The organism is Shewanella sp. 553 (assembly GCF_059338375.1).
Genome location: NZ_CM181701.1, coordinates 2,824,411 through 2,882,081 on the forward strand (window position 1 = coordinate 2,824,411; position 57,671 = coordinate 2,882,081).

50 protein-coding genes (2 of these 50 only partly in view) are annotated in these 57,671 nt (G+C 47.1%); 14 read left to right on the forward strand and 36 right to left on the reverse strand.

Features of this window, described 5'->3' with window-relative positions:
* From greA to dnaK, 8 genes are all read right to left on the reverse strand, one after another.
* Positions 1-242, reverse strand: the 5' portion of a protein-coding gene (gene greA, locus AC5YBZ_RS12510; RefSeq protein WP_494542971.1) for a transcription elongation factor GreA. The gene continues 235 nt to the left of window position 1, outside the view; only the first 242 of its 477 coding nucleotides appear in the window; its start codon is at positions 240-242; its stop codon lies beyond the left edge, outside the window.
* Between the two features lie 319 nt (positions 243-561).
* Entirely contained in the window at positions 562-3,783 is a 3,222-nt protein-coding gene (gene carB / locus AC5YBZ_RS12515; RefSeq protein ID WP_494542972.1) for a carbamoyl-phosphate synthase large subunit, read from the reverse strand.
* Between the two features lie 20 nt (positions 3,784-3,803).
* Positions 3,804-4,976 carry a glutamine-hydrolyzing carbamoyl-phosphate synthase small subunit gene (gene carA, locus AC5YBZ_RS12520; RefSeq protein ID WP_494521196.1) on the reverse strand — a complete coding sequence of 391 codons (1,173 nt, stop codon included), beginning with the start codon at positions 4,974-4,976 and terminating at the stop codon, positions 3,804-3,806.
* A 161-nt stretch (positions 4,977-5,137) separates the two neighbouring features.
* Positions 5,138-5,953: a 4-hydroxy-tetrahydrodipicolinate reductase gene (gene dapB, locus AC5YBZ_RS12525; RefSeq protein WP_494521195.1), complete on the reverse strand. Its 816-nt coding sequence runs from the start codon at positions 5,951-5,953 to the stop codon at positions 5,138-5,140.
* 122 nt (positions 5,954-6,075) lie between these two features.
* On the reverse strand, positions 6,076-6,693 hold the full coding sequence (gene bamJ, locus AC5YBZ_RS12530; protein WP_110458251.1) for a BamJ family beta-barrel-assembly machinery protein: 618 nt from the start codon (positions 6,691-6,693) through the stop codon (positions 6,076-6,078).
* Positions 6,694-6,774: 81 nt separating this feature from the next.
* On the reverse strand, positions 6,775-7,566 hold the full coding sequence (locus AC5YBZ_RS12535) for a M48 family metallopeptidase (RefSeq protein ID WP_494521597.1): 792 nt from the start codon (positions 7,564-7,566) through the stop codon (positions 6,775-6,777).
* A 270-nt stretch (positions 7,567-7,836) separates the two neighbouring features.
* Positions 7,837-8,967: a molecular chaperone DnaJ gene (dnaJ, locus tag AC5YBZ_RS12540; RefSeq protein WP_110458253.1), complete on the reverse strand. Its 1,131-nt coding sequence runs from the start codon at positions 8,965-8,967 to the stop codon at positions 7,837-7,839.
* A gap of 89 nt (positions 8,968-9,056) precedes the next feature.
* Positions 9,057-10,970, reverse strand: coding sequence for a molecular chaperone DnaK (gene dnaK / locus AC5YBZ_RS12545; protein ID WP_494521194.1), 1,914 nt, complete (start codon positions 10,968-10,970; stop codon positions 9,057-9,059).
* 299 nt (positions 10,971-11,269) lie between these two features.
* Here dnaK and AC5YBZ_RS12550 point away from each other — a divergent pair, with 299 nt between their 5' ends.
* Positions 11,270-12,190, forward strand: coding sequence for a DMT family transporter (locus tag AC5YBZ_RS12550; RefSeq protein WP_494521193.1), 921 nt, complete (start codon positions 11,270-11,272; stop codon positions 12,188-12,190).
* A 210-nt stretch (positions 12,191-12,400) separates the two neighbouring features.
* Here the strand turns inward: AC5YBZ_RS12550 and AC5YBZ_RS12555 are convergent, their stop codons facing one another.
* From AC5YBZ_RS12555 to AC5YBZ_RS12585, 7 genes are all read right to left on the reverse strand, one after another.
* Positions 12,401-13,675 carry a glutamate-5-semialdehyde dehydrogenase gene (locus tag AC5YBZ_RS12555; protein WP_475514548.1) on the reverse strand — a complete coding sequence of 425 codons (1,275 nt, stop codon included), beginning with the start codon at positions 13,673-13,675 and terminating at the stop codon, positions 12,401-12,403.
* Positions 13,676-13,731: 56 nt separating this feature from the next.
* On the reverse strand, positions 13,732-14,850 hold the full coding sequence (proB, locus tag AC5YBZ_RS12560; RefSeq protein ID WP_494521192.1) for a glutamate 5-kinase: 1,119 nt from the start codon (positions 14,848-14,850) through the stop codon (positions 13,732-13,734).
* Between the two features lie 153 nt (positions 14,851-15,003).
* Positions 15,004-18,081 (reverse strand): efflux RND transporter permease subunit, encoded by a 3,078-nt coding sequence (locus tag AC5YBZ_RS12565; RefSeq protein ID WP_494521191.1) that lies wholly within the window; start codon positions 18,079-18,081, stop codon positions 15,004-15,006.
* A 5-nt stretch (positions 18,082-18,086) separates the two neighbouring features.
* Positions 18,087-19,163 carry an efflux RND transporter periplasmic adaptor subunit gene (locus AC5YBZ_RS12570; RefSeq protein WP_494521190.1) on the reverse strand — a complete coding sequence of 359 codons (1,077 nt, stop codon included), beginning with the start codon at positions 19,161-19,163 and terminating at the stop codon, positions 18,087-18,089.
* 1 nt (position 19,164) lies between these two features.
* Positions 19,165-20,238 (reverse strand): efflux RND transporter periplasmic adaptor subunit, encoded by a 1,074-nt coding sequence (locus AC5YBZ_RS12575; protein WP_494521189.1) that lies wholly within the window; start codon positions 20,236-20,238, stop codon positions 19,165-19,167.
* 311 nt (positions 20,239-20,549) lie between these two features.
* The gene (locus tag AC5YBZ_RS12580) at positions 20,550-21,839 is read right to left on the reverse strand and encodes an NCS2 family permease (protein WP_494542973.1); all 1,290 of its coding nucleotides are present in this window, start codon (positions 21,837-21,839) and stop codon (positions 20,550-20,552) included.
* A 905-nt stretch (positions 21,840-22,744) separates the two neighbouring features.
* Positions 22,745-24,283: a M17 family metallopeptidase gene (locus tag AC5YBZ_RS12585; RefSeq protein WP_494521188.1), complete on the reverse strand. Its 1,539-nt coding sequence runs from the start codon at positions 24,281-24,283 to the stop codon at positions 22,745-22,747.
* A gap of 257 nt (positions 24,284-24,540) precedes the next feature.
* On the opposite strand from AC5YBZ_RS12585, the gene AC5YBZ_RS12590 reads away from it, so the two are divergent.
* Positions 24,541-26,001 (forward strand): aminoacyl-histidine dipeptidase, encoded by a 1,461-nt coding sequence (locus tag AC5YBZ_RS12590; RefSeq protein WP_494521187.1) that lies wholly within the window; start codon positions 24,541-24,543, stop codon positions 25,999-26,001.
* 1,916 nt (positions 26,002-27,917) lie between these two features.
* Positions 27,918-29,267, forward strand: a complete 1,350-nt coding sequence (gene ltrA, locus AC5YBZ_RS12595) for a group II intron reverse transcriptase/maturase (RefSeq protein ID WP_494542974.1) — start codon at positions 27,918-27,920, stop codon at positions 29,265-29,267.
* 81 nt (positions 29,268-29,348) lie between these two features.
* On the opposite strand, the gene AC5YBZ_RS12600 is transcribed toward ltrA, so the two are convergent.
* The 17 genes from AC5YBZ_RS12600 to AC5YBZ_RS12680 all read right to left on the reverse strand — a co-directional run bounded on the left by AC5YBZ_RS12600 (position 29,349) and on the right by AC5YBZ_RS12680 (position 44,779).
* Entirely contained in the window at positions 29,349-29,744 is a 396-nt protein-coding gene (locus tag AC5YBZ_RS12600; RefSeq protein WP_494542975.1) for a hypothetical protein, read from the reverse strand.
* A gap of 150 nt (positions 29,745-29,894) precedes the next feature.
* Positions 29,895-30,224 carry an MFS transporter permease gene (locus AC5YBZ_RS12605; RefSeq protein ID WP_140290584.1) on the reverse strand — a complete coding sequence of 110 codons (330 nt, stop codon included), beginning with the start codon at positions 30,222-30,224 and terminating at the stop codon, positions 29,895-29,897.
* Between the two features lie 1,450 nt (positions 30,225-31,674).
* Positions 31,675-32,754, reverse strand: a complete 1,080-nt coding sequence (dinB, locus tag AC5YBZ_RS12610; RefSeq protein ID WP_494542976.1) for a DNA polymerase IV — start codon at positions 32,752-32,754, stop codon at positions 31,675-31,677.
* A 275-nt stretch (positions 32,755-33,029) separates the two neighbouring features.
* Positions 33,030-33,497, reverse strand: coding sequence for a bacterioferritin (gene bfr / locus AC5YBZ_RS12615; protein ID WP_494521176.1), 468 nt, complete (start codon positions 33,495-33,497; stop codon positions 33,030-33,032).
* A 9-nt stretch (positions 33,498-33,506) separates the two neighbouring features.
* On the reverse strand, positions 33,507-33,980 hold the full coding sequence (bfr, locus tag AC5YBZ_RS12620) for a bacterioferritin (RefSeq protein ID WP_494521175.1): 474 nt from the start codon (positions 33,978-33,980) through the stop codon (positions 33,507-33,509).
* Positions 33,981-34,296: 316 nt separating this feature from the next.
* A complete protein-coding gene (gene nqrM / locus AC5YBZ_RS12625; protein WP_494521174.1) occupies positions 34,297-34,518 on the reverse strand; it encodes a (Na+)-NQR maturation NqrM in 222 nt (73 codons plus the stop codon).
* 106 nt (positions 34,519-34,624) lie between these two features.
* Entirely contained in the window at positions 34,625-35,641 is a 1,017-nt protein-coding gene (locus AC5YBZ_RS12630; protein ID WP_494521173.1) for an FAD:protein FMN transferase, read from the reverse strand.
* 119 nt (positions 35,642-35,760) lie between these two features.
* Positions 35,761-37,008 (reverse strand): NADH:ubiquinone reductase (Na(+)-transporting) subunit F, encoded by a 1,248-nt coding sequence (nqrF, locus tag AC5YBZ_RS12635; protein ID WP_475514564.1) that lies wholly within the window; start codon positions 37,006-37,008, stop codon positions 35,761-35,763.
* A 47-nt stretch (positions 37,009-37,055) separates the two neighbouring features.
* Entirely contained in the window at positions 37,056-37,664 is a 609-nt protein-coding gene (nqrE, locus tag AC5YBZ_RS12640; RefSeq protein ID WP_475514565.1) for an NADH:ubiquinone reductase (Na(+)-transporting) subunit E, read from the reverse strand.
* 5 nt (positions 37,665-37,669) lie between these two features.
* Positions 37,670-38,302 carry an NADH:ubiquinone reductase (Na(+)-transporting) subunit D gene (locus AC5YBZ_RS12645; RefSeq protein ID WP_110457792.1) on the reverse strand — a complete coding sequence of 211 codons (633 nt, stop codon included), beginning with the start codon at positions 38,300-38,302 and terminating at the stop codon, positions 37,670-37,672.
* Positions 38,302-39,096, reverse strand: coding sequence for a Na(+)-translocating NADH-quinone reductase subunit C (locus AC5YBZ_RS12650; protein ID WP_494521172.1), 795 nt, complete (start codon positions 39,094-39,096; stop codon positions 38,302-38,304). The genes AC5YBZ_RS12645 and AC5YBZ_RS12650 overlap by 1 nt, the downstream gene beginning before the upstream one ends.
* Positions 39,089-40,288, reverse strand: a complete 1,200-nt coding sequence (locus tag AC5YBZ_RS12655) for an NADH:ubiquinone reductase (Na(+)-transporting) subunit B (protein ID WP_494521171.1) — start codon at positions 40,286-40,288, stop codon at positions 39,089-39,091. Before AC5YBZ_RS12655 ends, AC5YBZ_RS12650 begins: the two co-directional genes overlap by 8 nt.
* On the reverse strand, positions 40,288-41,622 hold the full coding sequence (locus tag AC5YBZ_RS12660; protein WP_494521170.1) for a Na(+)-translocating NADH-quinone reductase subunit A: 1,335 nt from the start codon (positions 41,620-41,622) through the stop codon (positions 40,288-40,290). The genes AC5YBZ_RS12655 and AC5YBZ_RS12660 overlap by 1 nt, the downstream gene beginning before the upstream one ends.
* Positions 41,623-42,215: 593 nt before the next feature.
* On the reverse strand, positions 42,216-42,725 hold the full coding sequence (gene luxS, locus AC5YBZ_RS12665) for an S-ribosylhomocysteine lyase (protein WP_494521169.1): 510 nt from the start codon (positions 42,723-42,725) through the stop codon (positions 42,216-42,218).
* Between the two features lie 371 nt (positions 42,726-43,096).
* Complete coding sequence (locus AC5YBZ_RS12670) at positions 43,097-43,396, reverse strand: BolA family protein (protein ID WP_475514568.1); 300 nt, start codon at positions 43,394-43,396, stop codon at positions 43,097-43,099.
* Between the two features lie 69 nt (positions 43,397-43,465).
* Positions 43,466-43,969: an ACT domain-containing protein gene (locus AC5YBZ_RS12675; RefSeq protein WP_475514569.1), complete on the reverse strand. Its 504-nt coding sequence runs from the start codon at positions 43,967-43,969 to the stop codon at positions 43,466-43,468.
* A gap of 171 nt (positions 43,970-44,140) precedes the next feature.
* The gene (locus tag AC5YBZ_RS12680; protein WP_494521168.1) at positions 44,141-44,779 is read right to left on the reverse strand and encodes an alpha-ketoglutarate-dependent dioxygenase AlkB family protein; all 639 of its coding nucleotides are present in this window, start codon (positions 44,777-44,779) and stop codon (positions 44,141-44,143) included.
* A 162-nt stretch (positions 44,780-44,941) separates the two neighbouring features.
* Between AC5YBZ_RS12680 and AC5YBZ_RS12685 the strand changes: the two genes are divergently transcribed.
* Positions 44,942-46,117, forward strand: a complete 1,176-nt coding sequence (locus AC5YBZ_RS12685; protein ID WP_494542977.1) for a methyltransferase — start codon at positions 44,942-44,944, stop codon at positions 46,115-46,117.
* On the opposite strand, the gene AC5YBZ_RS12690 is transcribed toward AC5YBZ_RS12685, so the two are convergent.
* Positions 46,114-47,064: a sterol desaturase family protein gene (locus AC5YBZ_RS12690; protein WP_494542978.1), complete on the reverse strand. Its 951-nt coding sequence runs from the start codon at positions 47,062-47,064 to the stop codon at positions 46,114-46,116. The two genes, AC5YBZ_RS12685 and AC5YBZ_RS12690, sit on opposite strands and share 4 nt — an antisense overlap.
* 49 nt (positions 47,065-47,113) lie before the next feature.
* Entirely contained in the window at positions 47,114-48,148 is a 1,035-nt protein-coding gene (locus AC5YBZ_RS12695; protein WP_494542979.1) for a DUF2804 domain-containing protein, read from the reverse strand.
* A 284-nt stretch (positions 48,149-48,432) separates the two neighbouring features.
* On the opposite strand from AC5YBZ_RS12695, the gene AC5YBZ_RS12700 reads away from it, so the two are divergent.
* The 4 genes from AC5YBZ_RS12700 (at position 48,433) to AC5YBZ_RS12715 (ending at position 51,745) form a co-directional block, all read left to right on the forward strand.
* Positions 48,433-48,999 (forward strand): YajG family lipoprotein, encoded by a 567-nt coding sequence (locus tag AC5YBZ_RS12700; protein WP_494542980.1) that lies wholly within the window; start codon positions 48,433-48,435, stop codon positions 48,997-48,999.
* Between the two features lie 19 nt (positions 49,000-49,018).
* Complete coding sequence (locus AC5YBZ_RS12705; RefSeq protein ID WP_494542981.1) at positions 49,019-49,603, forward strand: peptidylprolyl isomerase; 585 nt, start codon at positions 49,019-49,021, stop codon at positions 49,601-49,603.
* A 271-nt stretch (positions 49,604-49,874) separates the two neighbouring features.
* On the forward strand, positions 49,875-50,207 hold the full coding sequence (locus AC5YBZ_RS12710) for a hypothetical protein (protein ID WP_494542982.1): 333 nt from the start codon (positions 49,875-49,877) through the stop codon (positions 50,205-50,207).
* Positions 50,208-50,320: 113 nt separating this feature from the next.
* On the forward strand, positions 50,321-51,745 hold the full coding sequence (locus tag AC5YBZ_RS12715) for an AmpG family muropeptide MFS transporter (protein ID WP_494523799.1): 1,425 nt from the start codon (positions 50,321-50,323) through the stop codon (positions 51,743-51,745).
* Positions 51,746-51,942: 197 nt separating this feature from the next.
* Here the strand turns inward: AC5YBZ_RS12715 and AC5YBZ_RS12720 are convergent, their stop codons facing one another.
* Positions 51,943-52,428, reverse strand: a complete 486-nt coding sequence (locus AC5YBZ_RS12720) for a YajQ family cyclic di-GMP-binding protein (protein ID WP_110457805.1) — start codon at positions 52,426-52,428, stop codon at positions 51,943-51,945.
* Between the two features lie 167 nt (positions 52,429-52,595).
* Between AC5YBZ_RS12720 and AC5YBZ_RS12725 the strand changes: the two genes are divergently transcribed.
* The 4 genes from AC5YBZ_RS12725 (at position 52,596) to AC5YBZ_RS12740 (ending at position 55,701) form a co-directional block, all read left to right on the forward strand.
* A complete protein-coding gene (locus AC5YBZ_RS12725) occupies positions 52,596-52,958 on the forward strand; it encodes a VanZ family protein (protein WP_494542983.1) in 363 nt (120 codons plus the stop codon).
* Positions 52,959-52,962: 4 nt separating this feature from the next.
* On the forward strand, positions 52,963-53,934 hold the full coding sequence (locus tag AC5YBZ_RS12730; RefSeq protein WP_475514579.1) for a ketopantoate reductase family protein: 972 nt from the start codon (positions 52,963-52,965) through the stop codon (positions 53,932-53,934).
* Between the two features lie 122 nt (positions 53,935-54,056).
* Positions 54,057-55,601 (forward strand): sodium-dependent transporter, encoded by a 1,545-nt coding sequence (locus AC5YBZ_RS12735; RefSeq protein WP_494521164.1) that lies wholly within the window; start codon positions 54,057-54,059, stop codon positions 55,599-55,601.
* Positions 55,594-55,701: a MetS family NSS transporter small subunit gene (locus AC5YBZ_RS12740; RefSeq protein WP_475514581.1), complete on the forward strand. Its 108-nt coding sequence runs from the start codon at positions 55,594-55,596 to the stop codon at positions 55,699-55,701. Before AC5YBZ_RS12735 ends, AC5YBZ_RS12740 begins: the two co-directional genes overlap by 8 nt.
* Before the next feature lie 14 nt (positions 55,702-55,715).
* Here the strand turns inward: AC5YBZ_RS12740 and AC5YBZ_RS12745 are convergent, their stop codons facing one another.
* The gene (locus tag AC5YBZ_RS12745; protein WP_494542984.1) at positions 55,716-56,600 is read right to left on the reverse strand and encodes a LysR family transcriptional regulator; all 885 of its coding nucleotides are present in this window, start codon (positions 56,598-56,600) and stop codon (positions 55,716-55,718) included.
* 152 nt (positions 56,601-56,752) lie between these two features.
* Here AC5YBZ_RS12745 and AC5YBZ_RS12750 point away from each other — a divergent pair, with 152 nt between their 5' ends.
* Together AC5YBZ_RS12750 and gshB are read left to right on the forward strand one after the other, a co-directional pair.
* A complete protein-coding gene (locus tag AC5YBZ_RS12750; RefSeq protein WP_494542985.1) occupies positions 56,753-57,112 on the forward strand; it encodes a MaoP family protein in 360 nt (119 codons plus the stop codon).
* Positions 57,113-57,117: 5 nt separating this feature from the next.
* On the forward strand, positions 57,118-57,671 hold the 5' portion of the coding sequence (gshB, locus tag AC5YBZ_RS12755) for a glutathione synthase (protein WP_494542986.1). It continues 481 nt past the right edge of the window; 554 of the gene's 1,035 nt are visible here — the first part of the coding sequence; the start codon lies at positions 57,118-57,120; the stop codon falls past the right edge of the window.

A 57,671-nucleotide genomic window follows, 5' to 3' on the forward strand; every position in this document is an offset into this window, starting at 1 on the left:
TCCATCTTAGTCACATCGATGATCTGTGCATTAGACAGTTTACCTTCGATGTCACGTACACGCGCTTCGCACAAACCTTGCTCTTCGCGGGCTGCATGATATTCAGCGTTTTCTTTCAAATCACCTAGCTCTCTGGCAATACCGATCGCTTCAGCAATCTTAGGACGCTTATCAAACTTTAAAAAATCTAACTCTTTACGTAGTTGTTCTGCGCCAACTACAGTCATCGGAACCTTATTCATAGGAACGATCGTCTCCTTAAAAACAAAAGCATCCTAGCCAGCCTGACCCATATTGAGGCCACTGACTAAGTAAAATAACGCGTGGAATTACTCTATTCTATACCGTGATGCTACGAGATGCTATTGAATCACACTCTGTTAATCGTAAGGCCATAAGAACGGTGTATTTTACTCCACCTTGCTTAACATACAACCCGAACAACACAGCAAACATAGTAGGTAATCCATGGCTAAACGACAAGCTATCATAGGAGTATTTATTGTAAATCAACCCCATAAAAAAGGCCGCTACTGCGGCCTTTTTAACGCTCAATAACTCTTAGCCAGTAATACGCTTGTGCAACTCTTGCACCGACGTCACATTAGTACGATCATCTGCAGCGTGCGCCATGCACGTGGCAAAAGCCGCGTTCAATGTCGTCGTGTAGTTAACCTTATAACGCAATGCACCGCGGCGAAGTTGACGTGAGTCTTCAATCGCTTGACGACCTTCGGTGGTATTCACTATGTAGGTGTATTCATCGTTCTTGATGCGGTCAAGAATATGAGGGCGACCTTCGTGCACCTTGTTCACGAGGCGAGGGTTAATGCCCGCTTCGCCTAACACAACAGCTGTGCCGTGAGTGGCATCGATTTCGTAACCAAGCTCTATCAACTTAGCCGCTAAATCGGCTACACGATTCTTATCACTGTTACGCACAGACAACAGCGCACGACCAGACTTAGGCACTTCCGATGTCGCACCAAGCTGTGCTTTAGCGTAGGCTTCGGCAAACGTGTCACCCACGCCCATCACTTCACCTGTTGAGCGCATTTCTGGGCCAAGCAGAGGATCAACACCAGGGAATTTATTGAACGGCAATACCACTTCTTTCACTGAGTAGAAAGGCGGAATCACTTCTTGAGTAAAACCTTGCGATGTTAGCGATTGGCCCGCCATCACGCGCGCGGCAATCTTAGCTAACGGCACACCCGTCGCCTTAGAGACGAATGGCACGGTACGTGCTGCGCGAGGGTTGACCTCAATCATGTAGATGTTGTTATCTTGCACCGCAAACTGCACATTCATCAAGCCAACCACACCCAGCTCCATTGCTAGCTTGCCAACCTGCTCGCGCATTTCAGCTTGAATCGCTTGGCTTAGGGTGTATGGTGGCAGTGAACAACCCGAGTCACCAGAGTGAACTCCCGCTTGCTCGATATGCTCCATAATCGCACCAACCACCACGATTTCACCGTCGCAAATCGCGTCGATATCCACTTCAATCGCGTTGTCGAGGAAACGGTCCAGCAGCACAGGCGAGGCATTAGAGACGCTAACCGCTTCATTAAAGTAGCGACGCAAATCCTGCTCGTCATAGACAATTTCCATTGCGCGCCCACCCAGTACATACGATGGACGTACCACGAGCGGATAGCCGATACGCTCGGCGGAAATCACCGCGCCTTCAACCGTGGTTACGGTATCATTTTCAGGCTGTTTCATCTCGAGACGCTGAATCGCTTGCTGGAAACGCTCGCGGTCTTCGGCTCTGTCGATGGCATCTGGGCTGGTACCAATAATAGGAACGCCAGCGGCTTCTAAATCTCGAGCCAGTTTAAGTGGCGTTTGACCACCGTACTGTACAATCACGCCCTTGGGCTTTTCGATTCGTACAATTTCAAGCACATCTTCAAGGGTTATCGATTCGAAATACAGTCTGTCGGAGGTGTCATAATCGGTTGATACCGTCTCTGGGTTACAGTTGACCATAATGGTTTCGTAACCGTCTTCACGCAGTGCTAAAGCGGCGTGAACACAACAGTAATCAAACTCAATACCTTGACCAATACGGTTTGGACCACCGCCAATCACCATGATTTTTTCACGGTCTGACGGGTTAGCCTCGCACTCTTCCTCATAGGTAGAGTACATGTAGGCCGTATCGGTTGAGAACTCAGCCGCACAAGTATCGACGCGCTTGTACACCGGATAGATCTCGTGGCGGTAACGCAATTTGCGCATCTCGGCTTCACTGACACCTAGCAGCACGGCAAGGCGAGAATCGGCAAAACCTTTACGCTTGAGCTTGTATAAGAAATCCTTATCCATGCCCGACATACCGAGGTCTTTGACTTGCGTTTCTAAGTTAAGTAGCTCTTCAATTTGGATAAGGAACCAAGGATCGATATTGGTCAGCTTAAAAATCTCTTCTAAGCTCAGTCCCGCGCGAAACGCATCGCCAATATACCAAATTCGGTCTGCACCAGGCTCTTTTAATTCGTGTCGAATACGAGACAACGCATCCTTGTCTTGAATATCGATGATAGCGTCTAGACCATTGACGCCCACTTCCAATCCACGCAGCGCTTTTTGCAGCGACTCTTGGAAAGTACGGCCAATCGCCATCACTTCACCCACAGACTTCATCTGGGTAGTTAAACGGTCATTGGCACCGGCAAATTTTTCGAAGTTAAAGCGCGGTACTTTAGTGACAACGTAATCGATTGCAGGCTCAAATGAAGCAGGGGTCGCGCCACCAGTAATGTCGTTGCTTAGTTCATCTAGGGTAAAACCAACGGCAAGTTTTGCGGCGATTTTAGCAATGGGGAAACCTGTGGCTTTAGATGCCAATGCCGATGAGCGAGACACCCGAGGGTTCATCTCGATGATCACCATACGGCCATCTAGGGGGTTAATACCAAACTGCACATTTGATCCACCGGTTTCAACGCCAATTTCACGCAGTACCGCAAGTGATGCATTACGCATCAACTGATACTCTTTATCCGTTAACGTTTGCGCCGGAGCCACTGTAATAGAGTCCCCCGTATGCACGCCCATCGGATCGAAGTTTTCGATTGAACACACGATAATACAGTTATCGTTGCGGTCACGAACCACTTCCATTTCATACTCTTTCCAGCCAATTAACGACTCATCGATAAGCAGTTCATTGGTCGGTGAAAGGTCAAGACCTTGAGAACAGATCTCTTCAAACTCTTCCTTGTTGTAAGCGATACCGCCACCGCTACCACCCATGGTAAATGATGGGCGAATAATACAAGGGAATCCGACCTGCTCAAGCACGCCATAAGCATCTTCCATGCTACGGGCGATACCCGCTCGTGGACACTCCAAACCAATCGCCTTCATCGCTTCATCGAAGCGACTACGATCTTCAGCCTTATCGATTGCATCAGCTGTGGCGCCAATCATCTCGACATTAAATTCACTCAATACACCTTCGCTTTCGAGGCGCAATGCACAGTTAAGTGCAGTTTGACCACCCATGGTAGGCAAAATGGCGTCTGGACGCTCTTTGGCAATAATATTGCGTACAACTTCCCACTGGATCGGCTCGATATAGGTCGCATCGGCCATTTCAGGGTCGGTCATGATAGTCGCAGGATTCGAGTTAACCAAAATAACTCGGTAACCCTCTTCACGAAGTGCTTTACAGGCCTGAGCGCCCGAGTAATCGAACTCACACGCTTGCCCAATCACAATCGGGCCGGCACCTAAGATTAGAATACTTTTTATATCTGTACGTTTTGGCATTGCTGAAACCTTCTCCCGGACTACTTAGCGTGGTGACGATATTGTTCAATCAATTCAATAAAGTGATCAAACAAGGGGGCCGCATCATGAGGGCCAGGACTCGCTTCAGGGTGCCCCTGGAAGCTAAAGGCTGGCTTATCGGTAAGATGGATACCTTGTAACGAACCATCAAATAACGACTTATGCGTCACTCTGATATTATCGGGTAGGCTAGCTTCATCAGCGGCAAAACCGTGGTTTTGACTGGTGATCATCACGTTGCCGAGTTCGATGTTGCTCACTGGATGGTTAGCACCATGGTGACCAAACTTCATCTTCAAGGTTTTAGCACCAGAGGCCAGTGCCAGTAATTGATGCCCTAAGCAGATACCAAATACAGGAACGTCAGTCTTCAAAATATCTTGAATCGCACTAATAGCGTAATCGCATGGCTCTGGATCGCCTGGGCCGTTTGATAAAAACACCCCATCAGGATTCATCGCTAACACTTCGCTAGCAGGCGTTTGGGCGGGAACCACTGTCACATCACAACCGCGGTCAACTAACATACGTAAAATATTGCGCTTCACACCATAGTCATAAGCAACGACTTTAAATTTTAGTTCTGCTTTTGGTGTGTCCTCTGGTAGACCGCCGACTAAGCGCCAACTGCCACTGCGCCACTGATATTGCGTGTCGGTGGTGACCTCTTTGGCTAAATCCATGCCTTTTAATCCGGGAAAGGCTTGAGCTGCAGCAAGCGCTTTAGCTTCATCCGTATCACCGACTAAAATAGCGCCAGCCTGCGCGCCTTTTTCCCTTAAAATACGCGTCAGTTTACGCGTATCAATATCAGCGATGCCGACAACATTATTGGCTTTAAGATAATCACTGAGGGATTGCTGATTTCTGAAGTTACTGGCCATTAGTGGTAAATCTCTAATGATTAACCCGCATGCATGCACTGCATCAGATTCGGTATCTTCACTATTGGTTCCAGTGTTACCAATGTGTGGGTAGGTTAAAGTAACAATTTGACGAGAATAGGATGGATCAGTAAGAATCTCTTGGTAACCAGTCATTGAAGTGTTAAAAACGACTTCTCCTACTGCCAGTCCATCAGCACCAATTGCAGTGCCTGAGAATACGGTTCCATCTTCGAGTACGAGTAAGGCAGACTTTGTCAACGCGACCTCCGAAAAGAGCCAAGCCATTGTATAATAGGGTTTTATCTTGCTTTTAAAATACCAACTTCCGCTGAAATACGAAATTTTGACAAATTCCGTCAATTCTATAGGTGAAGTAGCTACTCGTCTATAGTGAAGCGGTATTTTATTTCAAAAAAAAACGCCACGTGGGCGTTTTTGATCAAATACTAATCTTTCAGGCCTAACACCTGCTGCATGTCATAGAGACCCGGATCTTGATCGCCAAGCCAAAATGCGGCGCGCATTGCACCATTAGCAAAGGTCATTCTGCTGGATGCCTTATGGGTGATCTCTAAACGTTCACCGATATCAGCAAACATCGCCGTGTGCTCACCGACTAAATCGCCAGCACGGATGGTCGAGAAACCTATGGTCTCGCGCGAACGCTCTTCCATTATGCCCTCGCGGCCATAAACGGCACATTTTTCAAGATCGCGGCCCAACACCTCAGCAATCACCTCGCCCATTTTTAACGCAGTGCCCGATGGTGCATCTTTTTTATGTCTGTGATGGCCTTCGATGATCTCGATATCGGTATAGTCGCCCATCACCTCGGCGGCTAATTCCAACAAACGCCACATCAAATTCACCCCAACAGACATATTGGGCGCCATCACGATAGGCGTGGTTTCGCCATATGCAGCAATCTGTTCTTTTTGAGCATGGTTAAAGCCTGTGGTACCGATAACGATACCCTTGCCATTGCGTGCACACCAATCGGTATGTACCACGCTGGCTTCAGGAGAAGTGAAGTCGATCAAAATATCAAAGTCATCGACAGCTTGATCGAGCGAATCGGTGATCACCACATTCATCGCCCCGACACCAGCAAGCTCACCAGCATCGACACCAATCAGTGTCGATCCAGCACGCTCAATCGCAGCACCTAAAAAGATATTGCTACTCAGTTTGGCCGATTCAATAAGAGTTCGACCCATTCGGCCGCTGCCACCAGTAATAGCGACTCTTACTTGCTCTGTCATCTACTTCTCCCTTCGATCTATATTGCGCTGTTTTACGGTTTATTATTATGTCCAATAGACCACAAAACTCGCTTTAAATACAATACAAAAAAAAGCCTAAGCAATGGCTTAGGCTATTTTTATTAAAGTATATCGAGCAACTCAACTTCGAACACTAACGCCGAGTATGGCGGGATTGATGCACCAGCACCACGCTCGCCGTAAGCTAGGTGATGCGGAACATACAGCTTCCACTTAGACCCAACAGGCATAAGTTGTAGTGCTTCGGTCCAACCGGCAATCACGCCAGACACAGGGAACTCGGCAGGTTGATCACGTAATACTGAACTGTCAAATACGTCACCACCGATAAAAGTACCATGGTAGTGAGTACGAACAGTAGAATCATAAGCAGGCTTATCACCATTACCTTCGGTAATGATCTCATACTGCAGACCAGACTCTAGGGTTACGACACCTTCACGTTGTTGGTTTTGCGCAAGGAAAGTATCACCTTCTGCAGACGCAGCTGCTGCTGCAGCTTCTTGTACCTTCTGAATACGCTGACTAATTTCAGTGAAGGCAGTTTGAAGATCTTGCATAGAAACCGCACTCTCTTTACCGTCAAACGCATCAGATAGACCAACTTGTACAGCTGAAATATCAATACCTTCAAAAGAGTTTGCCGCTAATTGCTCGCCTAATTGGCGACCGACACCGTAGCTGGCATGCTGTTCAATTGTGGTGAACTTGTCAGACATAATGATAATACTCTCATTTATTCAATTAATTTCGCGGCGGATTTTACCATACTATGCAACAAAAAACTCGCGAATAGCCAATTAGTCACAGCTATTTTTTACCTTAGCTTGGCTTGCCTGATATAAGGGCATCACCTTAGGTTGCATCTGTTGTAAATCGGCAATACGGCGTCCGTGAGACGGATGTGTCGAGAGCAACTCAGGTCCCTGGCTGCCGCCCGCCTTGGCCATATTTTGCCATAGCTCGATACTTTGGCTGGGATCGAACCCCGCCCGAGCCATTAACTCAACGCCCATAATATCGGCCTCACTTTCTTGCTCACGACCATAGGGCAATACAAAGCCCACTTGGGCACCTAAGCCAAGCGCCGCCATATAAAGGTCGCGATTGCCCACCCCGCTGACATCCAGTGCCGCATTCGCCAGCTGCATGCCAACCCCAGTCATCTGCGCCCGAGAGACTTGCTCATTACTGTGATTGGCTAGCACATGTGCCACCTCATGACCGATAACGGTAGCTAGCTGATCTTGATTCGTCGCCACTTTGAGCAAGCCGGTGTACACCCCAATATGGCCACCAGGCAATGCAAAGGCGTTTATCTGCTCAGACTCAAATAGCACCACCTCCCATTTGGGTTGCCCTGCTGGTAATACTGCGGTAATGCGAGAGGCGACGCAGCGAACATAGGCGATACGTTGCTTATCTTTACTTAAGGCTTGTTGCTGTTTCATCTGCTCAAATGATTCGGTGCCCATTTGATCCATCTGCTGCGCCGAAAACAGCAAGGTTTGCGATCGCCCTGTGGGCGACTGATTTGTCGCGCAGCCAGCTAATATGACTAGTATTATCACTGTTATCATTTGTTTCATCATCAATTCCTTTAGGGTCCACCAGCCAGCGACTATAGCCGCATTATGCAACGGATACTCTATCATCATAATACTAGCCCTAATCACAGTAATCTTCCGTCGCAGCAATGGTTCGATACTATGGCTCGATATCATGGCTAAAGGAGCTAGAGGCTATGGGCTTAATCGTTTGATGATAATGCCGAGTAAAGTTGAGCCGTTACAGCATATATTAGCGAGAGTAAGCCATAAAAAAACCTCGCTATGCGAGGTTTTTTTAGTTGCCAACAGACGTTAGCTATTTAAGTCTTGAAAGAACTTTTTCACACCATCGAAAAAGCCTTCAGCTTTAGGGCTGTGCTTCTTTGCCGAACCCGTCAGTGTTTTGTCAAAATCACGCAGTAACTCTTTTTGCTTTTCGCTTAAGTTGACTGGTGTTTCCATCACAACTTTACACAGTAAGTCACCCACTGCATGGCTGCGAACCGATTTCACCCCTTTGCCGCGTAAACGGAACATACGTCCTGTTTGTGTTTCGGCTGGGATCTTAAGGCTCACCTTACCATCTAGGGTAGGCACTTCAATCTCACCGCCCAGGGCTGCTGTGCTAAATGAGATAGGCACTTCACAGTACAGGTTGTTGCCATCACGCACGAAAATAGCATGTTCTCGCACCGTGACTTGAACATATAAGTCACCTGCTGGTGCGCCAAACTCGCCCGCTTCACCTTCGCCAGAGAGACGAATGCGATCGCCAGTATCCACCCCAGCGGGGATTTTAACTGACAGGGTTTTACTCTTCTCGACGCGACCTTCGCCATGACACTTGTTGCAAGGATCTTTAATGATCTTGCCACGGCCATGACACGTTGGACAGGCTTGCTGTACGGCAAAGAAACCTTGGCGCATCTGCACTTGGCCTTGTCCATGACAGGTGCCACATGTGGTTGGCGATGAGCCTCTTTTCGCGCCGCTACCATCACACGCATCACATGCTGCAAGGGTTGGAATGCGTAGCTCTTTGGTTAAGCCTCTCACCGCTTCTTCAAGCGACAATTCGAGGTTGTAACGTAAGTCACTACCGCGCGCTGCTTGACGCTGACCACCACGACGGCCACCACCAAAGATATCGCCAAACACATCGCCGAACACATCACCGAAATCGGCACCGCCGCCGAATCCGCCACCACCACGATTAGGATCGACACCCGCATGACCAAACTGATCATAGGCGGCTTTCTTATCGCTGTCGGTTAGGATTTCGTAGGCTTCTTTTACCTCTTTAAAGCGGGTTTCTGCCTCTTTGTCACCCGGATTACGATCTGGGTGAAACTTCATGGCTAGCCGCTTATAAGCCTTTTTAATCTCGCGTTCGCTGGCGTCACGACCTACGCCTAATACTTCGTAATAATCTCGCTTTGACATAGTCTTATACTTTCTGCGCTAGAGTTGTACGAACGGGCGTTAGAGTTTCCCCATAACGCCCGCTGGAAATAATTTAGGCTAAGCCTGAATTATTTTTTGTCGTCTTTAACTTCTTCGAACTCAGCATCGACAACATCATCAGCAGACGAATCAGTTGATTTTTCAGCTTGTTCGCCTTGGCCTGCTTGTGCCTTAGCTTGAGCAATTTCCATCAACTTAGCAGATGCTTCCATCAATGCTTGAGTCGCTTTCTCGATAGCTTCTTTGTCGTTACCTTTACTTGCGGTATCAACATCGGCCATCGCAGCTTCAATTTTCTCTTTGTCTTCGCTTGGTAGCGCATCGCCTGCTTCTTCGATCTGCTTCTTGGTCGCATGCACCATGCCATCGGCTTGGTTACGTGCGGTTACAAGCTGTTCGAATTTAGCATCTTCGTCTGCGTGTGCTTCAGCATCACGAACCATAGCTTCAACTTCTTCTTCACTTAGACCAGAAGAGGCTTTAATGGTGATCGCTTGTGCTTTACCTGTCTTCTTGTCAGTCGCAGACACGTGCAAGATACCATCAGCATCGATATCGAACGCCACTTCAATTTGTGGCATACCGCGTGGCGCAGGCTCGATACCTTCTAGGTTAAATTGACCTAGAGACTTGTTGGCACTTGACTGCTTACGCTCACCTTGAAGTACGTGAATAGTCACCGCACTCTGGTTGTCATCTGCTGTTGAGAAGACTTGACTCGCCTTAGTTGGGATAGTCGTGTTCTTCTCAATTAGCTTAGTCATTACACTACCCATGGTTTCAATACCCAAAGAAAGTGGTGTAACGTCTAGCAATAGTACGTCTTTTACGTCACCAGAAAGTACACCAGCTTGCACTGCTGCACCGATAGCTACCGCTTCGTCTGGGTTAACGTCTTGGCGGATCTCTTTACCAAAGAAGGCAGAAACTTCTGCGCGTACTTTAGGCATACGAGTTTGACCACCAACCAAAATCACTTCGTTTACATCTGATACTGATAGATCAGCGTCAGCTAAAGCTACTTTTAGCGGCTCAAGTGTACGAGCAATCAAATCTTCAACCAGTGACTCAAGTTTAGCGCGTGTGATCTTAACCACTAAGTGCTTAGGACCTGTCGCATCTGCCGTGATATAAGGCAGGTTAACTTCAGTCTGTGTGGTGCTAGAAAGTTCAATCTTCGCTTTTTCAGCAGCTTCTTTTAGACGCTGCATTGCTAGCGGATCGTTACGTAGATCGATTGACTGCTCTTTCTTGAACTCATCGGCTAGGTAGTTGATTAGACGGTTGTCAAAATCTTCACCACCTAAGTGAGTGTCACCGTTAGTCGCCAGTACTTCGAATGTTTGCTCACCATCTACGCTATCGATTTCGATGATAGAGATATCGAATGTACCACCACCTAAGTCGTATACCGCAACAACGTTGTCGCCTTGCTTCTTATCGATACCGTAAGCCAATGCCGCAGCCGTTGGTTCGTTAATAATACGCTTAACTTCAAGACCCGCGATACGGCCAGCATCTTTAGTCGCTTGACGCTGTGAGTCGTTAAAGTATGCAGGAACGGTAATTACCGCTTCTGTTACTGGCTCACCTAAAAAGTCTTCGGCAGTCTTCTTCATCTTCTTCAGAATTTCTGCAGACACTTGTGGTGGCGCCATTTTCTTACCGTGCGCTTCAACCCATGCATCACCGTTGTCAGCACCGATGATCTTAAACGGCATGATGTCTACGTCGCGCTGTACTTCATCATCTTTAAAACGACGACCAATAAGACGCTTAATCGCAAAGAAGGTATTCTTTGGGTTAGTTACCGCTTGGCGCTTCGCAGGCTGACCAACCAATACTTCTTCACCTGTGTAAGCGATGATTGAAGGGGTGGTACGATCGCCCTCTGCGTTTTCAATTACGCGCGCCTTGCCACCATCTAATACTGCAACACAAGAGTTGGTTGTACCTAAATCGATACCAATAATTTTACCCATGGAGTCCTCCAATAAAAACTTTTAACGAATGCTAAATTTGTCATCTGATTCAGATATGGGGATAGGCGTCATGATTTTCAAGCCTTACTATCCAAGCCAATATCTTTCCTTAACACCCTATATTGGGCCGCCTGAGATGATTACAAGGGTTAAAAATATAAAAATTAGCTTAATTGAACATTTTTTTGGCTGAAAGTCAGTTCAATAACCGGCCTTATAGGTATAATGTATACAATTAGTCATCCAAACAGCCCACAATAGCCATGCTCTATGGCCATTTCAGTTAACGAGATAAGTCAGTGAAATCATCTAATCAAGCCTACTTCTATGCCATTGGTGCCATATTACTCTGGTCCACCGTCGCCACCGCATTTAAGTTAGCCTTGAGCCACTTTACGCCATTGCAGTTGGTGTTTATTGCCGTCTCCAGCTCCATTGTGGCACTGACTGTCATCCTGCTAATTATGGGCAAATTTCACCTAATTCAACGCCAATGGGCTCGCCGCCCTTGGTTTTATTTACAAAGTGGGCTGCTCAATCCGTTTCTCTATTATTTGGTGCTGTTTAAGGCCTATGACTTATTACCGGCGCAGCAGGCGCTGTCGCTCAATTACACTTGGGCCATTCTATTGCCGTTATTATCGGTGCCGCTACTCAAACAAAAGCTACGCAAAAGCGATCTCACCGCGGCGCTTATCGCCTATCTAGGGGTGTTTATTATCGCCACCAATGGTCATATTACCGATATCCACTTTGACAGCGCTGCAGGGGTGATGCTTGCGCTCACCAGCACCGTACTTTGGTGTCTTTATTGGATAATCAACACCAAAGACAGTGGCGACCCTGTGGTTAGCTTGCTACTCAGTTTTTTAATGGGCTTGCCTTTTATTGTGGTGACATTGCTACTGACCGAATCGCTGCCCACTTGGAACGCCAACGCCTTTGGCGCTGCGGTTTATGTGGGGTTGTTTGAGATGGGTGTGACCTTTGTTCTGTGGTTAGTGGCCCTGAAAAAAGCCGACCGCACTGCCAGCATGAGCACGTTAGTGTTTATCACACCAGTATTATCGGTGGGCTTTATCGCTTGGATATTACAAGAAACCATTACCCGCTCGACCTTCATCGGCCTCGGGTTAATTTTATCGGCACTGGCACTGCAGCAGTTATTACCACAGCTAAAACGGCGTCCGCCCAAAGCCCCGCTATCTCCAGGGCTATAGTCTATTGGGCTATAAGATGCCCTTCCCCAATTGAGACTAGCGATTAGGTGCTCGGAAGCCATTTTATTTTGTCGTACAAAATAAAATGGCTGCACTGAACAACAGCCCAGCACAGACACCTTTAAACATAAAAAAGAGAAAGCATTAGGGAATAGCTGCTTTCTCTTTAAGCCGTGTTAGTTTTACAGGCGTTGACTCAAGTCAACGCCATTAGCGACGGGCGGTATAATCCCCAACCCCTATCCACTTATAGGTGGTTAAGGCTTCAAGCCCCATCGGGCCCCGCGCATGCAATTTTTGCGTCGACACCGCTACTTCGGCACCAAGCCCAAATTGACCGCCATCGGTAAAGCGCGTGCTGGCATTGACGTATACCGCAGAGGCATCGACCTGATTAACAAAGTAGGCGGCGGCGTGGATATTGTCAGTTAATATCCCCTCAGAATGACCACTGGAATAATGACGAATATGGGCAATCGCGGCGTCAATATCATCGACCACCTTAATGCCTAATGTGAGTGCTAACCACTCCTGTGCATAGCTGTCCTCAGTGGCATCATGCATATCCACAGCTAAACCATCAGCCAAGGTTTTGGCCTGCGGACAGGCATAAAAGCTCACGCCTAAATCGGCCAATTGACGATACAGTTTAGGCAGCAACTGGCCAGCGATGTCTCGATGCACTAGCGCGGTATCGAGCGCATTACACACGGTAGGACGCTGCACCTTAGCGTTGGCGATCACGACTATCGCCTTGTCGATATCGACCTCTTTGTCTGCATACAGGTGGCAAATCCCTATCCCGCCCAATATCACGGGGATAGTCGCTTGCTCGGCGCATAAGCGCTGCAGATGTTGGCCACCACGGGGCACTATCATGTCGATATAATTATCGAGCTTTAACAGTCCCGTCACTAAGGCACGGTCGGGGCTTTGGATCAACTGCACCGCATCGGCTGGTAGCTCTTGCGCGGTTATGGCCTCACGAATCGCATCACTGAGTGCCACATTTGACAGCAATGTCTCTTTACCACCACGCAAGATAACGGCATTGCCGGTCTTTAGGGCCAACACTGCGATATCGACGGTGACATTTGGGCGCGCCTCATAAATCACCCCAACCACCCCTAATGGCACGCGGCGACGCGACAAACGCAGCCCGTTATCGAGCAACTGACTTTCTAGCTCGGTCCCGACAGGATCGGCAAGGCGTATCACATTGTCGATATCGGCTATGACATTATTAAGCCGGTCCTTATCAAGCAGCAAACGGTCGATCATCGCATCATTAAGGCCGCTGGCACGTGCGTTAGCCACGTCTTGCTGATTGGCCGCGATAATGGTGTCGCTACGGGCGGTTAACGTGGTCGCGATGGCGCTCAGTAGCTGCTGTTTCTGCTCACCACTGAGATTGGCCAGTGCATAGCTTGCCTGCTTTGCTTGCTGACCGAGTGTCTGCAAGTAGGCTTGATGATGTTCAATCACACCCTTACTCCTAAAGTTATCTCAGCTGTTACTGAAATGATTAATATTATGTACTTTTACAGCACCACCATATCGTTACGGTGTACAACGGCAGCGCCATAATCGTAGCCAAGGATAGAATCGATTTCATCTGAGTGCCTACCAGCAATGGCCAGCAGATCCTTAGCACTGTAACGAGTCATGCCCCTTGCATATTCGCGGCCCAACTCGTCCACCAGCTGCAAGGTCGCACCACGCTCAAATTGGCCACTGACGCTGACAATACCTTTTGACAGTAGGCTGCGACCTTTTTGGGTAACAGCCACAATCGCGCCACTATCGAGTACTAATTTACCTTTAGTGGCAGGTCCTGCTAAGATCCATTGCTTACGGCTTTCAAGCGGGTTTTCTAGCGCGGTAAAGTGCGTACCCACCGCCTCTTTACATACCGCATCTTGGATGACCCTTGGTCTATGGCCTGATGCTATAACCACTTCAATACCGGCGCGGCGGGCAATATCGGCGGCCTGCAACTTGGTCGCCATGCCGCCAGTACCTAATCCAGACACAGCTCCGCCTGCAAGCCGACGTAAACTGTCATCAATATTAACCACCTGTTTAATCAACTTGGCATCAGGATTGGCACGAGGATCGGCATCGAACAGCCCTTTTTGGTCGGTCAATAAAATCAAAAGGTCGGCATCACACAGTAGCGCCGCCCTGGCCGATAAATTATCGTTATCGCCCACTTTTATCTCGTTGGTCGCCACCGCATCGTTTTCATTAATGATAGGAATAATGCCATTAGCTAATAACGCATTAAGCGAGTCTCTGGCATTGAGATAACGCTCTCGGTCGTGCAGATCGGCGCGGGTCAGCAACATCTGCCCGACATGTAAACCGTAAATACTAAACAGTTGTGACCACGCCAGAATCAGTTGTCCCTGCCCCACAGCGGCCAACAGTTGCTTATTGGCCACCGTATCGGGCAGGCTAGGATAACCTAAATGTTCGCGCCCAGCGGCTATGGCCCCCGAGGTACACAACACCACTTCAATGCCTGACTTCATTAAGCTTGCCATCTGGCGCGCCAGTTCAACCATATGCGCCTTATCTAGCTGCCTAGAGCCGGATGTCAGCACACTGGTCCCCAATTTCACCACCACACGGCGGTAACCAATCTCACTTAAGTTCATTTTAAAAAAAGTAAATAATGCCGAACTTAGCGTTATACCCAATCCACAGAAAAATTGATAGCGAATGAACTAAAAGATGAGTAGCTTGCAACATCAAGGCAGGCCTAAATGACCTGCCTAGCCGTTTTATAATAAGTGGAGTGTTTAGTATCACTAACTGGAAAACGTTTTATAGCTTCGATATTTCACCTTAAAGAAAATGATATAGAACACAGGCACAACGACTAGCGTCAATACGGTCGCCACCCCAAGACCAAACATCACTACCGCTGCAAGAGACTCGAAAAATGCATCGGTAATGAGCGGCAATACCCCCAAAATGGTCGTGATGGCCGCCATACAAACAGGTCTAACACGACTAACAGTGGATTCAAATACCGCCTCAAACACCTCTGTTCCCTTCTCAATTTCCGTATTGATTTGGTCTAACAGCACAATGCCATTTTTCAATAACATACCAGATAGGCTTAACATTCCTAATAACGCCATAAAACTAAAGGGTTTATCGAGCACCAATAACCCCAAGGTGATCCCTATAATGGCTAACGGCACACAACACCAAATAACCAGCGGCTTACGTACCGAGTTAAACAGAAAAACAGTGATCAGGAACATAAATAGAAAGCCCAAAGGCAAGGTCGCAAACAAGGATTCTTGAGCATCATTAGATGATTCATACTCACCGCCCCAATTAAGCTCATAACCAGAGGGGAGTTCTATCGCCTCGACACTCGACTGCATCTTAGAAAGCAGTTCCGTCGGCAATATGTCATAGGCAAAATCGGCATCGGCAAACACTGTGATGGTGCGCTTACGATCTCTGCGTTGAATAATAGGGTCTTCAAACTTTACATCAAAGCCATCAACGACCTGTTGCATAGGCACATAAACGCCCAGCACAGGGCTCCATATCCGCAAACTCTCCAAGGATCCAATATCAACTCGTTCCTCTTCGGGTAATCGAGCCACTATGGGTAACAGTGTTGTCCCCTCTCTATACATGCCGATGTTCATCCCGGCAAATGCAAACTTAAGGTTGTCATCAACGTTACTTTTGACTATGCCTAAACGACGTGCCTGAGACTCATTAAAGCCCGGAGAGATAAATTTCACACGCTCACGCCAATCATGGCGCACATTGACGGTTCCTGGCGTGCGATTAAAAACGGTCATCACTTGGAATGCTAACTCCCTCAGGACATCGGGATCTGCACCACTGATCCTGGCTTCAATTTTGGCATCGGAAGAGGGGCCGATTTCTAGGCGCTTAAACTTAAACTGTACCTGAGGGAACCTGGCTTCAACCTGCTCGCGATAGGTTGTCATGGCAGGCAACAAGGCATCAAAGCTTGTGGTACGTAACGCCAGTTGTGAATAGGATGAGTAGTTTTTCTCTGGCGCATAAGTCAACAGAAAACGCGGGAATCCCTTACCAACCGTAGAAGCCGCAAACTCGACATTGTCGATTTGAACGGCCATCGATTCCATCTCTTGCGTCACACGCTGTGTTTCACGAATATCAGTGCCTTCAGGCAGCCACACATCGACCAAAAAAATAGGGGTCGTAGATGGCGGAAAAAAGGACTGTTTCACATAAGCGAACCCAGCCAAAGCCGCGACGAAAGCGCTGCAAACCAGCAAAACCGTGACCCAACGAAAACGCATACAAATATCTAATAAAGCTTTGTAAGCGGTAAAAAATGCTCCGCCATAGGGGTCCTTTTCAGCGCCTTTAACCACCTTCTCACCATCTGCACCAAAGAAAAGTTGCGCAAAGAAAGGGGTGATGGTAATCGCCGTGACCCAAGAAAGTAGCAGAGAAAATAACAACACCCAGAATAGCGATCCGGCAAACTCGCCGGTCGCATCGGGCGACAGGCCTATCGGTGCAAACGCGGTAATGGCAATAATTGTGGCGCCAAACAGTGGCCACATGGTTTGTTTAACGATTGCTTGCGCAGCTTGCAAGGTTGTCTCGCCGCGTTGACGACCAATTAAGATCCCCTCAACCACCACAATGGCATTATCAACCAGCATCCCTAGCGCAATGATCAGCGCGCCCAAGGAGATCCTCTGCAGCTCAATATCAGCCTGCAACATCAATATAAAGGTGCCAAGACAGGTTAAAAAGAGGATTAAACCAATCAATATCCCGCTCTTTAGCCCCATAAAGACCAGTAGAACACCAATAACGATCGCCACGGCCGCAATGAGGTTCCATACAAAACTGCCCACCGATTTATCAACCTCTTCAGGCTGATTATACATGGTTGCGATTTTCATCCCCGCAGGGCGAGCATCATCTATCTCGGCTAATTTCTCGGCGACCGCGTCGCCTACTGACACTACATTCACACCGGATGAAAATGAGACACCAATATTGATTGCGCTATCTTGGTTAAAACTTAGTACATTACTTGGGATATCCTGAAAGCCCCGTTTAATACTGGCGACGTCTCTGAGGTAAATCAGTTTAGCCCCCGCAGCCCCTGGAATGATCAGATCGCCAAGTTCGGTAACTGTTTTAAAACCGCCGCTGGTGCGGATCCGTAAGTTATCACCCGCCACGCGAATATTGCCCGCATCTGACACCATATTCTGAGAGTTCAGCAGATTACTAATCGTTGCTGGGTCTATATTTGAGTTAGATAACTTGTTTAATGATATCTCAAGAAAAATCTGTTCCTGCTGTGCCCCGGCCAATGAAACCTTGCCGACACCAGGCACCAGTTCTAATTCACGTTTAACAAAATCAACATAATCAAGCAGGTCTCGATAGCTGTAATCAGGCCCACTGACCATATACATGATGCCGTAAACATCGCCAAAGTCATCATTCACCATTGGCGGGTTCACCCCTGGTGGCAACTGAGCGGACATATCATTGACCTTACGGCGCAACTCATCCCAAATCTGTGGTAATTCATCTGGGCCATAGTTGTTTTTCATGGTGACGCTTATCTGTGACAACCCTGAGGTGCTCAACGAACGGATCTTATCCACATAAGGCAACGCCTGAATCGCCTTTTCTATGGGGTAAGTCACCTCTTCCTCAACCTCAGTGGATGTCGCACCGGGGTAAAGCGTTACCACAACGGCATCTTTAATGGTGAAAGGGGGATCTTCTAACTGACCTAGGCCAGTAAAGGCCATTAGCCCACCGATGAGTAAGATCAGTGAAAACATCCAACTGATCACGGCATTTTTGACAAAGTACCCTGCTACATTCATTGTGACTATCCCTTAATCAGCTCAACTCTCTGTCCATCAACTAAGCGCTTAGCCCCACCAGTGATGATGATCTGCCCACCGGATAACCCTGAAACCACTTCAATCATGTCACCGACAATTACACCCAGCTTAACCTGCTGATATTTAACGCTATCGCTATCAGCCTGATACAGCCACACTCCACCCTCTTGTTCATTTATTTGACTACCATCTCGCATCAGCACAGCCTCAATTGGCACCAAGTGCTGCCGAGTGTAGGTGTAGGTCAAATGGCTTAAGTTAGCTTTTACTTTGGCAGGCATCCCCTCAAGGATTTTATATTTGCCATCTAAGGGCACCGCTAGTGTGGCAATAAACGTATAAGATGAGGGATCTTTTTCCGTGTTTATCTCTAAGATGGTGCCTTTAAAAATCACCTCAGGAAACGCGTCAAACGTCACATCATAAACCTGCTGCATAGCCTTAACATCATTGCGCTTTGATACCGCTAGCAAAATATCTGGGATCTGCACCTCGACATCTATGCGTTCAACTTTATGCATAGTGACAATTTCAGAGCCAGGTCGGACATTCTCGAAGGACTCCACAAAAATATCGCTGACAACACCATCGAACGGTGCTCGTAACTCGGTGTAATCTAGATACAACTTTGCTTGCTTGGCCTCGGCAAGAGACACTAAATATTGAGCTTTTATCTGGTCATATTCTGATTGCGAGATCAGCTGCTTATCGACTAACAGTTTGGTTCGCTGAGCCTGTTTACGAGCGACCTCCATCCTCGCAGTGCGATCGTTTAACACTATTTCGTAATCCTGCTTATCCAATGCCGCCAGCAAATCGCCCTTTTTAACCCGCTGACCTTTTATAACGGGTATGCTACTGATCCTGCCATCGACGCGAAATGAAAGCGGAGTGAGATCTTGAGCCCGCGCCAGCGCATTAAACTCTCTAATCACTTGATTGTTGCTGTACGGTAGGGTGAACGTTTCAACTCGAGCCACTGGTGCTTCAATCACCATAGACTCACTGCAACCCATCAGCAAAAGTCCACCCACTAGACATGAGGCCATAAGTGTTTTCATATTAAAGCCCCCGCTCTTTTAACCAACGCACCGCATTTTGCCCATCGACTAACTCCGACGCCCCTGCAACCACCAGCCAGTCGCCATCATTTAGCCCCTCAACGATTTGATTTGACTCTATCACTACGGGAACTTTCTCGACGCGCTTAACCCTCTCCAACCATCGAAATACATAACGTTGCCCGTCTGATTCCACAATGGCACCATCAGACAATGTCACCCCACTATCACTCACACCTGAAGGCAGCACGGCCTTGACACTCGCCGCCATGCCGGGCAAGACATTGAGTTTTTCTGGAATGGGTAATGTCACGATCAGGGTGTAGCTGCCAGTATCGGGATCAGCGACGGTATTAAGCTCCTTTAATCTGGCAGCAAACCACTCATCGCGGCTATCAAACTTCACTTCTATCCCGGCATACTCGCTATCAAACCGATTAAGCCGTTGTAATGCGCCAATAAACTGTTCTGGTAATTGGAAGCTAACATCTACCGCATTCTCGGTTTGGATCCCCAATACTGGTTCCTGCGTCTGTGCATATTGAAACACACGCATATAACGCTTAGAGATGATTCCGTCATAGGGCGCCAATAAGCGGGTATAAGTTAAGTCAGAATTGGCCTTATCTAACGCAGCTTGCGCCACGGTATACTCACCTTTTGATTGATCATAATCCCCTCGTGAAACCACACCTTGCTCAACTAAGTTGCTGGCGCGCTCAAATAAGACCTTCGCCAGCTCAAACTGGGCGTTAGCCACTGCTCTTTGCTGCTCATAAATGGCCGGATCTAGCGTCGCCAAGGTGTCTCCCATACGCACTTCATCACCTGGGCTCACCAAAATACTGGCTATCTCGCCCGCGACACGAAACGAGAGTATGGCTCGATCAGCAGCCCTGACTTCTCCAGGCAACACCCGTTCTCGCGTCCCCTGTCCATAGGCAAACTGAACTACCTTTACAGGCCTAAAATCGGCCAGAGGGGCTTCGAGCAATAAAGATTTTACTGGGGGACTACAAAGCAAAAACAAACAACAGATAAACAACACTGATAAGGCATTTAAAAATGATTTCATGGCACGGTTTCCAGTGCCCAACTAAAGTAGACACCAAGTTATCAATTTGTAAAAAAGTATAGCGTGGGCATATTTTTAAATACATAGCATCTGTCAAAATTCATTGATTTAGTTGAATCTTTTTCTGTATAGCAGGGGTAAATCTAAAACAGTGGTTCACTAGCGCGAGAAATAACCGTGAGACATAAACGCAAAAAGCAGATAGGAGGGATGAGCGGACATCTAAAATAAAAAAGAAACAGTTTACTAAATGGTAAGAGTCTCACACAAAATAGACATGTGAGACTCTGTAAAAAGTGGGCTGAAGTTAGTTAGCCATAGATAAACTTAGCTAAAAATAGAACGGCTAATACTGCCACGCCCAGGCTCAAATCTTTATAACGACCACTTAATAGCTTAATCGCCGCATAGGCCACAAACCCCATGGCAATACCCGTTGCTATCGAGAAGGTCAGTGGCATTAAGATACATACCACCACCACTGGGGCCGCTTCGGTTAAGTCATCCCAATCAACATGCATTAGGCCCGACATCATTAAGATAGCCACATAAAACAAAGTGCCTGCGGTGGCATAGGCTGGCACCATACCGGCCAGCGGTGAGATAAACAGCGATAATAAAAACATTACCCCAACCACCACGGCGGTGAGTCCAGTGCGGCCACCGGCACTGACACCTGCGGTACTTTCAATGTAACTTGTGGTTGTTGAGGTGCCTAACATGGCACCAGCAATGGTCGCTGTGCTGTCGGCAGTCAGCGCGCGGTTCAATCTAGGCAAGCGGCCTTTATCATCCAGAAACCCACCACGATGGGCAACAGCCACTAAGGTGCCAGAGGTATCGAACAGATCGACAAACAAAAAGGCAAACACAACCGAGAGCATGCTGATCTCTAGGACACTAGAGAGGTCCATTTGCATAAAGGTCGGTGCAATAGAGGGTGGAATCGCCATCAGGCCATTATATTGCACATCGCCAAATAATACCCCCAGCACGGTGATCGACAGAATGCTGACGATAACGGCTGATTTCATGCCGCGATGCACCATGGCGATGATCATAAAAAAGCCCAGCACCGCCATCACAGCAGGAAATGCCGTCACATCCCCCATGCTGACCAAGGTCGCCGGATTCGCCACAACAATGCCAGCACTCTTTAGTCCGATTAACGCCAAAAACAGGCCTATGCCCGCCGCAATACCTAAACGCAGCGACATAGGAATACTGTTAACAATCCACTCGCGAATTTTGACTAAAGACAACACGAGAAAACAGACGCCAGACAGAAACACTGCACCTAGTGCCGTTTCCCAGCTATAACCCATTTCACCGACAACTGTGTAGGTAAAAAAGGCATTGAGCCCCATGCCTGGTGCTAATGCTATGGGGTAATTAGCCACTATCCCCATAATTAAACAGCCAATGGCGGCCGCAAGACAGGTCGCCACAAATACTGCGCCGTGATCCATGCCGGCATCAGCAAGCATCATAGGGTTAACGAAAATGATGTAGGCCATGGTTAAAAAAGTGGTTAATCCGGCCACCACTTCTTGCTTCAAACTAGTTTGATGTGCTTTTAATTTGAATAATTTTTCTAACATGGAACAAGGTTCCTTGAATAATAAGTCATTGTAGGGGTTAGTAATATCACCAGAGCACTGGGATATCGCGCGCCGATTATACTCGACAATGCCCCAATAACAGCCAATCAGAGAGCAATAAGATGCAGAACACTGAATTTTAGGCAAAAAAAAGCCTGCTCAAAGAGCAGGCAAGACATGTATCAAGTGTTCCTAACGGAAAAGAGTTACCGCGCTAGCGGATGACACTGACATATCATTCATGGGTCAATATGAACAATATGCAACTTGAGTCTAAAATTCCCCAATATTGGGGTAAGGTTGATGGATGATGCAACTACTTGCTATCAAGTGAACTAGGTTCAATTGATAAAGGGGTAGTTAACCCTTAAAGGACATAGCAAACAATCCGCCACGCAGAGCATCAGTGTTAAACCAAGTATTCTGCCAATAAACGTATTGCATTCCTGTATAAGACATAGTCAAAACTCCTAACAAAGTTGAATAAATGAAACTTGATATTAGTCGCTCAAATTGGGCGATATACCGCAGAGTCAACTTGTCGCTCGATTCCTTGGAGAATTATCCATCCTGGATAGACTTATGTTGGAGGGCCTGTGCCAACCAACGAAGCTATTATAATCAAAACCGTAATTTTATTACAACCCTTTATGGCAATTTTTTGTAAAAAAGGCTCATTTTGTAGTTTTAATACAACAAAACAACTTAAGCAGCGCATTAAGATCACACTATTTGGCTTTTTTTGAACTAAAAACGACAAGAGGCAAGCCTAAGCCTGCCTCCATCAACATAAGATAATTTGCCCCTCAATAGAGAGGTTCACACTAAAACTGAGTTAATGCACCTTAGTCATTGCACCAATCGACGCTCGCATGAGGTAACCCAAATTCATTGGCGCCAACGGCTCACTCAGCGGCAAAGATATATTGAAACAGACCCACTAAGGGGGCCGCCGTCGGTTTACCATACAGCGGTGAGCCTTCAGTGGCACTGCCTGCAATATCCACATGAGTATAAGCCAGCGGCTTATCACTCATTAAGCCGTGGGCTTGTAACCCTGAGGCTTTAAGTAAAAATGCTGCAGGGTATTGATGACCACGAGCCGTAACCGAAGAAGGCGCATTATTGGATGACACAATATCGGCCGCCGCGGAGGGGTCGATAAGCATCTTATAATCTTCACGGCGCAAACGAGACACCTCGATAGGCTCAGCCCACGCTTCACTCACCTCTTGCAATTGCTCCGCCACGCGCTGCGAACGCGCCACGGCATTTTCAACCACAGCAGTATAATTGCCATAACAGCGCACCACATGCCCTGTTAGGGTTGCGACCGAAAACAGCTGCGGTGCCACCGCATTAGCCGCCTTGATACGTAAATGCGACAGCAGATCGGCCAAGACTAAACGTCCCTCGGCATCGGTATTACCGATGCGCACGCGCACGCCCGCATGGCTACTGATGATCTCATCGGTAACAAAGGCTTCACTACCAATACTGTTACGTACCAACCCAAGCTCGGCAACGACGCGTATTCCCTTTGGCTTGAGTATGGCCAAGGTTTTCATCAGCCCGGCAATGGCAGCGGCCCCGCCTTTATCACGGCTCATGCCCGCCATGCCGCCACCGACCTTGATATCGGCGCCACCAGTGTCGTACACCACCCCTTTACCGGCAAAAAAGTAACTGCGGGTGATCTCGTCATCGGCACAATATTCCACCTTAACTACCCGAGGTTGGTGGCGCGATACCGCAAAAGAGGAGCGCCCAACGGCGCTCAGCAGAGGATAATCACGCTCAAGTACATCTCGATCTTCAATTACGCTCACGCTTAAGCCCGAATCTTGATACGCCTCAAGGCAATATTGTGCAAACGCGGGGGCCGACATCCGCTCGGGCTCGGTACCGCACAGATCTCGTGCAAGATGACGCCCAGCTTCGATGGCATTAAGTACCTTAGCCTGCACATCACTAACCAATAAACCAATAGTATCGATACCATCGGTGAGCGCGACCGCTTCACGCAGCTCTAATGCTTGCCACAGCTCTTGGCCACAAGCCAAAGCCGCAACAGCAAGTGATTGACGATATTGCTGGGCGTTACTCGGTGAAATAATCAATAGTGGCTGACGAGCCCCAGCATCTTTAGCCAGCGCAATGCCTTGACGGGCAGCCTCGGCGTAAATACGCACATCTTCAACATCCTGGTCATGACCCAGTACTGGCGCGACGATTAAACGCCCGCCAGCCAAACCGGGCGCAAATAATAAGGTGGCACTGCGCCCTACTCGCGCATCGACCTTAGCGCCATGGCGCGCCAGTAAACTGATCTCGTCGATATCGATAGCATCGATACTTGGCGTTACCACGATAAGTGCATCCCAGCCTGCACCTTCAAAAATGGCATCATTATCTTGTACATCAACAAACGTTATTGGATTCATATCCATTCCCTATGCTTGTGAACTCGATATCGCTCTGCGGCGGATCATCGTAGTCAGATTGTTGTGGCATTATTCACTTTATGTAGCAATAAAGCCAAGTGAAATCAGAACTATTGTTATCCTATCTGGCAACTTTGTATGACATATATCACAGGCAAAATCGACTTTAATCGACCCGAGTAAAATCACCTTATGATAGACTGTGGCCAATTTTGACCTCAAAGACCTATATTAAAGAATGAAAGAGGAGTTTGTCCGTGAGCACATTAAGTCAATTGCAACCTCAAGCCTTATGGCAGTGGTTTGAACAGATCTGCGCCATTCCCCACCCGTCAAAGCATGAGCAAGCATTAAGTCAACATATTCAAAACTGGGCCAAAGACAAAGGGCTCAGCGTTGTCGAAGATAAAGTTGGCAACCTGATCATTAAGAAACCCGCCACACCAGGCATGGAAAACCGTAAAGTCGTCGCCCTGCAAGCCCATATCGATATGGTGCCGCAAAAAAATGCCGACAAAGAACATGACTTTGAAAAAGATCCTATCGAAGCTTATGTCGATGGTGATTGGGTAAAAGCCAGAGGCACAACCTTAGGCTCAGACAACGGTATCGGCATGGCGTCGGCCTTGGCTATTCTGGGCAGCAATGATATTGCTCACGGCCCATTAGAAGTGCTACTGACCATAGATGAAGAAGCAGGCATGACCGGTGCATTTGGGTTAGAAGCAGGTTATCTTGATGCTGAGATCTTGATCAACACCGACTCGGAGCAAGAGGGTGAGATCTATATGGGCTGCGCCGGTGGCGTTGATGCTCAAATCAATGTGCCTATGGTATGGCAAGCGCCAGAGCCGTCAAACGCGACCTACACTCTGTCGATTTCAGGTCTCAAAGGCGGGCACTCAGGTGTTAACATTCATTTAGGCCGCGGCAATGCCAACAAGCTTCTGGCCCGTTTTTTATTTAATCACGCCGATGAGTTAGCACTTGAACTGACCAACTTTACTGGCGGCTCGCTGCGTAATGCCATCCCCCGCGAGGCAAGCGTCAGCTTTATGCTGCCCAGTGAAAATGTGGCGCGCCTAAATGAGTTAATGCAAGAGTTTACCGCTCTCGTTCGACAAGAGTTAGCCATTGCCGACCCAGATATGCAGTTAACCCTGCAAGAGGCTCCAGCGGCGAAACAGGTAATGAGTGAAGATGCGCAGCAAACGCTTATCGATCTGCTGCATGCATGCCCTAATGGCGTGATGCGCATGAGCGATGAGATAGCAGGCGTAACAGAAACCTCGTTAAACGTTGGCGTGATCTCAACCGAAGCAGAATCAGTCAATATTCTTTGTTTAATTCGCTCGCTTATCGATTCTGGTCGTAAAGAAGTGGAAGGCAACCTAACAGCACTGAGCAACTTAGCGGGCGCAGAGGTGGAGTTTAGCGGTGCTTACCCCGGCTGGAAGCCAGACAGCAGCTCCCCAGTGATGGCGATTGTCAAAGACACCTATGAGGCAATTTACCATAAAGAGCCAACCATAATGGTGATCCACGCCGGGCTTGAGTGTGGCTTGTTTAAGAAGCCTTACCCTGAGATGGATATGGTCTCCATTGGCCCCACCATCCGCTATCCTCACAGCCCAGATGAGATGGTATTGATTGAGACCGTCGATCAATACTGGAAGCTGCTTCTAGCCGTACTCGAACGTATTCCAGCAAAAGCCTAAGCGGCGATACATCAAAAAGGCGCCTATGAGTCATCATAGGCGCCTTTTTTGTCGGCACACAAAATGTTGCTGTTATGCGGTATTCAACGATATGGGTGTTTACCTAACGAACGCTAGCGTTAACCTTTATTGATTTGAATTGCTTGCAGCATGCCTTTGGTGCAGGTACTTCTGAGGCTCACTGACTTTTTGTTAAACAAGAGCCATCCCTAGGCGCTCTGCGATTTCATCCCTGAAATAGAAGGCCTCAGCCGCACCTACACCGAGTTCTTAATCTCTTCGATTTGACCTTAATCTTGGGTCTCGGACAATCAAAAGCAAAATTGTTTTTGGACAAAAGTGTGTTTGCCTTCGAATGAAGGTGTTGGCATTTTTGGCTTGTAGCATTTAGTCGAGTTGGTTTTTATTGATTGATGGTAGCGTTAACCTTCATCATTTTGAATTGCCTGCCGCAGGCCTTTCGTGCAGGTATTTCGGTGGGGCGCTGCAAGTATATCCCTATACGCTCGACGGTGGCATCCATGCCACCAACCCCCACCGCCATACCTACACCGACTTATCACTCTCTTCGATTTAGCCGTCATTGGTATCCACAGAACCATTAAAAGCTAAATTATTTTTGGACAAAAGTATCTTGGCCTTCGAATGAAGGTGTTGGCATTTTTGGATTTTGCATTTGGCTGAGTTGGTTTTTACATCGCTGATGGCAGCGTTGACCTTCATGGTTTTGAATTGCTTGCCGCAGGCCTTTCGTGCAGGTACTTCTGAGGCTCGCTGACTTTTTGTTAAACAAGAGCCATCCCTAGGCGCTCTACGATTTCATCCATGAAATCGAAGGCCTCAGCCGCATCTACACCCGAGTTCTTAATCTCTTCGATTTGACCTTACTAGTGTCACTCGGGCAATCAAAAGTTAAGTTGTTTTTGGACAAAAGTATCTTGGCCTTCGAATGAAGGTGTTGGCATTTTTGGCTGGTAGCATTTAGTCGAATTGGTTTTTATTGATTGATGGTAGCGTTAACTTACATTGTTTTGAATTGCTTGCCGCAGGCTATTCGTGCAGGTGCTTCTTCGGCACCGCTGTAAACCCATCCTTGGGCGCTCTGCGATTTCATCCCTGAAATCGAAGGCCTCAGCCGCACCTACACCCGAGTTCTTAATCTCTTCGATTTGACCTTACGAGTGTCACTCGGACAATCAAAAGTTAAATTGTTTTTGGACACTTTCAAGTTAAAGCCTTAACTCTAACCTGTCAGTTTCGGATAAAAATTTCTATGGGTTAACGCCTTGCTAAGCGGACTAAAATTGTGGGTTAAAATGTGGAGCGAAGCGAAACGTAACCCACTGTTTTAGTTCCGTTTAAGCAACTTGTGTACGCCCAGCATGGGCATGAACTAATGAGGTGAAAGTCCTCTGTAGGAAGATCACCGTCTAAATAACATACTGTTATTAAACGTTAACTACTAGCGAATGGCAAGGGCTTATCCGCGAGGATTGGTCTGAAGGAAGCCGCTAGCAAATTTGCGAGCTGATGAACAAGAACATCATATGAGGCGTAGGCTAGAGGTGAGTTGGCACAAGACGACGAAACCACGTGATCTAATGGCCACCGTAAATGATGCAGCAGTGCAAAGAAAGTTCATGTTCTTATCTGGGGAGATCTGCTTAACACGCGATCGGTCATTAACCAGTGAGGCTCTGGTTTATAAGTGCCTTGGCTTTTCAATTTCATCGACTGAAAAGAGCGAACTAGATGGAAACCGATAGCGCATGACAGGGTAACTTGGCATGTGATTAAGCAGAAGTCAGCAGACGGCATAGTAGCCCAATGCCCATCGTAATGGATGGGATAGCATACCCCGCGGTAGCGTTGTGGGTACATGGTGAAGGCCTGAACATTTAGAAGAAGGAGGAGTCTTGTCAAACTTGTCGATACCCACTACGTCGCCAGACGATTACTATCAGCAGCGTATTGATATGCAACCGGCTTTCAACCGCGATCTATTCCAACAACTGCTCGAACCTAAAAATCTACACCGGGCGTGGCGTCAAGTTAAAGCCAATAAAGGCGCAGCTGGCGTCGATGGCATGACCATCGAAGCCTTCCCGCTCTGGATGCAACAAGGCGGCTGGCAACAGTGTAAATCTCAATTAGAGCTAGGTGAATACCAACCCTCAGCGGTCAGGCGCGTAGAGATCGACAAACCCGATGGAGGTAAACGCAAATTGGGGATCCCTAACGTCATTGACCGTGTGATACAGCAAGGCATTGCTCAAATACTCACGCCACTGTTTGACCCATTCTTCTCGACCAACAGCTTTGGCTTTAGGCCGAACAGAAATGCCAAACAAGCGGTACTGCAAGTAAGGGATATCATCAAACTGAAACGCAAATTTGCCGTCGATGTTGATCTGTCCAAGTTCTTTGATCGAGTAAATCACGACCTGTTGATGACTCAATTGAGGATCAAGGTACAGGATAAGCGTCTGCTGGCGCTTACTGGTAAATACTTGCGTGCTGGCGTGATGATCAACGACCAATTTGAAGCAAGTTTTGAAGGCGTGCCTCAAGGCGATCCACTCTCACCATTACTCTCTAACATTATGTTGGATAGTCTGGATAAAGAGCTGGAAAGTCGAGGGCATAAATTCGCTCGCTACGCAGACGATTTTATCATCTTGGTAAAATCTCAACGAGCGGGTGAACGGGTACTCAAGAGTATTACTCAATACCTTGCCACTAAGCTAAAACTGGCCGTTAATGAGCAGAAAAGCCAAGTGGTTAAGGTCGATCAAAGCAAGTTCCTTGGTTTTACCTTTAACCGCGGAAAGATCCAGTGGCATGCTAAAACATTACACATTTTCAAACAAAAGATGAGGCGACTAACGAACCGAAATTGGGGCGTGAGTATGAGTTATCAGCTGTTTAAAATGCGTCAATACATGCAAGGCTGGATCAATTACTTTGGCATAGCCAACGCTTACCAAGGGTGTGTCGATTTAGACCATTGGATCCGTCGTCGAGTACGGATGTGCTACTGGCGTCAGTGGCGAAAACCACGGACTAAGGTGCAGAATTTACTTAAACGAGGCGTCAGGATCCAAGCAGCCGTTGCTTGTGGGATCACAAGTAAAGGCCCATGGCGGAGCTCGAAAACACCAGGAATACAGCAAGCGCTGAGTAATGAGTATCTTAAGAAAGCAGGATTGTATTCACTGAGAGATGGATGGATCGCGGTTCACTATCCGAACCAGAAAACAGGTTAAGCGTTCTAAATGAACCGCCCTGTGCGGAGCCGCATGCAGGGTGGTGTGGGGGCTGGAGGCTAGATACCTCCGGCTACCCGATTATGTGTTTTGTTCTAAATATTGAGTAGCTTTTTTTACTGCAACTTTTTTGGCTACATCAATGACTATTGACAATCCTTGCTCTTTGAAATTATTAGTTATTGTTGCAAGGATATCAGGCTTATTTAACGAATTAGCAAAATCATGACCATCACTAGATAAACGCCAAGGTTTAATGTGCACCATGTAATTATCGGATAGTCCACGGACGCCTAAATTATCATTAGTTAAAGAGCCAACTATTAAATCTTTGTCCTGTAATATCTCTAAATGAAAAACTAATTTATCTTCATTTTCCACACGTTGTTTTTTAAAATCGTTCCATGTCACCACAGGAAATTCTGAATCCAAAAATACATCGAGTATTTCTTTTAAATAATTATAATCGATTCTCATAAATATCCTTAAACACCAAACTCAAAAAACACATAACGCCCTGTTAAGGTGTGAGCAACGCAATACCGAAGCTACCGCATACCACCTTAAACACTAAAAGCAACGCATAGCAAAAATGCCAAGCGTTGCGAATCACTCTTAAACAGATTGTTATAAAACAACTCCCCACGAGGCAAGAACTATATTTATCAAGTAGACAATTAAAGCAGTTGTCGCAAATATAAATGACCATTGAGATAAGCTGCTAAAGCGTCTAATTATCCAGTACTTAGCAACTTTATCATCGAAATTATCCTTGTCTTCAGACATGTAATAACCAAATGAAAACAAAGCATTGAGAACTAGAGCTGTAATATAAAATATTGTAGAAAATTGTAGTAATTGACTAGCCGAGATCAGTTCAGCTTTATCAACAACAGCTAGAACGAACGCAAAGCTCGCTCCCGTGAAAGTCGGATAAATAATTTTGCCTAATGCCATTTTAGCCTCTGTTTTATAACAGCTTATTGATTAGCAGCAGGATAACCTCCTGCTTTCTTGTAAGTCTCTTCGTCAAAATATCACTTGTAAGTGTTTGTTGTAAATATATTTTTCAACAAAAAAATACAGGTTAAACATGACAATTTAACATATAAAAAAGATGCATAGGTGTTTACGAGATCTGCATAGCACTTTTATATATATTACAAACTATTGATAATAATGAGTTAATGTTTAGAAGTTAGTATTATCGATGCGCCAATCAAACGATTTATGCATCTTTTTCATAGTAATTATCTTAACTTGAACTATACATGGCTCTTCGTCGAAGGTGGTGGTAAACGTAGCTTTTAAGATAAACTTCTTCGTACAATTTCATATTCCCGATAGTCATGAGCGAAACCCTTTTATACCAGAAAGTATTAGGCCTAAAGGCTCCATGTGGTAGTCTTTAAGGCATACTACAAGACAAGTTACTAGGGCCTTATCTTTTGCTTTCCGCATTAGTTAATATAAGGTAAACACAGAAGCACAAAGTTCGAATGAGTAATTGTTCTAAATGATAAAGGGGCAAAAGTACGTTAGCCTTTAACTCGCTACTCGTATCAAATGAAGTCCAATCGAAGAGACGTTAGGTAGAGGTGTAAGCGCGGTTTTGGCCTTCGAAATCATGGATGATTTCGCAGAGCCCACACGGACGTGCTTGCGGCGAGCCAAAAGAGCGCTTGCACATTCCTCGCCGGACAGGCGATTAGTAACAGCTAAGGTGTGACCTTCAAAGACTTTCAATAAATGAGAGTGTAGCCCAACGCTACTAAGCCAAAAAATGCCACACCTTCATTCCAAGGACACCAAAGTTTGGGGCAAAAGCACGTTAGCTTTTTACTCATTATTCGTATCAAATGAAGTCCAATCGAAGAAGCGTTAGAGATAGGTGTAAGCGCGGTTTTGGCCCTTGGCGGCATGGATGCCGCCGTGGAGCGTATAGGGATATATTCACAGCGAGCCAAAAGAGCGCTTACACATAAGCCTGCTGCAAGCAATTAACTCACATTGAAGGTTCGACCTTCAAACACACTTAACAAATAAGATGTAGCCGAACGCTACTATAGCTAATCCCAAAAATTCCAAGCCTTAATTTCAAGGCCAGCAAACTTTGGGGCAAAACTAGGTTAGCTTTTAATGCGTTATTAGTCTCAAATGAAGTTAAATCGAAGAGAGTCAATATCCCAGTGTAAGCACGGTTTTGGCCTTCGAAATCATGGATGATTTCGCAGAGCCCACATGGATGTGCTCGCGGCGTGCCAAAAAAGTGCTTGCACACAAGCTCACCGCAGGTGATTGATAGCAATGAAGATACGACCTTCAAGCCCACTTAACCAATTCCCACCCAACCAAACGCTACTTAAGCTAATCCAAAAAATGCCAAACCTTCATTTGAAGGTTAACCCTAAAACCCGAGATCCATCTGTGCAGCATTAAATTCATCTTCACTGTCAGCGCTGACAGCAGCACTCTCTAACCCCACTGATACGCCGAGCAAGCGGATGCCGCGTCCCTCTTGGCGTGCTAACGCTTGCGATAACAGGTCATAAAACAATTTCACCGACACCTGATCGCTGCGATGCTCTATCGTGGTCTGTTTAAAATCATCAAATTTAAGTTTAACCACTTGCTTATGAATACGCCGCGTCGACGCGCTGCGACTAATGCGTGCCCCTAACTCTTGGATAAGTTGCGGCATAACCGATTCACACTGCTCCAAGGTATAGATATCCTTGGCCAGCGTTGTTTCGACTCCCACCGACTTGCGTTCCCGATGAGGTGAAATACTGCGATTATCGATCCCTTGTGCTCGCTCGGCTAAGACACCACCAAACTTACCGAAACGCTCGATTAACGCCGTTTTAGAACACTGCTGCACATCCAAACAGGTGTTTAATCCCATCTGCGCTAACTTGGCGGCAGTGACTTTTCCCACTCCGGGGATCTTTATCAGGGGTAAGGTTTTAACAAATTCGGTTATGGCATCCGGGGTGATCACATATTGGCCATTGGGTTTATTGAGATCGGAGGCAATTTTGGCTAAAAATTTAACTGGGGCTATCCCAGCCGATGCAGTGAGACCTGTAAGGTCAAATATCTCTTGCCTAATCGCTTCTGCAATTAAGGTCGCAGAGCCTTTATGGGCATCGCAATCGGTGACATCGAGGTAGGCTTCATCGAGCGATAAGGGTTCGACTAATTCGGTATAGCGATTAAAGACGCTGCGGATCTGAGTGGAGACCGCTTTATACACATCCATTCGACCCGGCACCAAAATTAAATCGGGACACAACTTTAAGGCATAGGCTGAGGCCATAGCCGAGCGTACACCAAATTGCCGAGCCTGATAATTACAGGTACTGATCACCCCGCGGCGATCGCTGCGCCCGCCCACGGCTATCGGCTTGTCTCTTAACTCGGGAAAATCTCGCATTTCAACTGCCGCATAAAAGCAGTCCATGTCCACATGAATAATCTTTCTCAATGGGCATTACCTCCACCCGCAAGAATACTGTATATTTAAACAGTGCACAAACACTTATCCATGCCAACTCACCTAAACCTGCCACGGCAGTAGGCTTAAAGGCCCTACCGCCTTAAGCGTAAACAAAAAACCACAGCATTATGCTGTGGCTTAGATCTAACGTTTTAGCTATCAGCTACTTTTATCCGCCATGATTAGAACAACCAGAGTGAACTTGGAGCAATTCAAATAACCGCGACTTGCACTACCTTAGTTGCAGCCCACAGCTTATAACCTTACATCTTAGACTGCAGGTAATTTTGCAGCCCAATTTTATCGATGAGACCCAGTTGTTTCTCTAACCAATACATGTGATCTGACTCGGTTTCCTCAAGTAATACCTCGAGCAATTCGCGTGAGACATAATCTTTGTGGGCTTCACATAAGGCGATGGCTTTGCGCAGGTTATCGGCAACTTGATACTCATAGTTAAGATCATTTTGCAGCATCTCTTGCGGATCTTTACCTATGTGCAGTGCTTCGCGGCTGGCTACATCGGGTGTGCCCTCGAGAAACAGTATGCGCTCAACCAACTTTTTGGCATGTTCACGTTCATCATCTGACTCATGGGAAATGCGCTCATGAAGCTCGGTTAAGCCCCAATCATCGTACATCAGCCCGTGAACAAAATATTGATCCATCGCCGACAATTCGCCAGTAAGTAATTGATTAAGTGTATTAATAATGTCTTGATTTCCTTTCATCCTAAACTCCTACTCTGACTCTATCTGCGCTTGTAAATAGTTCTGGATCCCTGTCATCTTAATCAAGTCTTGCTGCGCTTCAATCCAATCGAGGTAGGTCTCTTCATCTTCGAGTAGATCTTCTAGGATTTCACGGCTGACATAATCTTGCTCAGACTCACAAAGGCTGATCACGTTACGTAGTTCACTCAATTGTGCTTTAAGCATGGTTTTATCGCATTGCAGCATCTCTTGCGGGTTTTCACCAATATGCAGTTTTTCAAGTTGCTGCAGATTAGGCAGACCTTCGAGAAACAGTACCCGCTCGATCAACTTGTCGGCGTGTTTCATGTCCTGAATCGACTTTTTATAACATTTTTCGTTGAGCTCTTCTAAACCCCAATTTTTGTACATACGCGCATGCAAAAAATATTGGTTAATGGCGGTAAGCTCAAATGTCAAAATCTTATTGAGATGCCGAATGACATTCGGATGACCTTTCATAGCAATTATCCTTATATTCTATGAGAAACGGTAGCAGGCTGACGACGTAAACTAACACCGACATAGCATAAGTCTGATGCGCTTACACAACATTACCCCGTTAGGGAATAACACCCTCAAGCTACTGGATCGTGGCAAGGAATACAATGTTACCCTTAGACTGGGGAGTGAACTTATTAGCCCAAACCTTAACTCTAATAGGATCACAGTATAGTATATGGCACTAATCTTAGGCTGAAAGCCCCGTGAATGAGAGTCATAGAAGGCAATAAAAAAGGCACCGCTATCGGTGCCTTTGTTACATCAAATTGAGGTGTTATATGATGCGGTCTTGATTATATTTGTTGCTGCGTTCTTCTTCAGCCATTTTCGCCTTGCGCTTGTCGCACGGATCATCGCAATCACACGCTTTGTCGATGCCTAAGGCGCCTAATCCACCACAGCTACCGGCAACCGCTTTCTGCTTCACGATATAACCAACCGACATTAATACAAAAAACAGCAGTAATACCACAAAAGCCGCTAAAAAAGTGCCCATCATATACTCCAAATGCACACCGCCTACTGGGCAGACAATATGCGTCAATAATCAATTGGGTGAACTGCCAAACAGCGATGATGCCTATGACAGATCTAATATTGTATCACAAGCCAACAAAAGGCTTAAACGCATCGCTGTAATAGACCTTGAAACCGTCAGGCTGCTTTTCTATTAGCATGATGGCAAGATTGTGCTCTTGGGCTAAGGCTAATGAGTCTTCGGTGCCCATCACCATCATGGCCGTCGCGTAGCCGTCGGCTATCATACACTGCTTGTGTAGCACAGTCACAGAAGCGAGACGATGATTGACCGGATAACCAGTTCTTGGGTCGATTATATGGGTGAAGCGTTGACCCTCTTCTTCGTAATAATTACGGTAATCACCTGAGGTTGCCATCGCCATATTACCTGGCGCTATCACCTGCTGCACCTGACGTTCATCGACATCGGGCTGCTCAATGGCAATACGCCATGGACTACCATCGGCTTTGGTGCCGTACAGGCTCACTTCTCCGCCTATCTCCACCAAATAACCTTTAGGTTGATATTTAGCTAAAAGGCTAGCCACTTTATCGACCCCAAACCCCTTAGCAATGGAGGATAAATCGACATACAGGTCAGGATTATCTTTATTGAGTTTCACGCCATCGATGCTTAAATGCTCGATACCCGTTTTAGCTTTGGTCTGCGCTATCAGCTCACTGCTAGGCACTTTGACGGGGCGCTTGTCGGGGCCAAACCCCCACAAGTTCACCAGCGGACCCAGTGTGATATCTAACGCACCATCGGTGCTCTGATATAAGTCGATCCCGGCCTGAATCACATAAGCCGTATCTGGTGAGACCTCGATAGTGCTAGCCAATGCCATCTGATTAAAACGTGACAGTTCGGAGTTACTTCGATAGGTCGACATCTGGTTGTTGACTTTTTCTAGTGCCAGCTCAATTTCGGCCTGCAAAAGCTGCTCATTTGGCACCTGTTCACCACTGACCAACTTGATGTGATAGGTGGTGCCCATGGTTTGGCCTGATAGCGAGATCATGGGAGCCGCTTGGTTACAAGCAGAAACAAAAAAGGCTAGCCCAATTAAGACTAACCTATTGATAAAGGTCTTCAACATATTGACCGTATTCCTTAATAATCAATCAGATTAACAACAATGGATTTCACCACAGCACGCCTAAGCGCCCTGGGTGAAATCACATAATGCTGATTCGATATTATCACAAGAACCTGCGATTAACCGCCGAAGTCATCCAATAAGATGTTTTCATCTTCAACGCCCAAATCTTTTAGCATACCGATAACGGCCGCGTTCATCATTGGAGGACCACACATGTAGTACTCACAATCCTCAGGCGCTTCATGGTCGCGTAGGTAGTTTTCATACAAGACGTTATGAATAAAACCTGTGTAACCATCCCAGTTATCTTCTGGCTGTGGATCTGACAAGGCAACATGCCACACAAAGTTAGGGTTCTCTGCTGCTAGGCCGTCAAAATCTTCAACATAGAACATTTCACGCTTAGAACGTGCACCGTACCAGAAGCTGATCTTACGCTTAGACTTAAGACGTTTGAGCTGGTCAAAGATGTGTGAACGCATTGGGGCCATACCTGCACCACCACCGATAAAGACCATCTCTGCATCGGTATCTTTAGCGAAGAACTCACCAAATGGACCAGAAATAGTTACCTTATCGCCCGCTTTCAGGCTCCAGATGTACGACGACATCTTACCGCAAGGCAAGCTCAAGTTACGTGGAGGCGGCGTAGCAATACGCACGTTCAACATGATGATACCTTCCTCTTCAGGATAGTTCGCCATGGAGTACGCACGAATGGTTTCTTCGTCCACTTTTGATTCAAGATTAAAGAAGCCAAAATGTTCCCAATCACCACGATATTCTGCTGGTACATCAAAATCAGCATATTTTACATGGTGAGCAGGCGCTTCAATCTGAATATAACCACCAGCGCGGAAAGGCACTGATTCGCCATCAGGAATTTGCAGCTTAAGCTCTTTAATGAAGGTCGCTTTGTTATCGTTAGAGATAACTTCACAATCCCACTTCTTAATACCGAAGATCTCTTCTTCTAGTTCGATCTCCATATCGGCTTTCACGTTTACCTGACACGATAAACGGCAACCGTTACGGGCATCGCCTTTAGAGATATGGTCGCGCTCTGTTGGCAGAATATCGCCACCACCCGACTTAACGATCACTTTACACTGACCACAAGAGCCACCGCCACCACAAGCCGATGAAACGAAGATACCGTTTTCAGCGAGTGCGCCAAGTAGTTTGCCACCAGCACTGGTTTTAATTGCTTTGCCAGCATCATCATTGATGCCAATTGTGATATCACCACTTGGGACTAATTTTGATTTGGCAAATAAAATAACCAATACCAACACTAGTACAATGGCAGTAAACATACTCACACCGAGATAGACGTCGATTGGAGTAGATTCAATAATACCCATGAACTTATCCTTTAAGGTTCAAAATCTGAAGCCGTTAAGGTGTCTCTTTACAGAGACACACCTGAGAACGACATAAAACCTAACGCCATTAAACCCGCGGTAGCAAAGGTAATACCTAAACCACGTAGACCATCAGGTACATCAGCATACTTTAACTTCTCACGGATACCGGCCAGCAACACAAGTGCCAATGCCCAACCGATACCAGAACCGACACCAAACACTAAACTTTCGGTCAAGTTGTAGTCACGCTCAACCATGAAAGATACCGCACCAAAAATCGCACAGTTTACCGTGATCAACGGCAGGAAGATGCCTAACGCGTTGTATAGCGGTGGGAAGTACTTATCCAGTGCCATCTCAAGGATCTGCACTAAGGCGGCGATCACACCGATAAAGGTGATGAACTTCAAGAAGCTCAAATCAGCATCAGGAACACCAGCCCAAGCAAGTGCACCAGGGGCTAAGATCCCTTGATAGATAATTTGGTTAACGGGTACAGAAATCGCCAGTACCACAATAACGGCAACACCTAAGCCCATGGCGGTGGTCACTTTCTTCGATACAGCCAAGAAAGTACACATACCAAGGAAGAAGGATAACGCCATGTTTTCAATGAAAACAGAACGGACTAAAAGACTAATATAATGTTCCATAGCGCTTACCCTTTTGCTTCTACTTGATCAGGCTTCATAGTACGGATAATCCAGATCAGTGCAGCAATCAGGAAGAACGCACTCGGCGGTAGCAACAACAAGCCGTTTGGCTGATACCAACCACCGTCAGAAATCTTACTTAAGATCTCAACGCCAAATAGAGAACCGTTACCAAACAGCTCACGAATGAAGCCGACTGATAACAGGATGGCACCATAGCCTAAACCATTACCGATACCATCCATGAAACTCATCATTGGCGGTGTCTTCATCGCATAGGCTTCAGCGCGGCCCATTACGATACAGTTGGTAATAATCAAACCCACGAATACCGACAGCTGCTTGGCAACGTCATAGGCATAAGCTTGCAAGACTTGGTCTACCACGATAACCAGCGACGCGATAATCGTCATCTGCACGATAATACGCACACTGCTTGGAATGTGGTTACGGATCATCGAGATGAATAAGTTAGACAAGGCCGTTACTGCAGTCAGTGCAATGGTCATCACTAATGCTGTTTCCATCTTACTGGTCACAGCCAAAGCACTACACACACCCAAGATCTGCAACGCAATCGGGTTGTTACTAATAATAGGTCCAGTCAGAACCTGTTTAAGTTCTTTAGCGTTAGCCATTAGCTTAGCCCTCCGTTGCGCGCCTTTTCAATAAAGCGAGCATAACCTTCTTCACCCAACCAAAACTCGAGTGAATACTGCACACCATTACTGGTTAGGGTCGCACCCGATAGTGCGTCAACACCGTGTACCGAGTTTGCAATAGCTGGGTTTTTGGTCACTTTAATCGCCAGGTCGCCCTGCTCGTCATAAAGTTTTTTACCTTCCCACTTAGCAATCCACTGCGGGTTTTGCACTTCGCCACCTAGACCTGGAGTTTCCCCTGCCCCGGTAAAGTCGTAATAAACTAAACTACGTACAGTGTTAAGATCAGCTTCTACCGCTAAGAAAGCATACATGGTTGACCATAGACCATAACCTTTCACAGGAATGATCACGGTTTTCAGCTCACCTTTATCGTCATTTACTAAGTAAACCACGCCGGTGTTAGCCACATTTTTAACCGATGCAATATCATTTTTAGGTTTAAATGAGGTCTCAGGGTTACGGGCTGCTTTATCGGCATCGAAGGTGTTGGCATCGCCTTCAACCCACTCTCCCGACTTAAGATCGACCAGCTTAGCTTCTACATACTTATTGTAAGTGGCTAAGATTTGATCTTTCTCAACGCTACCTGACTTAGTGTCCACCAGGCCTGCAGCTTCAAGAATGTATTTTTGCTTATCAAGCAGCTTGTTTTCTTGTTGAGTCGGCTTTAGCAGTACCGCTGCGGTCGATACAAATACCGAGCAGATGAAACATAATCCAACAACAACAAACAGTGTTCTACCGAACGAATCTTTATTATTAGCCACGTGCAATCCTCCGCTTGATATTCGACTGAACCACGAAATGGTCAAATAATGGAGCAAACAGGTTCGCGAACAAGATGGCCAACATCATGCCTTCAGGGAAAGCAGGGTTGATAACACGAATGAACACCGCCATAGCACCGATAAGGATACCGTAAGCCCATTTGGCATTATTAGTGAATGACGCAGAAACCGGGTCTGTCGCCATAAACATCATACCGAACGCAAAGCCACCTAACACCAAGTGCCAGTACCAAGGCATAGCAAACATAGGGTTAGTGTCGCTGCCAATGGCATTAAGCAGTAGCGATACCGCGATCATACCGGCAAGTACGCCACCCACAATGCGCCATGAAGCGATACGGGTATAGACGATCACCGCGCCACCTATCAAGATGGCCAAGGTTGACACTTCACCCACTGAACCTGGGATGAAACCGAAGAAGGCATTCCACCAGTCTTGGGTCAGTCCATACTCAAGGGTGCCTTGCGCCGCTTGACTCAGTGCCGTAGCGCCTGAGTAACCGTCAGCCACCACCCAAGTGGTATCACCTGACATGTTGAGCGGGTAAGCAAAGAACAAGAAAGCACGACCTGCAAGAGCTGGGTTTAAGAAGTTACGTCCAGTACCACCGAAGATCTCTTTCGCCACAACCACACCGAAGGTAATACCTAAGGCCACCATCCACAACGGGATAGTCGCGGGCAGTGTCAGCGCAAACAAGATAGAGGTAACAAAGAAACCTTCGTTAACTTCATGGCCACGAACTGTCGCAAACAACACTTCCCATATACCACCCACGGCAAACGTTACCGCGTAGATAGGCAGGAAGAAACAGGCGCCGTACCACATTAATGCGGCCACACCTGAGTCGGCAGTTAACTCGGTACCAAACAAGCCAAACAAGGCGGTTTGCCACACGTCAGGCGTTGCAAAACCAGCGGCTAAGGCGTCTTGCGCTTGCAGACCCACGTTGTACATTCCCACAAACATGGCTGGAAATGCGCAGGCCCAAACCGTAATCATCATACGCTTTAGATCGAGGTTATCACGCACATGGGTACGACCCTTGTTTACGTGACCCGGGGTATAAAATACTGTGTACGCGGCTTCAAACAGCGCGTACCACTTTTCGTATTTACCGCCTTTTTCAAACTGCGGTTCAATACTTTTGAAAAACTGTTTCAAGCCCATTAGCCTTCCCTCACAATCGTATCTAAGCAGTCACGTAGATATGACGCATAGTCATACTTGCCGGGACATACGAATGTACATAGTGCCAAATCTTCTTCATCTAACTCCAACGCACCTAACGCGGCGGCGCCATCGACATCACTTGACACTAGGTCACGTAATAGCATGGTAGGAAGAATATCCAGAGGCATGACACGCTCATAGTTACCGATTGGCACCATAGCACGGTCTGAACCACCTGTGCTGGTCGTCATATTAAACAGACGTGAAGGTGACAAATGGCCTAAAAACGCACGCGTAATTGAGAACTTATCAGCACCAGGCATAGCCCAACCGATAAAATCTTGCTGTCTGCCTTCTTCAAGTAGTGATACTTGGTTATGGAAGCGACCAATATAAGCGTGTGCGCCTACGGCGGTTTTACCATTTAAAATGGAACCGGCAATCACACGAACATCACCATCCGCCATTTCACCTGCGGTCAGCTCAACCGTCGATGCACCCACTAAGGTACGAACCAATCTAGGCTTAAGCGCCTTAGGACCGGCAACAGCAACCACACGCTGGGTATTTAACTCACCCGTAGTGAACAGTTGACCGATAGCGATCACATCTTGGTAGCCGATATGCCAAACAGTACGTTTTGCAGATGCTGGTAAGACAAAATGTATATGGGTACCGACAAGACCCGCAGGATGCGGACCGGCAAACTCTTCAACCTGTGCATTGGCAGCTGGAATATCAGCACCAGGCGCTTTACACAGATATACTTTTCCTTCGGTCAATCTGGCTAAGACTTTTAAGCCATTAGCAAAATCTTCCTTGTGCTCGTTAATGATAACGACAGGATCGGCAGCAAGAGGTTGAGTATCGATAGCGGTGACAAAGATACCAGCGGCAGAAGAATCTACGGCAGGTGCTTTACTGAAGGGACGAGTGCGAAGTGCGGTCCATAAACCTGATTCAATCAAGTTGTCACGCACCAGTTGCTGGTCAAGAGAGTCTAAAGCAGATGCATCATATTTAGCAAAGGCAACGCTATCGTCCCCTTCCACTGCAATGACAACCGACTGAAGAACACGCTGAGCGCCCCGGTTAATGTCTGAAATTGTGCCACTGGCTAAAGCAGTATATTTAACGCCAGGATTCTTTTTGTCTTCAAAAATCACCTGACCTTTTTGCACTTTGTCGCCCACTTTGATCTTCATGGTGGGACGTAAGCCAATATACTCTTCACCCAAAGTAGCTACATGTTTAATGGCTGGGCCATTATGGATAACTTGCTCTGGTCCACCTGTTATAGGTAGGTCCAATCCTTTCTTTATTGTAATCATATCCACAAGCACTACGTTATGAAGGAAAGATAATGCGTCGCGTTCCTGCTAAATGAGAGAAGCTTCAAGCAAATCCTATCTCATTGAGCTAGCGCAGATTTATTACAGAAATGCGATCGCAATCACGCTGGTCGGGCGCATTTTACCGTAAATAAATAGTTATCGCCATGGCAAATACAGGTGTTTTAAAAGGAAAGCGGGATTTTTATTGTGGGCAGTTGATCACAATTCTATGTTTTTTTAATCATTAGATTAAGCCGAATTAATTTAGCCCCTTGTCCTAGCAGGGTTATAGCATTTGAGCGAATCAAAAAGTAGGTAAAACTCTGGCTCAATAATTAAGTAACACCAAGCTATCGTTTGCATAAAAATTAGACTAAGGTCTAGCCGAACTCGCCGAACGTTCGCTGAAAAAACCAGCAGCAAGACCCCATAACTGCGTAAATAAATACCAAAGTGAGCACCAGCTCACCTTAGCAACAACCAAAATAGGGCATGTGATTTAACGAGCAATAATGAATGTCGGCAAGCCAATATATAGATAACATAAAAGCAGCCACAGCTGCTTTTATCATTATAAAATGGTCGCTTAATTACAGCCCTTTGAGGATCTCATCACTGAGTTTTAGTTCATCATTTTTATTAACATTCACTCCGGACGCAATAATGTTGCGGGCGATCTCTTTAGCCTGATCTAGCGAATGCATCTCATAGGTACCACATTGATATTCATTGAGCTCAGGGATCTCTGACTGCTGCTTAACTTTAAGCACATCTTCCATCGCCGCTAACCAACAATCCGCCACGACTGATTCTGATGGCGTACCAATAAGGCTCATATAAAAACCGGTGCGGCAGCCCATAGGCGAAATATCAATAATCTCAACCTTATCGCTATTAAGATGATCACGCATAAAGCCGGCAAACAGATGCTCCAGCGTATGAATACCGCGCTCACTTAAGATCTCTTGGTTCGGAATACAAAAGCGTAAATCAAATACCGTGATCGCATCGCCACTGGGGGTTTTCATGGTTTTAGCCACTCGCACCGCAGGGGCATACATTCGAGTATGATCGACGGTAAAACTATCTAGTAACGGCATTGCTTTTATCTCCTTATGGCGACTCAAACCATGATGACTTATGGCGAGAGGCACCTAAACTCAACTAAAATAGCGGTGAATCAACACTGCTCAGTATTACGCTGGACTTAATATGCGTCACTGTTAATCGGATGTAAAGTATCTGCAACTAAGATTGCCCCACTTGGCGAGCTCACTCATGCTAACCCAACGCCATGGCGCACCTTCTCCACCAGAAACAAATACGGTGCGGCGATAAATTGATCCTGCGTTCTATACCAACCAAGATACGGCGAAGATTGATGAGTAATAAAGCTTAAGTGATTTACCAATAAAAAAGCGCTTAGTGATAAGCGCTTTAATGAATGAGTCATGCGATGTGGGCTCGGTTATTAACCGCGGCATTTAGGAGAATTAGGTATTTCTGCTTCGGCCTGCCACTCGCTCGGTGTAAAAGTATGCATAGACAAGGCGTGCAAGCCATTGGCAAATTCATCCGCTAAGGCTTGGTTGACACTGCGGTGACGCCCTATCAAGCGCTGCCCTTCAAATGCCTCACTGGCAATAATCACCTTAAAGTGAGTTTCTGAATTGGGCGGCACATGATGATTGTCGCTTTCATTAATCACTTCCAGATAAACAGGAGATAATGCAGCGGTAAGCTTTTCAATAATAATCTGTTTGACGGACATAGCCATTGTCTCAATTGAGTACAAAAATGATGGCGGCAGATTACTGCGCTGACGCCAAAAGGTCAACCATCAACCCAAACTCACCCGGGCATCCTTTGACACACCTTCCAATAACTCAACCACACTGGCATCACTCACCTCATCTGGCACGATGATAGCTAGCTGAGATGAAAATACCGTTTGGCCAATTGTCGAAACATGGACTCGATTAAACTCCATATGCTCAATCTCTAGGTTTAGATTGGACAGGAGGTCGACAATTTCACGGGTCAATCCTGGGCGATCGCGACAATCGACATTGCATTTTAATATGCGCGTATGCTGAGGTGGTGACAACGCTTGATCGCTATAGTTAAACAGTAACTGTGGAAATTTTTGTGCAAACGCTTGTTGTAGTTCAGCGATTGCATCTACTGCGATTGCCACTTTCAACAGGGCAGCAAACTGGCTATCGAGCTTAATCACCTTACTGGTGACCCATTCGCCGCCTACAGCGCGTGTGGTATCGGCTAAGGCTTTTATCACCCCAGGGGTAACACTGCCCACAACGGTTGTAATCATCATTTTTTGCATCGCTGGCTCCAATAAATGCTCCCATAGCTTACTGAGCATAAAACATTCACTTATGTCGAAGTGAGAGCTGGCTAACAAAAGTCAGTGATAAGACCAGTTGGTCGCTAAATTTATCAACAGCAAACGGGCGAATAACGAAGAAGTGTCCACAACCACGTCAAAATAAGACCATCAAGCTTGGTGAAAGTTAGGTGTTAATTGCCTAAACGTGTAATTAAGCCGCGTTTGCTTAACCCTTAACCGTTTAGGCAGACTGTGCTGCCAATACGCTTGCATCGGCCAGTGCATGATCAGCAGATCGCCACTGTGCAAGCTTAAGCTTATCTTCTGTTTTGTCTGTTTATGGCGCAGTAAAAAATCGCGACTTGCCCCTAGGGTGACCGAGGCAATATCGCTGCCTGGCGCTATTTCAGGCTCATCATCGCTGTGCCAGCCCATCGACTCTTGCCCATCTTGATAACGATTTACCAGCACGCCATTGCTGTTTAATCGCCATTCTCGGGCAAGCTTTGCCTGTAAACGCTGGGCATATTTAGGCCAAGGCAATGCCTCGATAAACAACCCCGAATAACGATAATCACAGCCCTTATCACCAAACCACACCTGACTGCGTGGGATCGCATGTGACTGACCAAATACTTGGATATGCGGACGATTAAAAGGGTAATCCAGTGACTCTTGCCACAATGCCTGTTGCTGCGCCATTGAAAGATACCCTTCTACTAAGGTAAACGGCACACTACTTTGGGAGGCTTGGGCTTGCTCCTCTAAATCCAGACTCGGTTGACGCACTCTGGCTTCTTCAATCATTATCGTTACACCTGATTATTTCGAGCAGTGAATTAAAATGCATCCAGAGCTTAACGTAGTAAGCCTAGGGGTTACTCACGTCAACGGTGCGCTAGCTTAACTATACCTGATGGGGGAAATCTGCGATAATCGCGCCCCCAAATTCAACGTAGCAGTGCAGTCATGACAACTCAATTCTCCGTCGCCGATATCGAACTTGAACTTTATCGTTATCCCGCCAAGCAGGAATCTAACCTGCAGGCCTGGGACGCCGCCGATGAGCACTTGATTAAACACTTAACTGAGCAACAGCAAACTGCATGTCGCACTGCCATTATTAATGATAATTTTGGCGCCTTAGCCTGCGCCCTGACTCACCAAAATAGCGCTTGGCCATTGCTTGTAGAAACCGATGCGAAAACCAGCCAGCTAGGCACCTTACAAAATCTTGGCCGTAACCAACTGCCTGACGATAATATTCAATGGTGTAATAGCCGCGATGTATTACCGCAGCGCCCTGAATTGGTGTTGATGAAATTACCCAAAAACCTTAACTATTTGGCCCATCAACTCGACAGGTTATCTCAGGTGCTCGCCAAGGGCACCACAGTCTATATTGGCGCCAAAGCCAAATCGATAAATAAGGCGCTGCTGCAACTACTCAAGCAGCATTTAGGCCCAGCGACGGCCAGCCTCACCTGGAAAAAGACCCGCGTTATCACCTGTATATCAGACGGCATCGCCCGCCCTCTGCCATCGGAGATCCGCTGGAATGTGCCTGAATATCAATTAATGATCAGCAATTTAAGCAATGTCTTTGCCGCCAACAAACTCGATATTGGCGCACGGATCATGTTAGACAATATGCCCCAAGGCGATTTTAAGTCCATTGTCGATTTAGGCTGTGGTAACGGGATATTGGGACTCAGAGCCAAACAGTTGTTTCCTAATGCCCGGCTGCATTTTGTCGATGACTCAGAGATGACCATCGCCTCAGCCCGCAATAACTGGCAGCTCAATCAACTGGATAATCCAGACCTTGAGGGCGAGCAAGCCTGCTTCCATTGGGATGACTGCTTAACCCATTTGGGCGATGAGGTTCAGCCCGATTTAGTCTTATGTAATCCGCCGTTCCACCAAGGCGAAGCCATCACTGATCATATTGCTTGGCAGATGTTTTTAGATACCTTTAGGCGACTCGCCGATGGTGGGATCTTACATGTGGTGGGTAATCGTCATTTGGCCTACCACGTTAAACTGCAGCGCATCTTTAAAAACTGCGCCACAGTGGCATCCAACGGCAAATTTGTGATTTTACAAGCCAAAAAACAGGTTAATAAATCTAAATCAACCGATTAGCGCGCCTCATTTACCGGCGCCGTATCGGACTCTGTTTGAGCGGCAATGGCCTCTGATGGCATCAGCTCTGGCGCTATGGCAACGGCAGAGATTTGCGCCGCTGTGCTTGGCGGCGCAAATAACACCCTTAAGCGCTGCCTTAGGCTGAGCCCTTTAGCAAAAGCCTCAGCCAACATATCACGCCACTCAGCAAAGGTGACCACCAAAGGATTAACGCTATTAATTGGCTTAGTGATGCCATACTCCACCGTCTCCTCCTCTTTTACATAAGTGCCAAACAATCGGTCCCAAATGATCAACACGCCGGCATAGTTTTTGTCAATATATTGCGCATTGCGACCATGGTGCACTCGATGGTGCGATGGGGTATTAAAGATCCACTCTAGCGGCCCAAGTGATTTAATCGCTTGAGTGTGAACAAAAAACTGTAAACCTAAGTTCAATAGCACCACAAAAACCACCCAGTTGGGATCGAAACCAATAATAACCAGCGGTAGCCAAAACAGCCACATGCCTGCCAATGGGTACATTAAACTCTGCCTAAACGCCGTACTAAAATTCATATGCTCTGAGCTGTGGTGCGCCACATGGGCCGCCCACATCCAGCGCACTCTGTGGCTCGCGCGGTGAAACCAGTAATAGCAAAAGTCTTGGGCGACGATAAGGCCAATAAAGCTGACGACGCTCATTTCAATATCAAATAGGCGCCAACCAAATCCCCAGAGATAGAGGTGAGCCACCAGCAAACCGGTCAGAATGTCGCTCGCTTGATGCAGCGCAGCTAAGGTGAAATTACATAACACTTCGGGCCAATGGTAAGCCGAATTCGCCGGCAAGCGGCCCTCCCGAGCGCCATACTGCCACTCGAGTAGGATACAGATAAAGAAAATCGGCGCTAAGGCCAAGAGCAACACTTCTGGGTGTGATATCAACCAATCAAAATCCATCTTGTCTATCCCGCTCAATCGTTAATAAAATCAACCTGCGCATCGACCCTTACCAACGCGCAAAATGATCTTCAGTTAAACCAAGTACCTGCTGTAAATGATGCTGCTGGCCTTCGCCATCGATAACCTCGCCTTCAAAGTGACCTATGTACTGCCGAAAATTACTCTGTAATAGCCATAAATTAAGCTTTTCCTGACGACAATTTCGCGCTTTAAAACGCAGATCCACCCGTCCATCAAGCGACGTTATTCGCCAACAATCATCGCTGATGTGCTCACTATTGCGTAAAAAATCAAATTGCACCGGCCCCAATAAATGCCGCGACCCGTTGACCCACAATACATTTTCTGTGGCGCCAGTTTCATTAACCCCTGCCGCTAAGTTAAGCCCTATGATGGCATCGCCTACTCGAGCGTTAATGCTCGCCCAACGCCAACTGGTTTCGCGCCGCATATAGCCAGCTGAAAAGTCATAGCCTGCCAGTGCATTGTTGAGCGGCTGCGACTCATGCTTAATGGTCAGTCGCCCTTTGGGGAGCAAGCCGTTGTGCTTTTGAGTATAGGTCCAACCGTTATAGCCCGTTGGGCTGCACATCGCCATTGGCAAGCTCAGCGCCAAAGGATGCAGCTCAAGCTCTGCGCTTATCTGCGGCGTATCAAGGCTCAGTTGCCATAAACCATCGACCAGATTAAAAGTAATGCGGCCGCGGCGATCGCCAATGAACGCCTTACCCTGACGAGGCGATGGCGACATCGACATCCCCTTGGCTAACGGTTTGAGCCAAGTGGTTTCAACCAGTGTATTGGCTGCAATATCGTACAGATAACAAAAGGCGCTCCCCACATAACCAATATCGGCCAACGCCACACCAATCACATATCGGGGCGTCAGGAGCGACACAAATTGAAACTGCTTAAAATGAAAATGCCGCGCCCAGCGGCTTGCCAGCTTATCCATGTTATTGCGGTACTCAAAGTGCGCCAGTCCCAAAGAATCAACTGGACCATCAAAGTGGCCAAACTGGACTTCTCCTGAGGGTAAAATCAGGCTTTCTGGCGCCGCAGGGGAGATTAACTCTGTCACTGGAACCTCGCATTGACTGTTCAGGTTTAACCAAAACAAGCGCTACTACTGAGCAAATCCCCCAATGCGCCGGGATAACATGGCAAGGGGTTAGGCTGCGCTGAGCACTGGTTTTTTGCTATCGATTTTTTACTCTAACGGTTTCTGAGATAAGTTAACAGCCCAAAGCAACAAACGCGTAACATATCACGTCATTCCCCCCGTCATGGGGGCGTGCTTAAGAGTGGAATCGACGGCCGATTCTGGTATGCTGATGCCACCTTTTGACTATAAAAAACACCACTATGCGACGCTTAACTTTACTTATCGCCACCGCAGGCATTTTGTTTGGGTGTGCCAGTAACGCCCCTACCCACATGGCATTGAATCCACAGCTGCCGGCCATCAGCGCCCACACTATGGCAGCCAAACCGATTGCCATTGAAATGATCGATACCCGCTCGGCGAACTTTGTCGCCCGATTCAATCATGATGGTGATGCCGCACGCTTAGTGAGCCCATCGGAAGCGCCGCGTCAACAGCTCGATACGGTTTTTCGTCAAGGATTTAGCCAAGCCGGTTACCAAATTGACCCAGCCGCCACAAACCATATGCAGCTGCAATTAGAGAAACTCTTAACCGACGTCAATGAGACCACTTTTGGCTATGAAGCCAGCAATGACATTATCATCAACGTTATTGCCACCAATAGCAGCCAAACATTCACCAAACGTTATACCGCGCGCAATACGGTATCTGGGCCGCTGAGCGCCGACTTCGCCACTTTAGAGCTAGCCGTCAACGATCTATTGAGTGATTTAACGGGCAAAATCATTAACGACCCCGAACTCAATCAGTTTATTCAGCAATAAGCCCATCGAGGAGCAATACATGAAACAGTGGATATTGGCATGGGTTTTACTGTCACTGTGCAACATGGCCCATGCGGTCGATATACAAGCTGACACTCTCTACCCTAAGGTTGAGCTGCAAACCAGTATGGGCAACATTGTGGTTGAGCTCGACCGTAAACGCGCGCCTATCACAGTCGATAACTTCCTCACCTATGTCGTAAAAGGGCATTATGACAATACCCTGTTTCATCGCGTGATTGCCGACTTTGTGGTTCAAGGTGGTGGACTCGACCCAAGATTTAACGAAAAGCCGACCGATAAACCCATAGTCAATGAAGCGGGCAACGGCTTGAGTAACGCCCTAGGCACCATAGCCATGGCACGGGAAAATGATCCGCACTCGGCCACGGCGCAGTTTTATTTTAATGTGGCCGATAACAAACGCTTAGATCCCTCTAAACGCCGCTGGGGCTATGCCGTATTTGGTGAGGTTACCCAAGGCATGGAGGTGCTTGAAGCCATGGCCCAGCAACCCACGGCTATCAATAGCAAGCTCGGATGGCCCGATGTGCCTGTTACGCCGATAATCTTAACCAAGGCAACGCTATTACCCCGAGAGTAGTTGCCCCCGAAAGTCGTGAGCAAGAGTCGTTAGTGTGAAAGGTCGTTGCTGCGCAAATTGTGATAACAAAAATAAGCGTTAGCCTCATCACAAAGTCGACCAGCCAAAGTGGCGCGTTTGCCTTAGCGCCAAAATACTCAAGCAGAATCGGTTTATCCTCATCTAGCGCCACAGCAGCATATTTGGCCTACGGCCGTTGAGATGGATTAAATTACAATAACAAAAAATGGCTGACTATACTTACTTCGGTGTAGCAGCAAGGAGGCGAACGGTGACCCCTAATGAGTTCATCGATAGTAAAGCGCCCCAGCTGGCTCTATATGGAAAAGCGTTTTTGAATAATCAACTCGATTTCAATGAGATCCAGCTTTATTTATGGGACACCCTTGAAGAATGGCAACAGTTTAATCATCAGGGTGATGCGCAAAGTGATATGGAGAGAGTGTTTTGGCACCTAATACATGCCTTCGATAAATGGCCTGACTGGAGTATTCGCGGCAATCAATTTTTGCGCAAGCAAATAGACGAATGCTGTGACTTCTTGAGTCTTGGCGGCCAATGTCCAAGTGGCTGTATCGGTAACAGGCCCTGCTCTTTATCATGATAACGTCTAAAAAAGCTCAGCCCGTATAGGCTGAGCTTTTTTATGGCCGATTTTCGCTTTTTATTTGCCGCCGTAGCGTTTAAGCTAAGTTCACCTTACTGTAAACCTGTTGTATGTCTGTGACCCTTTCTCATGTAAAAGACGCCCTCTCTATTTACTGTCACAAGCGGGTGTTAATTCTGCTGTTGTTAGGCTTTTCTGCCGGCTTGCCTTTAATGCTGGTATTTTCCACTCTTTCCTTCTGGCTACGTGAAGCTGGTATCGACAGAACCGCCATCGGTTATTTTAGTTGGATAGCCTTAGCCTATGGCATTAAATGGGCTTGGTCGCCCTTAGTTGATCGCCTTTCACTCCCCCTCTTTACCCGCTTACTCGGCCGACGACGCGGATGGATGCTGTTTGCCCAGTTAATATTAGTGGTCGCTATTTTGGGCATGAGCCAGAGTGATCCGGTACAAGATCTGGAACGCTTGGCACTCTTTGCGCTTATGGTGGCCTTTGCTTCAGCGACGCAAGATATTGTGATTGATGCCTTTCGTATCGACTCAGCACCAGTAAAAATGCAAGCTGCGCTGGCCGCCGCCTACCAAGTGGGTTACCGCAGCGCCATGATTGTGGCTACAGCTGGCGCCTTAACCATCGCCGCATGGGTCGGCCCCAGTAGCGAAGCCTATGATCTTGCTTCATGGCAAACCGCGTATCTGGTGATGGCCGCGCTGATGTCTGTCGGCATTATCACCACCTTAATGAGTAAAGAGCCCCTGGTGGAAACTAAAGAGGCTGACGCTAAAGAAGCAGAGCTTAACATTGCCCTCGCTAAGCGTCATCATAGAGTGGTGGCTGCGGCACTTTCATGGTTTTATACCGCCAGTATTTTACCCTTTATCGACTTTTTCAAACGCTATGGCTACAGCGCCATGCTAATCTTACTGTTGATCTCCTGCTATCGTATCTCAGATATCGTCATGGGGATCATGGCGAATGTGTTCTATGTCGACATGGGGTTTTCCAAGGCTGAAATCGCCGCCATCAGTAAGGTTTATGGCTTAATCATGACCTTAGTTGGTGCGGGCGCGGGTGGCGTATTACTGGCCCGTTATGGCACCATGAAGATATTATTTTTAGGCGCCTTGATGGTCGCTCTCACAAACCTGTTATTTGCCTATCAGGCGATGATAGGTTATGACGTCAATCTGTTAACGGCGGTGATCTCCATCGATAATTTCAGCGCGGGCATCGCCACCGCGGCCTTTATTGCCTACCTCTCTAGCTTGACCAGTAGCGGCTATAGCGCGACACAATATGCATTGCTGTCATCAATTATGTTGTTATTCCCTAAGTTTATTGCCGGATTTTCAGGAGCCTATATCGACGCTTTCGGCTATATCAACTTTTTTGTTGCGGCCAGTGTTATTGGTTTTCCCGTATTGGGCTTAATTGTGTTGGTGCAGAAATTCGCGCCCCATCCGAGTGATGATTTAAGTGCATCCCAAGCCAGTACAGAGCCAAAATCTGCGGCCGCGAAAGCAGAGCACTAACCTGCAGTAATCCATGCTCGATAAGGTCGATATTAGGCTTACAGCCATAAAAAGCCCCACGTGATGACTCACGCGGGGCTTTTTATAATCGCGGGCAGGTTGGGCTTAGTTAAAGCCGCAGTCGATGCGCTTAAACCTGATGTACTTAGACCTGATACGCTTACGCACGATGAGATGTCATCTGGTGCGACAGCATGTTAGTCACGGAAGTTATTAAACTGGAATGGCTGGCCTAAATCCGATTCGCGGGCCAATGCCATTACCGCCTGTAAATCATCACGCTTCTTACCCGTCACTCGCACCGAGTCACCCTGAATCGCTGCCTGCACTTTAAGCTTGCTATCTTTAATCTGTTTAACCAGCTTTTTCGCCACTAGGCTTTCGATGCCCTCTTTAAAGGTCACTTTAAGCGAAAAGGTTTTACCGCTGTGGATCGCCTTATCGGCGACCTCCATCGAAGCCGGATCGACATTGCGTTTACTCAATTGGTTACGCAACATATCGAGCAGTTGTTGGCATTGAAAATCTGACTCTGAGGCCAAAGTCACCTGATGATCTTTGTAGGTAATTTCAGCTTCAACGTTGCGAAAATCAAACCGAGTGCTCAGCTCTCGACGGGTATTATCGACCGCATTACGTAGTTCAACTTCATTCACTTCCGATACGATATCCATTGATGGCATGTTTATTCCTCATCTCGCCGCTCAATCTAATGGCGCTAGTTTACCTTTTTGCAGTCAGTGGGGGCAAAAAAAGTTAACGCTAGCGCGAACGACTCAGACTTAATTATTAATGACTTTAGGGTGACATTTTCCTATGATTGCTAAAATTCGCTGATGTATCGTGACCTGTGAACTCAAGAAAACTCATTTTTAAAATCGCCCTACTTATCGCCTTACTGGTGATCAGTTATTTAGTCTTTTCTCGCCCGAGTTATTCGCAAGCGATCCCCAATCTAGATAAAATTGGCCATCTAGGCAGCTTTTTCTGCCTAGCCCTACTCACCCATTTGGCCTTTGAGCCTAAATGGTATGGTCTGGCTGCAATACTCGCCGCTTACGCCTGCTTTATCGAAGCGGTGCAATCGCGCCTGCCTTATCGCAGCGCCTCACTCGGCGACGTTATTGCCGACATGCTCGGCGTCATGCTGTTTTATTGCGGCTTGTGGTTGTATCGGCGTTACCTTAAAGCCAGTGCGTTACAGCAAAGTTGAGCGAATGACGAGCCCTCAAATCACGCCGCAAAGCCAGCCTGTCCACTGCCAGCCCAACATTGCTATTGTCGGCGCTGGGGCTATCGGTCAGTTACTGTTTCATCAATTCGCCAGCGTAGGACAAGCGCCGCTGCTGATCGGCCGGCAACAAGCTAGCGCCGACAATACGCCTACCTTGCTGCAATTTACCGACCTAAACGGTGTCTCATCAACCCGCACCGCTCAAGTTATCAGCCCTAACAGCGATGATGCGCAGGCTGACTTAAAGCACATCACGCTACTGATTGTCTGCGTCAAAGCCTATCAAGTCATTGATACTCTCAAACCGCTGCTGCCGCGCCTTAATCGAGAGTGCCAACTGTTATTGCTGCATAATGGCATGGGCCCACACCTAGACCTTGCGCCCCATCTCAACGGGCGAACCCTCTGCCTTGGCACCACATCGCAAGGGGCGTTAAAGCAGCAGCGCTGGCAGGTGCGTCAAACCGGTGCAGGCCTTACTCAGCTTGGCTTGTTTAGCGGCCAGGAGCTGACGCAAACGACGAAAGCCTATCTACTTAATGCCATTCCCAATAGCCAGTGGTGTAACGACATTATTCCTATGCTATGGCAGAAATTGGCGGTCAATATTGCTATAAATCCCTTAACCGCTATTTATCAATGCCGCAATGGGGCATTGGCGGCCCCTGAATATCGTCACACCATCTTAGGACTGCTCGATGAGGTGATCTTGGTGGCTCAGGCTGAGCAAGTGCCCCTTGCCAGAGCTCCCCTCATTGCGCGGGTATTTGACGTTATTCACTTAACCGCCAATAACTTCTCGTCGATGTATCAAGATATTGCCCATCGGCGACCAACCGAAATCGATGCCATAACAGGTTATCTTATCCATCGCGCAGCCGCTCATGGTATCCCTACGCCCCATAATCAGGCTATCTATCAGCAGTTGACGACGCTTGAACAGCGCTCGAGCTAACCGAATTTACGCTGCACACTTCACTGCTTGTCTTTGTTTTAATGTGTTTTCCATACTCATCCATGGATTAACGGCTACAGTTAATTAAGGCACTAACGGACCAGCCTGACACGAGGTGAGTGATGAAGCGAGAGCAATGGAATTCGAGGGTGGGGTTTATCTTAGCCGCAGTGGGCTCAGCCATTGGGCTGGGCAATATTTGGCGCTTTCCCTATATGGCTTACGAAAATGGCGGCGGCGCCTTCTTTGTGCCCTATCTGTTTGCCATGCTCACCGCAGGCATCCCATTTATGATCATGGAGTTTAGCCTAGGTCATAAACTCAAAAAAACCGCCCCGCGCATCTTTAGTCAGCTGGGCACCAGCTTAGGGCTCCGCCTCGAGTGGTTGGGGTGGTTTCAAGTGTTTATTGCCGCCATCATCGCGGTCTATTATGTGGCCATTATCGGCTGGACCATCTCTTTTTTAGGCTTCTCTTTCGGCCAGAGTTGGGGGGATGATCCAAACGCCTTCTTCTTTGAGCAGTATTTACAGCTAGGTAATAACTCCCCAACAAATTTGGGGCAGTTCCAGTGGGGCATCGCTGCCGCCATGAGCTTAGCGTGGGCCATCACCACAATGGCGGTGTTCACCGGAGTTAAAGGCGGCATTGAACGGGCGAGTAAAATCATGATGCCCATGCTATTTATTATGGTGTTGGTGTTGATCACCCGAGTGCTATTGTTACCCGGCGCGCTATCGGGTCTTAACTACTTGTTTGAGCCCGATTTTAGTAGGTTATTGGATATTCAAGTCTGGTCCGCCGCTTATGGGCAGATATTTTTCACCTTAAGCGTCGGCTTTGCCATTATGCTAGCTTACTCCAGCTACCTGCCCACCAAAGCCGACATTAACAATAATGCCTTTATGACAGTGCTGATCAATTGTGGCTTCTCTATTTTGGCGGGCATATTGATTTTCGGGGTGCTCGGTTACATGGCTGAGCAGCAGATGAAGCCCTTGACCGAAGTGGTCAGCTCAGGCATCGGACTTGCCTTTGTGACCATCCCGACGGCCATCAATTTGATGCCACTGCCACAACTGCTTGGGCCGCTGTTTTTTGTGGCCTTAGTTATCGCAGGATTAAGCTCACACATCTCTATCATAGAAGCGGTTATCAGCGCGATCATCGACAAGTTTCATCTGCCACGAAAAACGGCGGCCATAATCGTGTGCGCGGTCGGTTATCTGGTGTCGATGGCCTTTGCCACCAGTGGTGGACTGCTACTGCTGGATCTGGTCGATTACTTTATTAATAACATCGCCCTGTTAATGAGCTGCCTAGTAGAACTGCTGATTATCACTTGGATGTTAAAGGTCAATTTAGTCAGGCGCCACGCTAATCATTGCTCTGAGTTCCATGTCGGGCGCTGGTTAGAGATCTGTTTACAGATAATAAGCCCCGCCATTTTAGCCACTATATTAGCTAAGAACCTCTATAACACCCTGACTAATGGCTACGGTGATTACCCTATTGCCGACCAACTCCTGTTGGGCTGGGGACTGGTGGCGGCCATGTTGCTATTTGCGCTATTGATCGATTTTGCCAGTAAGCGCTCACGTCATCATGGACTGTGGCACCAGAGCCCCCCAACATCATCGACTAAAGGAGATAACCGCCATGAGTAACAGTGCCTTAATTATGATGTGTCTTGCATTAACGCTCACTTGGGGAGGCGCGGCGCTCTGCATTGCGATTGCCTATAAACGCCGCCAGGGTAAACGATAAGTTACAGATATGGGTTAACGCATTTGCCCTATCTGTTGCAGCGTATATGCCGTCAGGGGATCAATCTCTTTTACCAGCTCTTGGATTTTAGTGATCGCCTCTAATGAGCTGCTATCCTTGCGATAAGAAAGATAAATAGGCCGATGCCAAGGCTCGACGTCCGCAACACGATACAGCTGCTTTGATGTCAAAAAAGGCTCAACAATCGATAATGGCAGATAAGCCGCGCCCGCTTTATCGAGAATAAAGTCAAGCGCGATGCGCCCAGTCGAGGTGCGTAAATACGGCGGCACCGCACAATGATGACGCTCGGCGTGCTCTGAGGCAAAACGTGTGCCCCAATCCACATACACATATTTATCCGCTAATGCCTGCTCTTTAGTGCACGGCGATGTCGACACTAGCACCAGCACTAAATCGGCTACCTGTTTACAGACTAATTCGTCTGACTTTAGTGGGTCAAAGGCAAACGCCATATCTAAGGTGCGCTCAATGAGGTTGCGATTAAGCTGCTCACGACTGAGCGCCTGTGCCATAAAGCCATAGCCACCAAAGGCATCTGTCACCTTGCTTAAACAGTGCTGCAAATAGGCATCCCAAATGTTAGGCGTCCCCGCCATGGTCAGTTGCAGCGCTTTATTATTGGTTAAGGCTAACTCATTTTTGGCTTGCTCTAAGGTATTGACCATCACATGGGCATAACCGACTAAACGCTCGCCTGCCGAGGTCAATTTAATGCTGTTGCGGTCTCGAATAAAAAGTGCTGAATCAAAAAAAGACTCTAGCTGCTTAATTCGAGCACTAACAGCAGCTTGGGTAATATATAAATTCTCAGCGGCGCGGCCAAAATGGCGGGTTTGCGCAACTTCTAAAAACGTTTTAAATACTTTGACGTCCATTTTGGTCTCTCTATCGATTTGACCGAGAGAATAACAACTAATCCTGATGGTGACGACAAAAATGTTTTGTTTCTCTTTTGCCCCCAAAAAACATAATTTCGCGATCGAATATCCCTGTAGTTAAAGCGTTTAAATCACAGTTAGAGGTTGCCATGTCAGAAGAGTCATTCCGTTTTGGTCAAAAGCGTTTTTTTGATGACAAAAACTTTCCAAGAGGGTTCAGCAAGTCAGGAGAATTTACCTTATCCGAAGCGGAATTGTTAAGCCTATACGGCGACACAATGCAAGCCTTCGAGGCCCGGCAATTAGACCCTGAGACTGCAGAGGAAAAACATTTTATTAAGGTGCTAAAACACCCTAATAAAGCCAATACTAAGCTCGAACATGTGTGGATGAAATACCTAAAACTCACACGAGAGCCAAAGAAATTTCACACGCTCAACAGCACTGTTAATCAGCGTGTTGAACAATACACTTATGTAGAATCACACCCGGAAGATGAGGTTGCTTAACTAAGATGCACATTTGCTTTTTGATGTACCCGTGGGAACGTATCGATGCTGAATCCGATACTACCCTTAGACTAGTTCATGAGTGCGCTCAGCGTGGTCACACCGTTGCCATAACCACCACCAGTGGTTTAACCATTCGAGACAGTAGCGTCTACGGGTTCTGCCAAATCATCAAAAAGGGCATGAAAATTCCGGATAATATTCCGCGCTTTTATCGCTCAGTTGAGTTTCATAAGGCGCGTCTGCCAATGGCTGGGTTTGACTGCATTTTTATGCGCGCTAACCCACCACTGGACAACTTAGCGTTAAACTTTCTCGACTCGGTAAAAGGTGACACCCTGATCATTAACGATCTTGAAGGGTTAAGGGTTGCCAATAACAAACTGTACACCGCCAGCATGAGTGGTGCGGCGAGTCGCTATATTCCTACCACCCACGTATCCAAAAACCGTGACTACTTGCAACGCGTACTCGAAGAGAGTGACAGCGACAAGATGATCCTTAAACCCTTAAACGGTTTTGGCGGTCACGGAGTTATTGTCATTGAAAAAAGCGCACG

Bases quoted from the DNA above. Each gene is read 5' to 3' on its own strand.
- AC5YBZ_RS12630 (WP_494521173.1), bottom strand. From the start codon at position 35,641: ATGTTGAAGACCTTTATCAATAGGTTAGTCTTAATTGGGCTAGCCTTT.
- luxS (WP_494521169.1), bottom strand. From the start codon at position 42,725: ATGCCGTTACTAGATAGTTTTACCGTCGATCATACTCGAATGTATGCC.
- bfr (WP_494521176.1), bottom strand. From the start codon at position 33,497: ATGAAAGGAAATCAAGACATTATTAATACACTTAATCAATTACTTACT.
- AC5YBZ_RS12535 (WP_494521597.1), bottom strand. From the start codon at position 7,566: ATGATGAAACAAATGATAACAGTGATAATACTAGTCATATTAGCTGGC.
- nqrF (WP_475514564.1), bottom strand. From the start codon at position 37,008: ATGGGTATTATTGAATCTACTCCAATCGACGTCTATCTCGGTGTGAGT.
- AC5YBZ_RS12565 (WP_494521191.1), bottom strand. From the start codon at position 18,081: ATGAATGTAGCAGGGTACTTTGTCAAAAATGCCGTGATCAGTTGGATG.
- AC5YBZ_RS12750 (WP_494542985.1), top strand. From the start codon at position 56,753: ATGTCAGAAGAGTCATTCCGTTTTGGTCAAAAGCGTTTTTTTGATGAC.
- AC5YBZ_RS12605 (WP_140290584.1), bottom strand. From the start codon at position 30,224: ATGGCATTAGGCAAAATTATTTATCCGACTTTCACGGGAGCGAGCTTT.
- AC5YBZ_RS12730 (WP_475514579.1), top strand. From the start codon at position 52,963: ATGACGAGCCCTCAAATCACGCCGCAAAGCCAGCCTGTCCACTGCCAG.
- AC5YBZ_RS12685 (WP_494542977.1), top strand. From the start codon at position 44,942: ATGACAACTCAATTCTCCGTCGCCGATATCGAACTTGAACTTTATCGT.
- AC5YBZ_RS12675 (WP_475514569.1), bottom strand. From the start codon at position 43,969: ATGCAAAAAATGATGATTACAACCGTTGTGGGCAGTGTTACCCCTGGG.
- AC5YBZ_RS12670 (WP_475514568.1), bottom strand. From the start codon at position 43,396: ATGTCCGTCAAACAGATTATTATTGAAAAGCTTACCGCTGCATTATCT.
- nqrE (WP_475514565.1), bottom strand. From the start codon at position 37,664: ATGGAACATTATATTAGTCTTTTAGTCCGTTCTGTTTTCATTGAAAAC.
- AC5YBZ_RS12645 (WP_110457792.1), bottom strand. From the start codon at position 38,302: ATGGCTAACGCTAAAGAACTTAAACAGGTTCTGACTGGACCTATTATT.
- AC5YBZ_RS12740 (WP_475514581.1), top strand. From the start codon at position 55,594: ATGAGTAACAGTGCCTTAATTATGATGTGTCTTGCATTAACGCTCACT.
- AC5YBZ_RS12715 (WP_494523799.1), top strand. From the start codon at position 50,321: ATGTCTGTGACCCTTTCTCATGTAAAAGACGCCCTCTCTATTTACTGT.
- AC5YBZ_RS12720 (WP_110457805.1), bottom strand. From the start codon at position 52,428: ATGCCATCAATGGATATCGTATCGGAAGTGAATGAAGTTGAACTACGT.
- proB (WP_494521192.1), bottom strand. From the start codon at position 14,850: ATGAACTTAAGTGAGATTGGTTACCGCCGTGTGGTGGTGAAATTGGGG.
- AC5YBZ_RS12655 (WP_494521171.1), bottom strand. From the start codon at position 40,288: ATGGGCTTGAAACAGTTTTTCAAAAGTATTGAACCGCAGTTTGAAAAA.
- AC5YBZ_RS12575 (WP_494521189.1), bottom strand. From the start codon at position 20,238: ATGAAATCATTTTTAAATGCCTTATCAGTGTTGTTTATCTGTTGTTTG.
- AC5YBZ_RS12600 (WP_494542975.1), bottom strand. From the start codon at position 29,744: ATGAGAATCGATTATAATTATTTAAAAGAAATACTCGATGTATTTTTG.
- AC5YBZ_RS12705 (WP_494542981.1), top strand. From the start codon at position 49,019: ATGAAACAGTGGATATTGGCATGGGTTTTACTGTCACTGTGCAACATG.
- bamJ (WP_110458251.1), bottom strand. From the start codon at position 6,693: ATGTCTGACAAGTTCACCACAATTGAACAGCATGCCAGCTACGGTGTC.
- carA (WP_494521196.1), bottom strand. From the start codon at position 4,976: ATGGCTTGGCTCTTTTCGGAGGTCGCGTTGACAAAGTCTGCCTTACTC.
- bfr (WP_494521175.1), bottom strand. From the start codon at position 33,980: ATGAAAGGTCATCCGAATGTCATTCGGCATCTCAATAAGATTTTGACA.
- AC5YBZ_RS12735 (WP_494521164.1), top strand. From the start codon at position 54,057: ATGAAGCGAGAGCAATGGAATTCGAGGGTGGGGTTTATCTTAGCCGCA.
- AC5YBZ_RS12585 (WP_494521188.1), bottom strand. From the start codon at position 24,283: ATGAATCCAATAACGTTTGTTGATGTACAAGATAATGATGCCATTTTT.
- AC5YBZ_RS12580 (WP_494542973.1), bottom strand. From the start codon at position 21,839: ATGTTAGAAAAATTATTCAAATTAAAAGCACATCAAACTAGTTTGAAG.
- nqrM (WP_494521174.1), bottom strand. From the start codon at position 34,518: ATGGGCACTTTTTTAGCGGCTTTTGTGGTATTACTGCTGTTTTTTGTA.
- AC5YBZ_RS12660 (WP_494521170.1), bottom strand. From the start codon at position 41,622: ATGATTACAATAAAGAAAGGATTGGACCTACCTATAACAGGTGGACCA.
- AC5YBZ_RS12680 (WP_494521168.1), bottom strand. From the start codon at position 44,779: ATGATTGAAGAAGCCAGAGTGCGTCAACCGAGTCTGGATTTAGAGGAG.
- dnaK (WP_494521194.1), bottom strand. From the start codon at position 10,970: ATGGGTAAAATTATTGGTATCGATTTAGGTACAACCAACTCTTGTGTT.
- AC5YBZ_RS12700 (WP_494542980.1), top strand. From the start codon at position 48,433: ATGCGACGCTTAACTTTACTTATCGCCACCGCAGGCATTTTGTTTGGG.
- carB (WP_494542972.1), bottom strand. From the start codon at position 3,783: ATGCCAAAACGTACAGATATAAAAAGTATTCTAATCTTAGGTGCCGGC.
- AC5YBZ_RS12690 (WP_494542978.1), bottom strand. From the start codon at position 47,064: ATGGATTTTGATTGGTTGATATCACACCCAGAAGTGTTGCTCTTGGCC.
- dapB (WP_494521195.1), bottom strand. From the start codon at position 5,953: ATGACAGAGCAAGTAAGAGTCGCTATTACTGGTGGCAGCGGCCGAATG.
- AC5YBZ_RS12570 (WP_494521190.1), bottom strand. From the start codon at position 19,163: ATGAAAACACTTATGGCCTCATGTCTAGTGGGTGGACTTTTGCTGATG.
- AC5YBZ_RS12745 (WP_494542984.1), bottom strand. From the start codon at position 56,600: ATGGACGTCAAAGTATTTAAAACGTTTTTAGAAGTTGCGCAAACCCGC.
- dnaJ (WP_110458253.1), bottom strand. From the start codon at position 8,967: ATGTCAAAGCGAGATTATTACGAAGTATTAGGCGTAGGTCGTGACGCC.